This window comes from Mesorhizobium sp. Root695 (assembly GCF_001428185.1).
GTDB lineage: Bacteria > Pseudomonadota > Alphaproteobacteria > Rhizobiales > Rhizobiaceae > Mesorhizobium.
The window spans coordinates 171,398-227,873 of sequence record NZ_LMHO01000044.1; the positions used below are offsets into that span (position 1 = coordinate 171,398).

The following is a 56,476-nucleotide window of genomic DNA, read 5'->3' on the forward strand; positions in this document are numbered from 1 at the left end:
TATTCCGGGCTCGGCCTCCGGGCTTGGCCGCGGCAGTTTCGTGCTTTTCAACGGCGTTAAGGTCGGCGACGTCAAGCGCGTCTATATCGACGTCGACAATCCGACGGTTGCCATCGCTGACACCGAGATCGACCGCCTGACGCCGATCACCAAGTCGACGCAGGCCGATATCGGTCTCGCCGGCCTCACCGGACAGGCCAACATCGAGCTCAAGGGCGCCGACCCCAAGGAAGTAAAGCTCCTTGACCAGGCGGAAAAGGAAGGCAAGGTGGCCGAGATCGTCGCCAACCCGTCGGCGGTGACCAACCTTTTGCAGACAGCGCAGAACATCTTTACGCGCGCCGACAAGGTGCTGACCGAGCTCGAAGGCTTCACCAAGGACGTTCGCGGTCCGCTGACGCAGACCGTGCAGAATGTGCAGACCTTCTCGGATGCGCTGGCCAAGAATTCGGACGGCATCGACAAGTTCCTGTCCGCGGCCAGCACGCTGGCGGATGAGCTGAAAGGCGTTTCCGGCAAGCTCGATGGCACGCTGAAGGCAGCCGAAGGCCTTCTCAATGCCGTCGACAAGGACAAGATCAAGAGCATTGTCGCCAATGTCGATACGGTGACTGGGAACCTCAAGGAGACTTCGAAACAGCTCGACGGCGTGATCAAGAATGTGGATACCGCGGTTGGGTCCGTCAACGATTTCGCCAAGCAGACGCAAGGCACGCTGGCCAAGGTCGACGGCGTGCTCGACGGCATCGATCCGGCGCAGGTGCGCACGGCGCTCGCCAATATCCAGAAGGCCAGCAAAAACGCCGACAAGGCCGCCGCCGATATCGCAGAGGTGACCGGCAAGTTTGCCAACAGGGCCGACGACATCGACCAGACGATCAAGGATGCCAAGCAACTGGCGCAACGGCTCAACGACGCTTCGGTGCGTGTCGACGGCATCCTCGCCAGGGTCGACACCTTGCTCGGGTCGGGGCAGGCCGACGGCGTGATGGCCGATGCCAGGGCGACGCTGAAATCGTTCAAGCAGGTCGCCGACACGCTGAATTCGCGCCTTGGCGTCATCACCGACAATCTGGCGCGCTTCTCGGGCCAGGGGCTTTCGAATGTCGAGGCGCTGGTGCAGGACAGCCGCCGTTCGATCAGCCGCATCGAGGAGGCGGTGACCGATCTCAGCCGCAATCCGCAGCGCATCCTTTCGGGTGGCGATGGCGAGGTTCGGCAGTTCGATGGCAGGGCGCGGCGTTGACTTCGGCGTCGGCGCGCCCCAAGAACATGAGCCGCGAAAGCGGGTCGATCTTACGATCCGGGGACAACGGGGACCGCGCGTGAAGTCTGTGTGGGTGAAAACGGGCGGGTTGACATCGGCTGCGGCACTGCTTGCCCTGACGCTGGCCGGCTGCGCGGCGTTGGGCGGCAAGCCCGCGCCGCTCGATACGTTCGAGCTGTCGGCGCCTTCGGTCGACGCGCATGGCCACAGCCGCCGCCAGATCCTGATCGCGCAGCCGTCGGCGCTCAAGGCGCTGGACAGCCAGAACGTCGTCATCAAGCCATCGGATCGCTCGATCCAGTATCTCAAGGGTGCGCAATGGGCCGACCGGCTGCCGCTGATCGTGCAGGCGCGGCTGGCCGAGACGTTCCAGCGTTCGGGCAGCTTTGCCGGTGTCGGCAAGCCGGGTGAGGGCCTGGCGATCGACTATCAGGTGATCGTCGAGATCCGATCCTTCGAGGTGCGCGTCGACGGCGGCGAGCATGCCGAGGTCGATCTGTTCGTGCGCATCCTCAACGACCGCAATGGCGAGGTGCGTGCTTCCAAGAGCTTCACCGCATCCGCGCCCGTTTCGGGCAGCGGCAATCCCGCCTATGTCAGCGCACTCGACAACGCGTTCGGCGATGCCGCCAAGCAGATCGTGGGCTGGACGGATTCGGTCATCTGATTTCCGTAAAGGCTTGATCGCACAGCACTTGTGACAGCGCTGATGCCCGAGGCACTGCGACGGGCGCCGCGCCGCAGACGTGCCAACAGCACAAATCGGTCGAAATGAAAAAGGCGGGAAATTTCCCGCCTTTTTGTTTGTTGCCCTATCGGCTGATCAATGCAGGCGGCCACTTGCATGGGCCAGCATGGTGTAGACTTTGCCGGTGTCCGAGGTCAGGTAGGTCTGCGCCATGATGTTGTCGCGGTCGTTGCGCGAGACATCCTTGAGCAGCTTCTCGAAATCGTCGCAGTAGCGGTCGACGGCGGCGCGGAACTCGGCTTCCGCCTGATACTTGCGGCGGATCTCGTCGAACGTCTGCTGGCCCTTCAGCGTGTAGAGCCGTCTTGTGAACACGTCACGCTCACCGCGCCGGTAGCGGTTCCACAACTCGATCGAAGCATCGTGGTCGATGGCCCGCGCGATATCGACAGAGAGCGAGTTCAGCGATTCCACGACATGCAGTGGCGAACGCTGCGCAGGCGCCGCGCGCGGCGCTTCAGCGGGCGCTGCGGGAGCTGCCGACCTCAGGTCCTCGTCGTTCGACGCCGCGGTCAGGAGATCACGCACCCAGCCGCCTTGCGGCGTGCGTGTATCACCACGCTGGCGCGGTGCCGCCTCGGCCGGACGCTCAAGGTCGAGCGTGCCGCGCAATGCAGGGCCGCCCAATGGCGCCTGAGGCGTGCGCAGCTCCGGCTGCGGAGCCGGTGCGCGACGCGCCGGCTCGGCAGCGCGTGCGGCCGGCGCTTGCGGCGCCGGGCGCAGATTGCGGGGCTCTGATCCATCACCGCCGCGACCGGACTTGGCAACGATGTCCGAAAGCTCTTTCAAGGCGTTGATCTGCTCGGAAACGGCGCGGCGGATGGCCGAGGTCGATTCCTTGGCCTCTTCCGGCATCTCGATGACGCCCTTCTTGAGCTCGGCGCGGGTGAGATCAAGTTCGCTCTTGATCGAGCCCGCGGTGCGCCGCATCTCCTCGGTCGCATCGGCGAAGCGCTTGGTTGCCGAATCGACGACGTCGGTGATGGCGTTGCGGATCTTGTCGGCCGACTCCATCGTCTTGCCTTCGGCGTTCTGCAGCGTCTGGCCAACGAGATTTTCGAACGAGCGCATGACCCTTTCGAGATCTTCCGACTTCTTGACCAGGCCGACGGCGAGATCCTCGAGCGACGACTGCCGTTCGAGCGTGTGTTCGAGGTTGCTCTGGGCCGAGCTCAACAAGTCCGAAGCGCTGGACAGCAGCCGGCTGTGTTCGTCGAACTTGGTGGCGATCGAGGCGACCTCACGCAAGGTGGACGACGACAGTTCCGTCAGCCTTGTCGTGTTCGAATCGACCAGTCGCGCCGAGCTGGCGAAGGTCTGCGCGGCCTTCTCCGTGGTGGCGGCGAAGCTTTGCGTGCTGCCGCTCAGGCGTTCATCGACCTGGCCGAGATTGACCGCGGCCTGCTCGATCAGCTGACCGAGCTGCGAGCTGGACTTGGTCATGCGGCCGATGAGGTCGGCGACGCTATCGGACAGCGACGAGCGGGCGCCTTCGACCGCCGACAAGGTCTCGGCGGTGCGGCTGGCAAGCGCGTCGACAAGTGCGGCATTTTGGCTGCGCAGCTTCTCGGTGGCGCGTTCGGTGACCTCTTCCATGCTCCTTTGCAGTTCCGAGCCGCCCTGGGCGAAGCGCTCGACCAAAGGCCGTGCGGTTTCGTCGAGGATCTTCGACATTTCGGCCGAACGCGCCGCGAGCATGGTGTTGAGTTCGCGGGTGTTGGCGCCGATCGTCTTGGCGGCATCGTTGGTGCTCTGGCCGATATGCTGGCCAACCGCGGTGAACGTCTCCGCGATCACATTGGCGCGCGAGACGAGTTGCGCCTCGGCATTCGACACCTGCTCGTTGAGCTTCTGGCCCATCGTCTCGGCCGTATGGGCGAGGCGGTTCTCAACGCCTGAGACCTGCTCTTCGACGCGGGCGGCCGCAGCCGCCGCGCTCGATGCGAGCCGCTCGTCAGCGCCGGTAAGCGCCTGCTCGATTTCGCGGGCATGCACGGCCATCTCCTGGCCGGTCCGCCTTGCGCGTTCGGCGACCCTTTGCTCGGTATCGGCAAAGGCGCCGACAATGGTCTCTGCATGCTCGCCGATCGTCGTGGTGCTGTTGGCGATGCGCGATACCAGACGCTGATCGGCATCATCGAAGATGCGGCCGATTTCCGAGGCACGGCTCGACAGTGCTTCCGAGCCTTCGGCGATGCGCGAGACCAGTTGCTGGTCGGCGGCATCGAAGATGCGGCCAAGGTCCGACGCGCGCGCGGCAAGCGCTTCGGCCGATTCGCCGATGCGCATGCCGAGCCGCTGGTCGGCGCCTTCGAAGTTGCGCAGGATGTCGCCGGCACGCGCGGCCAGCGACTGGGCCGTTTCGATGGCGCGGGCGACCAGCTTCTGGTCGGCGGCATCGAACGTGCCGGCAATCTCGCTTGCACGAGCTGCCAGATGGTCGGCGGTGTCCTGGGCCCGGGCGGTCAGCTGATCGGCGGTCTCCTGGGCGCGGGCGGCGAGCTTCTGGTCGGCCATGTCGAAGGCGCCGGCGATCTGGCTGGCACGGGCGGCCAGCTGATCCGCTGTTTCATGAGCGCGGGCCAGCAGCGAGCTGGATGTATCGTCAGCACGGGCAAGCAAGGCGTTCGACGTATCTTCCGCACGGGCGTGCAGGCGACGGTCGGCGTCCTCGAACGTGCGGGCGATGTCTTCGGCCCGCGCCAGCAGGGCCGCAGAGGTCTGCTCGGCGCGCTCGGCGATCTTGCGGTCGGCGTCGCTGAACGCAGCGCCGGCCTGCTCATGCAGCGTGCTGGTGACTTCCAGCACCTTTTCGCGCAGGGCGCCGGCGACAAACACAGCGCTCTTCTCGAGCACGCCGCGGATGTTGTCGACACCTGTTGAAAGCGCACGCTCCATGGTGCCGGCGCGCTCCTCGATAATGCCGGTCTGACGGCTGAACGCCTGCTCGATCTTTTCGACATCCCCGGCGATTGCCGCGGAGATATCGGTGCTCCTGGCGGCGATCTGATCGATATGGCCCGACAGCGAGCGATCGACGTCCCTGCGGGTCTCAGCGAGCTTGCCGAGATCCTCTTCCAGCGCGCGGGTCAGCATATTGCGACCTTCGGACAGCTTGCCGACATGTCCGGCAATGACGTCGTCGATCTCGCTGCGGCTTTCGGTGAGCTTCTGCAGGTCAGCTTCCAGGGCGCGTTTGAGGATGTCGCGGCCCTCGGCCAGTTTCTCCACCTGACCGGCGACCAAACCGTCGATGCTGGAGCGGCTTTCGGCCAGCTTGGCCAGATCGGCTTCCAGCGCGCGCTTGAGAACGTCGCGGCCTTCGGCGAGCTTCTCGACCTGGCCGGCGACCAGACCGTCGATGCTGGAGCGGCTCTCGGCCAGCTTGGCGAGATCGTCCTCGAGTGCCTTCGACAGGGTCGAACGCTCCTGGACAAGCCTTTCCGCGTGGCTGTTGACAAGGCCGCCGACGTTCTCGAGGTCGGCCTCGAGTGACCTCGACAGTGTCGAACGATCCTGGGCGAGCCGTTCGGAATGGCTGTTGATCAGACCGCTGACGTTTTCGAGGTCGGCCTCAAGCGCTTTCGACAGCGTCGAACGATCCTGGACGAGCCTTTCGGAATGGCTGTTGACCAGGCCGTTGACGCTTTCGAGATCAGCCTCGAGCGCCCGGGCGAACTGTGCCCGGTCATCGACCAGTTTCTGCGACTGGTCGGCAATGGTCCCCTTGATCGCATTGAGGTCGGCTTCCAGAGCGCGCCGCAGGATGTCGCGGCCTTCCGCCAGCTTCTCGACCTGACCGGCAACCAGCCCATCGATGCTGGAGCGGCTGTCGGCAAGCTTGGCGAGGTCGTCCTCAAGGGCCTTGGAAAGGGCGGAGCGATCCTGAACCAGCTTGTTCATGTGGTCGGCGATGACGCTGTTCACATTCTGCAGGTCGGTTTCCAGCACCCGCGAAAGCTGCCCGCGATCCTCGGCCAGCTTTTCCGACTGGCTGGCGATGACACCCTTGATCGTGTTCAGATCGGATTCCAGCGCGCGCTTGAGAATATCGCGGCCTTCCGCCAGCTTCTCGACCTGACCGGCGACCAGACCGTCGATGCTCGAACGGCTTTCGGCCAGCTTGGCAAGGTCGGCTTCAAGGGTCTGCGACAGCAGGCTGCGGTCCTCGGCCAGCCGTCCCGAATGGCTTTCGATCAGGCCGCGTATGCCGGACAGATCGTTGTCGAGCGAATGGGAAAGCTGCGTGCGGTCCTCCGCCAGTTTGGCGGAATGGGTTTCAATGAGGCTCTTGATGCCGATTATGTCGTTTTCCAACGCCTTGGCGAGCACGGCGCGGCCCTCGGCGATCTTTTCCACCTGACCGGCGACGAGACCGTCGATGCTGGCCCGGCTGTCGGACAGTTTGCCGAGATCTGCTTCCAAAGCGCGCGACAGGATGTTGCGGCCCTCGGCGAGCTTCCCGACGTGCCCGGCAACCATTTCGTCAATGATCGTACGAGCTTGCACCAGTTTTCCGGAGTCTTCGTTCAAGGCAGTGGAGAGCCTGTTGCGGCCCTCTTCCAGCCTTTCGAGATGGCTGCCGAGCGACGCATCTATGGCTGCCCGCGATTCATTGACCTTGCGCAGGTCCTCTTCGAGAGCGCGCGAGATCAGGCTGCGGCCTTCGGCCAGCTTCTGCACCTGGTTGGTCACCGCCGCATCGATGCCGGCGCGGCCCTCGGCGAACTTCGCCAGGTCGGCCTGCATCGCCTCGGCCATGCGCTCGCGGCTTTCGGACAGCTTCCTGCTGTGGTTCTCGACGGCTTCCTCGATACCGACGCGGGCGTCGGCGAGTCGCTGGATGTCGCTGTCGAACGAACGCGATACGACGTGACGGGCGGCTTCCATGCGCCCGGCGAAGTCGCTGGCGCGGGCTTCGAGCATGGAGGAGGTCGAGGTGACGATGTCGGCCATGTCGGCGCCGATCTGGGTCTTGCCCTGATCGATCATCGCCGACAGCGTATCCTTGCTCTCGGCAAAGGTATGGGCGATTTCGCGGGCGCGCTCGACCAGCGTCTCGTTGATCTGGCGGGCGCGGGCCTCGAGTGCCGCATTGAGCTTCTGCGTTCCGGTGTCCAGCGCCTCGGCGCGGGTCTGGAATTCGCTGATCAGCGCCTGGCCGCGTTCGGCGAGCGTCCGCTCGATGCCGTTGAGGCTGGCCTCGAATTCGGAATTGAGGGTGCGCGCGGCACCGCCAAGCAGTGACACCATGCCTGTGGTGCGATCGTCGAGCAGATCGGTCAACGACCGCGTCAGGCCATCCGTGGTGTCCGTCAGCTTGGCAATGCGGGTGTCGAGAAGGCTGGCGAAGGCCTCGCCCGAGGTCGACAGACGGTCGGTGATCGAATCGAGCCGGCCTTCGACCGAATCGAAGATCGACATCGAGCTTTCGTTGATGCGGTCGATCAGCGTGTCGCCGGAATTGGTGATCGTCATCGACAATTTGGTCGATGCATTGAGGATCGAGTCACGGATGATGTCGGAGGCGGCGCCGATCTCGTCCTTCAGTGTCTCGTGCGCACCGGTGATCGAGGCGCGGACGCGCTCGGCATGGGTGACGACGGCTTCGCGCTCGCTGCCGAGTCCGTCGACGAGCGAACGGATACGGGATTCATTCTCGGAATAGGAGCGTTCGATCTGGTTGACTTCGCTGTGGACCAGCGTTTCCAGCTCGACGGCGCGGGCAAGCGTGCGTTCAATGCCTTCGCCCATGGCCGCGACCTCGCGACGAACAGCCTGGCCGATCATCATGACGCGATCCTGGGCAAGGTTTTCCGGCTCGGTCAGGCGAAAGGCCACTTCGGTCATCGACTGGGCGGCGATGCGCATTTCCTGGGCGCGGCGAATCATTGCCGCGAAGGCCCAAAACAGGATGACGGGCACGATCGCCGCGACGGCGAGGCCGATCAGCTCCGGACGGGCAAGGAACTGGTCGAGCGTACGGATTCTCCAGATGCTCGGTCCGAAAAGGAGGTTGGCCAAGCCGCCGGCGCCGGCGAACCAGGCGAGCGAAACGAAGGCAACCACCCAGTAAATGGTGTTCGAGGCACGCCTGTTGAGGCTGTGCAGAAGAGTCTTGTAGTCCTTCTGGCGATCGTCATTGGCCGGCGCGAAACCCGCGGGCTGGGCGCCATTGCGTGATTCCACGGGGCGCAACTCGGCAGGCTTGGCCTTTGGCGCGGGTTTTGCGGCCTGGTTCTGGTTGACCACGGACTCTGGTTTCTGATTGCGTCCCTCGCGCGCCAGCTCATCGGCGGCCTGGGATATCTGCGCTTCCAGATCCTCCATCGAAGCCGCGATGTCGAGGTCGCCGCTGCCGACATCATTGCTGAGGTCGAGATCGAGCGCCTTTTCCAGTTCCCTGGCCACGTCGCTGTCGAGAGTTCTCGTCGTCGTTGGTTTCTTTGCCATGCCTTCGCTACCCTGTACTAGCTGCCGCGGGCTTATAATTCTGTTTGTCGTACCCCGCGCAGGAGGCTGAAAATGGACCCCTCGTATCGTAATGACACAGGGGGGTAAAGAAAACATGCATTCCGCGAGATACGTAAAACTTTAAATATAGGGTTAACGCAACCGTGATTTGGGCGCCGTTTTGGCAACATTTTTCCGGGCCATTCATTAACCCGTTGTCCATTGGATTCGCCTAGGCTTTTTGGGCGATCGAAGAAACGGAGTTCGAGTTCATGCGTGGCGAAAGCGGCATTGCCTTCTCAATGCCCGGAGGCGACGTATCCGGACCTAGGCGGTCACGGCCGGTCGATTTGGCACACCTTGCCCGCCAGACCATGGGCGACCGCAGCCTCGAGCAAGAGGTGCTGGCGCTGTTTGTACAACAGGCGCTGTCGGTGCGCGACAAAATACTGGATGCCGACATTAAGGACCGGCTTCTGCTGGCGCATGGGCTGAAGGGTTCGGCACGGGGTGTCGGTGCCTTTGCCATCGCCGATTGCGCCACCGAGATCGAGCACCGGCCGGAAGACAACCAGACACTCAGGCGGCTCGGTACGCTGATCGACGAAGTGCGCGATTTCATCGCCGCCATCAGTCGCTGAATCCCACGCCAAACCCGGTTTGCGGAAATACGTCACGGAGCGACGCTTTCGCGCGGCAGTTGACTTGCTCGCCGGAGTGATTATCTCGGCTGAGACTCCCTTCAGGTGACAAATGACCAAGCTGACTTTCATCGCCCATGACGGCACACATTTCGACATGGACGCCGAGAACGGCTCGACGGTGATGGAGAACGCGATTCGCAACGCCGTGCCCGGGATTGAGGCGGAATGCGGCGGTGCCTGCGCCTGTGCTACCTGTCACGTCTATGTCGACGAAGCATGGACGGCTGAAGTCGGCGAGCCGGAAGCGATGGAAGAAGACATGCTGGACTTCGCCTACGACGTCCAGCCGAACTCACGGCTGTCGTGCCAGATCAAGGTGCGCGACGCGCTGGACGGTCTCATTGTGCGGGTGCCCGCCCGCCAGGGCTGAGACACCGGTTTTTTGCCGGCTGCTGCTTGGCAGCGGCGGATCGCTCATGCAGTGTCTCGACAACACACTACAGCGCCCGCGCGTCCGCTGGGCGCACAAGGACGCTGTAGTGGTTCTATTTGGCGCATGATCCTTTCCGAAAATCGATTGCGATTTTCGGGGTCATGCACAGCGAGGCATGGCATGACCGGCACCATCACCACAGACGTCCTCATTGTAGGGGCAGGGCCAGTCGGCCTCTTCGCGGTGTTCGAACTCGGCCTGTTCGACATGAAGTGCCACCTGATCGACATCCTCGACCGGCCGGGCGGCCAATGCGCGGAACTCTATCCGGAAAAGCCGATCTACGACATTCCCGGCTGGCCTTCGATCTCGGCGCAGGGGCTGGTCGACAAACTGCTTGAGCAGATCGCGCCATTCAAGCCTGATTTCACCTACAACCGAATGGTTTCCAGTCTGGAAAAGCTGGAGGACGGCAGTTTTCGCGTCACCACCGACGAGAACGAGGTGTTCGAGGCCAAGGTGGTGGTAATTGCCGCCGGCGGCGGCTCGTTCCAGCCCAAGCGTCCGCCGATTCCGGGCATCGAGCCCTATGAAGGCAAGAGCGTCTTCTATTCGGTGCGCCGGATGGAGGATTTTCGCGACCACGACCTCGTCATTGTCGGAGGCGGCGACTCGTCGCTCGACTGGACACTCAACCTGCAGCCGGTGGCAAAGAGCGTGACGCTGGTGCACCGGCGGCCCGAGTTCCGTGCCGCCCCCGACAGCGTCAACAAGATGTATGCGATGCAGGAGATGAAGCAGCTGAAGTTCCAGGTCGGGCAGGTGACCGGATTGACCGGCGCCGACGGCCAGCTGTCATCGGCCAGCATCAAGGGGCCGGATGGTGATGTCGAGGTGCCCTGCACGCGCATGCTTCCGTTCTTCGGACTGACCATGAAGCTCGGCCCGATCGCGGAATGGGGCCTCAATCTTCACGAAAACCTCATTCCGGTGGATACCGAGAAGTTCCAGACATCGGTGCCCGGCATCTTCGCCGTCGGCGACATCAACTGGTATCCGGGCAAGCTGAAGCTGATCCTGTCGGGCTTCCACGAGGTGGCGCTGATGGCCCAGGCCGCCAAGCGCATCATCAGCCCCGGCGAACGCATCGTCTTCCAGTACACGACCTCGTCGACCAGCCTGCAGAAGAAGCTCGGCGTGGTGGAAGCTTCCTGAGGCGCGTCGCTTTGCATCGAATTCAGTCGACGCGTTTTACGTCTTTTGTCAGTCGGCCAACACTGGAGCTTCTGGACGGCCGCGCAGCGGCTTTTCCGGCATCATCACGAGCGCGACGAGCGCCATGACCAACATCGCGGCCGCGGCAAAGAAGATCATCGCGAATGCCAGTGCCTCGACGGTGGTGCTGGTCGCCTGGGTGCCTTCTCCGGCAAGCGGCAGGCCGTAGCCGAGCGCGACCGCACCAAGGATGGCGACGCCAAGCGCGCTGCCCAAAGAGCGAAGGAAGGTCAATACGCCGGTGGCGACGCCCAGATGGGCCTGATCGACGGCATTCTGAACCGACACGGTGGCAACCGGAAATGTCGTGCCGCTGCCCAGGCCGATGCAGGTCGTCAGAATCTCGACGATCAGCAGCGAAGCATGTCCCGCCACAAGGCTGAGTATGCCGAGGCACAGGATGGCGAAGGTCACCCCTATCATCGCGATCCGCTTGTAGTGAACGAACCGGGAAATCGTGCGGCCGCTGAATGTCGCGCCCGCAACGGTACCGAGCATGAGCCCAAGCATGGCGGTTCCCGATTCACTGGCCGAAAGCCCGAGGATGGACTGCAAGTAGACCGGCAGGTAGACCGCGAGCCCGATATTGGCGGCCTGCAGCAGGAACAATGACAACGTGCCGGCAAGGACGATCGGGTTGCCAAGCACTTCGAGCGAGATCAGCGGTTCGGCCGCGCGCAGCAGCCGCAACGCAAAGGCGCTCCAGATGACCGCTGAACAGGCGAGCAGCCCGAAGATTTCGCGTGACAGCCATGGATATTCGCTGCCACCCCAGTTCAACGCCAGCAACAGCAAGGCGGTGGCCGCGACGAGCAGCAATGCACCGAGGCCATCGATGCGATGGTGTTTTGCAGCGATCGGCAGCTTTCTCAGCGGCTTGTTGATGATGGCCATGGCGAAGAGACCAAGCGGAATGTTGATCCAGAAGATCAGCGACCAGTGGAGATGCTCGGCGAAGGTGCCGCCCAAAAGCGGGCCTGCGATGCTGGCGACCGCCCAGGTTCCCGCGATCCAGGCCGAGTAGCGCGCGCGCTCGCGCGGCGGCACGAGGTCACCGATCACGGTCTGTGCCAGCGCAAACAGGCCGCCGCCACCGGCGCCCTGAATCGCGCGGCCGACGATCAGGATCAGCATGTTAGGCGCCATGGCGCTAACCAGGGAACCGGCAAGGAAGATGAGAATTGCGGCGTAAATCGTTGGCCGGCGACCATAAACGTCCGATATCTTGCCATAGAGCGGCGCCATCGCGGTGGCGGTCAACAGGTAGCCGGTCACGATCCAGGGCAGATATTCAGCATGGCCGAGCAGGCGAGCCATGGTCGGCATCGCTGGCGCGACGATGGTCTGGTCAAGCGCGGCCAGGAGCATTGACAAGAGTACGCCACCGATGATGGCGTTCTTTTCGCTTTCGCTGAGAGGCGCGTCGGTCTTCACCACGGTCTGACTATCGACAGCCTGGTCCATGATCGTTCATCCGTAAGCTTGCGATTTGACCGGCGCTGTTCAGCCGTTCCGGTCCTTTGACCGTCATGATCGCATTGGCGTTTTGAACTCGCGCTGGCGAGCCTGATATATGTCGTCCCATATAGGCCGATTTCGACAGGGGCTCGAAAGTTTTTCAAAGCTGGCACTACGCTTCGGCGAATTTGGCTTCGTCAGTTCGAGTGCGTTCAGGCCGGTGGCCGTTGGCCGCTGCCGATGCGCTCCATCCGGTAGCGCAGCAGCCTCAGGATGCGGCTTTCGAAATTGGCGCTTTCGACACGGTCGAACTGGATCTGGGCCCGGTCGTGCTTGGCAAGAACGGCCGCGGTGATTGCGGCGGCTTTGGCTTTGGCGGCGTCGCAGTTTTTTTGCGGGTAGGTGGCCTTCAGGGCCTTCTCGAGTTCGCCGCCATGGTTCTTGGCGATCTCGACATGGCGCTCCTCATGGCGCTTGATGTCGGCGGACAGCGTATCCCAGAACAACTTGACATCGGCATCGGCCTTGCGCGGGCGGCGCCACTCGGGAAGGATCACCTTCACCTTGACGGTCACCACAGCGTCGGCGATCCGGCAGGAGTTCGATGTCTGCGCATAGCTGATACGGGTGGTGAAGGCCATCTGGGTGGCGCCCGGGTGCCGCGCGCCCGTGCTTTTCACCTCCGGTCCGCGTTTGGAAAGCTGTGCCTCGATGTCTTCCAGCGTACTGCCGCCAATAGCGAAGTAGCTGTACGTCTTGACGAGATTAGCCGCACCCGCCGGGAGCGGGGTCACGGCGAGCAGCAGCGCGCAAGCCAAGGATTGTTTCATGCCAGGCATGGATCGTTTCATCATGTTGCCTCTTCGACCACCTTGCGTTACGGCCGTTGCCGGCGCAACGGAATTGATCCGCCAGGGATCACACATGGTGACGAGCAATGACGGCTAGGCGATGGCAGTTGGCGCATGGACGCCATCTCGACCTTGGCGGCAAGGCCGTGGTTGTCGGCATCCTCAATGTCACGCCCGACAGCTTTTCCGACGGCGGCCTGTTCGACGCCGCCGAAAAAGCGCTGGTCCAGGCACGGCGCATGATCGGGGAAGGGGCGCTGGCCGTCGATGTCGGCGGAGAATCGACCCGCCCAGGTGCTGCCGCGGTGTCGGCCAGCCAGGAACAGGCCCGCATCCTGCCGGTGATCGAAGCGCTGGCGAGCACCAAGGAGGTGCTGATTTCGGTCGACACCTATCGCGCCGACACCGCCCGGCTTGCGGTTGCCGCCGGCGCGCATATCGTCAACGATGTCTGGGGGCTGCAGCGCGAACCCGACATTGCGCGTGTCGCGGCCGATACCGGCGCCGGGCTTGTCATCATGCATACGGGGCGAGATCGCCAGAAGCTGCCGGACGTGATTGCCGATCAGCTGGCGTTCCTGCGGAAATCGCTCGAAATCGCCCACCAGAACGGCGTTGCCGACGATCATATCGTGCTCGATCCCGGATTCGGCTTCGCCAAGGAGACGGCGGAGGAAAATCTCGACCTGATGGCGCGCTTTTCGGAGCTGCATACGCTCGGCTTGCCGCTGATGGCTGGAACGTCTCGAAAACGCTTCATCGGCACGGTCACGGGTCGCGATGCGGCCGACAGAGGTGTTGGAACAGCGGCGACCAGCGTCATCTTGCGGCTCAAGGGCGCCGACCTGTTTCGCGTCCACGATGTCGCATTCAACGTGGACGCATTGGTGCTCGCAGATGCTATGCTGGCGCGTCAAACCGACCGGGCGAGAAACTGAGCGATGTATGTCATCCGCATGAAGAACTGCGCTTTCTTTGCCCGGCATGGCGTGCTGGACGAGGAGGAAAGGCTCGGACAGCGCTTCTATGTCGATGCCGCTCTCACCGTCGATCCCGGCCGGGCGCTTGTCGAGGATTCCATCGAGGACACCGTCAACTACGGCATTGCGTTCACGGTGATCGAAAAGATCATCACCGGGCAGCGCCGTTTCCTGATCGAGTCCCTGGCGCTCGAAGTGGCCCGGGCGCTGACGGCGCGTTTTCCGCAGATCAAGAAAGCCGAGATCACGGTGCGCAAGCCCAACGCCCCGGTGCCCGGCGTGCTCGATTACGTCGAGGTGACCGTTGTCTGGCCCGAATAGCACAGCCTATCTCAGCCTTGGCGGCAATCTTGGCGACCCGGCGAAATCAATGGGCGCGGCGCTGCGCATGTTGGATGCCGACGCGGACACGCGTGTCACCGGCGTCTCCTCGCTCTATCGCACGCCGCCCTGGGGCAAGCTCGATCAGCCGGACTTTCTCAATGCCGCCGCCGAAATTTCCACCGGGCTTGCACCGCGCGCCTTGCTCGACCTCTGCCTCGACGCCGAGCGCAAGCTGAAGCGGGTGCGCGAGGAGCGCTGGGGGCCGCGGCTGATCGACATCGACATTCTGGTGTTCGGCGACCGCGTCATTCACGAGACCGGGCTGGAGGTGCCGCATCCGCGCATGCTGGAGCGCGCCTTCGTGCTGGCTCCGCTGGCCGAGATCGCGCCCGACCTGGTTGTCAGTGGTCGCAGTATCACGGACCGGTTGGCCGCCGTCGACACGTCCGGCATCGAGCGCTTGTCGTCCGGCCGGGACTGGTGGCTGGCCTGATTTCTGGATGAGGCGGCAGCCGAACTTTCAGCCCGAGAATCCGCCGCCTTCCAGGAACGTTTGCTCCTGCGGCGTGGTTTCGCGGCCAAGCCTTTTGTTTCGGTGCGGAAAACGACCGAAATTCTGAATGATATCACGATGTTCGACAGCATACTTGAGATACGGTTCCGCCCTGGCCCGGGTGAGATCGACCGATATGTGCTGGTCGGCGAGCAGCTCCGAATGCTCGTATGGCAGGTAGAGGAAGACGCGGATTTCTTCCTCGAGCGCCAGATCATGGCCGGCCGCGATCGCCTTGGCGGCAAAATATCTAGCGAGCGGGTCGGTCGCGTACATGTGGCCGGTGCCGCGAAAGCAGTTGCGCGGGAACTGGTCGAGCAGGATCATCAGCGCCAGCGAGCCTTCGGCATGCTCCAGCCAGCCGTCGCATTCACGCCGCGCAGCGGCGTAGTGCAGATCGAGAAAGCGCTCGCGGAAGTCGGCATCGAATGCCTCGTTCTTCTCGAACCAGGCATCCTCGCCGGCATCGCGCCAGAATTTGGTGACCGACAGGGCTCTGCTGTCCAATTCCATGCCTGATTCCTTGCTCAGTCGGCGGGTTCGGATTTGTGCAGCACGCCCGCGGTCTCTTCGTTGAGCGCCTGACCAGGGCGGCGCGGCGTGGAGAGCGGTGTCGGAATCGGCGTGCCGATATTGCCCCTCAGGAAGCGCTGTCCGGCGCGAATGCCTTCGGCGAGCTGGGTTTCGAAGCGGTCGGTGTCGCGGCGTCTGACGTCTTCGATCGTTTCAGCCACGTCTTCGGGATCGACACCCAGCGATTCCAGGGCCGAGCCGCCGAAAACAAGGGCAGATTCGAAGGTTTCACGCAGTTGGTAATCAACGCCGGCGCGAATGAGCTGCAGCGCGGTACCACGATCGAAAGCGCGTGCCAGCACGGTGAGCAAAGGAAACTCAGCCTTGACGAGTTCCGCGATGCGGACGGCGGCATCGGCCTTGTCGACGCAGATCAGCACGGCGCGCGCCCGGCCGGCGCCGGCGGCATGCAGGATATCGAGCCGCGTGCCATCGCCATAGTAGACCTTGAAGCCGAAATCGGCCGCCGCCTGGATCATTTCGACATCATTGTCGATGATCGAGACGTCGATGCCGCGCAACAGCAGCGGCTGGCTGGCGATCTGGCCGAAGCGGCCGAAACCGATGACCAGCACGCTACCGGTCAGGCCATCGGCGACATCGACGCCGTCGAGCGACTGCTCGTCGCGCGGCGTCAGATAGCGCAACGCGATGATCGCCAGTGGCGTCAGCACCATGGAGATGATCACGATCGCCGTGAGCGTCGCGTTGGCGTTGCCGTCGATGATGCCGACCGCCGCGGCCGCAGAATAAAGGACAAAGGCGAATTCGCCGCCCTGCGCCATGAAGACCGCGCGCTCCAGTGCTTCGCGGTGGCCGGTTTTCAGGATGCGGGCGACGATGTAGATGCCGAACGCCTTCATCACCATGTAGGCGACGACATAGATGGCGATCAGCCGCCAGTTCTCGACCACCACATGCAGGTCGAGCGACATGCCGACGGCAAGGAAGAAAAGGCCAAGCAGGATGCCGCGAAAAGGTTCGATGTCGGCTTCGAGCTGATGGCGGAAGGTCGATTCGGACAGCAGCACGCCGGCCAGGAATGCGCCCATCGCCATCGACAGGCCGCTGAGCTGCATGGCGAGCGCAGATCCGAGAACGACCAGAAGTGCTGCCGCCGTCATCACCTCGCGGGCACGGGCATCCGCCAGGATGCGGAAGAACGGATTAAGCAGATACCGGCCGGCTACCACCAGGCCGACGATCGCGGCGAGGCCGATGCCAACCTCGGTCAGCCGCTCCGAAAGGCTGGTGTCAGCGCCACCGGGCGCCAGGAACGCGATCAGGGCCAGCAGCGGCACGATTGCCAGGTCCTCAAGCAGCAGCACCGACACGATGCGCTGGCCTTTTGGCGCAGCGATTTCGCCGCGTTCCTCGAGAAGCTGCATGACGATCGCGGTCGAGGTCAGCACGAAGCCGGCGCCGGCGACGAAGGATTGCGCGATTGCAAATCCTCCCGCCACGCCGACACCGGTCAGCAGCAGCGCGCAGACGCCGACCTGCAGCGCGCCGAGGCCAAAGATCTCGCTGCGCAGGCTCCACAGCCGCGACGGCTGCATTTCCAGCCCGATGATGAAGAGGAACATCACCACGCCGAGCTCGGCGACATGAAGAATGGCTTCCGATTCGGAAAAGACGCGGAGGCCGAAAGGGCCGATGACCACGCCTGCGGCCAGATAGCCGAGGATCGAGCCGAGGCCCATCCGCTTGAAGATCGGAACGGCGACGACGCCGGCCGCAAGCAGCGCCACCACTTGAACCAGATCGCTGCTCGATGCCTCTACCGCCATGCCGCCATTCCGCTCGTTCGAGGACCGATTCCGATTTTCGGGTTTGTGTGACAAGGGGCGAGGATAGGGGCTTCGGCGGGCATCGAACAGCCCGAATCCGGATCGCCGGCGATGTTGCAGGCGCGATACACAAGTTGACACCGCGAACACGTTGCATCTTGCCACAATCGAAGGCTAAGGACGCTCGGCTTCGGCCATTGGAGGGTGAGCGACGATCAAGTTGCGCCCTTTTGAGGAGTTGACTGACATGAAGAAGTTTTTGTTTGTTGCCGTCGGCCTGGCGGTGCTTGCCGGTTCGGCTTGCTCGAAGGCACCTGAGTGCACGGCGGAGATCGCGACCAAGAAGGCGCAGGACATGGCAGCCGCGCTGCAGGAAGCGATCACCAAGGACCCGTCCAAGGCGGCTGATCTGACCGCCAAGGTCCAGGCGGTGACAACCAAGTATCAGGGCGCCACGACGTTGGCCGACGCCTGCAAGGCCTATGACGAAGTGACGGCCGCGATCAAGGGCTAAGCGCCTGATTCTACCGGTTCAAACGAGGCGGCGACCGTTGGGTCGCCGCCTTTTTATTTGAGTTGTTCAGTTCGGCGCGATGGAGCCGACTTCGACGGCGTCGACGCGCTTCAGGCTCATGCCGATCACCGGCACCAACTGGTCGTCGACGCGCACGGCAATGGTCACCGTCATCGAATTGTCGTCGGGGATGCGAGCCTGCATGACGCCGCGCAACTGGTTGCGGTTGATGGTGAAGACCACCTTGCGGGCATCGACCACGTTGCCACCGATGATGTCGAGGCCGGAACCGGTCGCGCCACCCATGAAGCTGCCCTTGTAGCCCTCGCGGCCCTTGCGCTCGATCTTGGCCGACATCTGCTGTGTGAACATGCCGACCCGGCAGCCGCCGTCGAGCGACATGCCGACCTTGCCGCCCGGTGTCGAGCCGGTGAAGCTGCAGTTGAACTTGGTGCCCTTGTACTTGCCGGCGACGATTTCGCCGGGACCGATCCATTTCCCTTCGGCCGACTGGAAGAATTGCTTGTCCGGCTCCGCAGCGGAGGCCGCTCCGGCAATGCCGACAAATGCTGTGATCACGGTTGCCAAGGGCAGAACGCTGGATAGTATTACACTTTTCATCGACGACACCCGGCAACAAAGAGGCTGTTTGGAACCCGTCTGACCATGAACAAGATTGGTTAATGCTTCGTCACTGCGGGGCCGCCGCAAGGCAGTCCGGTGACAATTCCAAAGGTCCAACCGCTCCAGCCCGGCTCACTTGCCGGACGGGGTTGTTTCACCATCTTTCCTGGTTGCAAACGATGTCAGTGGGAAATCGCCCAGTCCGGGACGCCTCGCGGCGCTGAAGGGCAGGGGGCGCGCCGTCTCCATCGCCGCGATGCCGATGCGCGCCGTCATCATACCGTTGACGACGCCCTCGCCAAGCTTGGCCGAAAGGCGCGCCGCCAGGCCGTGGCCGACAATCTGCTGGACGAAACTGTCGCCGACCGCGATCGAGCCGGTAACCGCCAGATGCGCCAGCACGCTGCGCGCCAAGCGGAAGAAGCCCAACGTTCCCGGCCGTCCGCCATAGAGCTCCGAGAGGCGGCGAATGAGCCGCCCGGCCTCGAACACGACATAGGCAACATCGACAAGCGCGCGCGGGCTAACCGCCGTCACCAGCGAGACGCGTTTAGCGGCCTCGAGAATCATTATCTTTGCCCTCGCATCGAGGGGGCCTAGAATTTCAGCCTCGGCCAGGCGCACGAGATTGCCGCCGTCGATGATTTCACCGCGCAGTTCGGCCAGCGCGCGCCGGCCGGCCGCGGTCTCGGGTTTGGCCGCGACAAAGGCCGACAGTTCGTCGACGACCGATTGTGCCGCCTCGGGATCGTCACGCGCGATCGCATCGAGTGCCCGCTTCTGAAGTTTTTCGACCTCGGCTAGGCGGGCGATGGCCAGAAATTCGCGAATCAGGATCACCACAAGCGCCAGCACGGCGATGGCGGCCATGCCCGCGGCCAGCCAGCCCAGCCATTCGGCGCGCGCAAAGAGGTCGCGTATGAGCTGGTCGGTCCACAGGCCGACAGCCAGCGAAACCAGCACGCCGAAGGCGCCGAAGAAGATGCTGCCGAGCAGCGAGCGTTTTTTGGGGGCGATGGTCGGTGGCGGCTCGGCGGCGATGATGTCGGGCTCGTCGAAGACGTCGACTTCCGCCGGTATGACCGTGGCGACATCGGTCTTCATCGCGCGGGGTTTGCGCTGGGTGTCTGGCTGGACACGGGTACCGGCCTGGGCATGGCGCTGCTCAGGGGGCTCCTGTCTCGGTGTGGCTTCCGGCTCGATGCGGAATGCCGCCGGCTTGCGGGGCGCGGTCATGCCAGATGATCTCCGATCAGGAACTGCAAGGCACGGTCGAGCCTGATGTGCGGTAGCGACAGCGTAACGCCTTCGGCCGTGCGTTCGAGCTTTGGTGGACGGAAACGGACGAAGCGGATTGCCGGGTCCGCGGAGTCCTGCCTGCGATCGGCTCCCGAAATATCGAAAACCGCGTCAATATTCTCCGGTAAGTCACCGGGAAATATGGCTGTTTCCGTCTTTCCATCAAAGGTTTCGCCGTTGATCTTCTCGCCGGCGATCGGCGTGCCGATGATGACGGGAAGCGTCTCCCGGCCTTGCTTGACTGTGCCTTCGCGTGTTGCGCGCACCGCTGCCAAGGCGACCACATCGACATCGGCGCCGGTGAAGTTCGCTCGCGCCACGGCGCGGTCGGCAAGCCGCCGCACGATCGCCTGCAAGCGGTCATGGCTTTCGTGGTGCAGGTGGTCGGCTTTGGTCGCTGCAACCAGTATGCGGTCGATGCGCCGCGAGAACAGGTCGGTAAGGAAGCTGCCCCGGCCGGGGCGGAAACAGCCGAGGATCTCGGTCACCGCGCGCTCCAGGTCGGCCATGGCGCCGGGGCCGGCGTTCAGCGCCTGCATGGCGTCGATCAGGACGATCTGGCGATCGAGGCGGGTGATGTGTTCGCGGAAGAAGGGTTTGACGACATGCGTCTTGTAGGCCTCGTAGCGCCTGTCCATCATGGCGTGCAGCGACCCTGGGCGCGGACGCCTGTCGCCAATCCCGGCCAGGGGCGCGAAGGTCAATGCCGGCGAGCCTTCGAGATCGCCGGGCATCAGGAAGCGGCCGGGCGGCAAGGTCGAAAGCGCCCGCTCGTCGAGCTTGCACGCCTTCAGATAGGCGGCGAAGCTCTCGGCCAGCCGGCGCGCCGTCATCTCGTCGGGATCGGCGTTCGGGTCGATCTCCGCCGACATCGCCCGCCAGGCCAGCGACAGGTCCTCGCGCACCGGCAGAACAGCCATTTCGAAGGCTTCGTGCGAAAAATCGGCGAAGGATTTGCCGAGCAGCGGCAGATCGAGCAGCCATTCGCCGGGATAATCGACGATATCGACCGACAGTCTGCCTGAGGAAAACATGCGGCTCCAGCCGGAGGCCGATTCATATTCGATGGTCAGCCGCAGTTCCGAAATGGCGCGCGTCGAATCGGGCCAGGCGCGGTCGTTGACCAGGGCGGCGATGTGATCCTCGTACTGGAAGCGCGGCACGGCGTCGTCCGGCTGCTGCTCGAGGAAGGCGCGGGCGATGCGCCCCGATTTCTGCGCCTCGAACAGTGGCAGGCGCCCGCCATGGATCAGATTGTGGACAAGGGCCGATATGAACACCGTCTTGCCTGCGCGGGACAATCCGGTCACGCCGAGGCGCAGCGATGGAGAAAAAAGTCCGGTGGCGCGGCCCGATAGCGTGTCGAGGGCAATCCTCGCCTCGTCGGTGAAGGTGGTCAGCGATGATGCCAAAATATGCTCTCTCGGACTTGGGTCCGTCCGATATAGGCTCTGCAACCGGGCTTTGAAATGGCTTCAGAGGTCGGCCGGCGTCAGGAACGCTTCGAGATAGCCGGCGCGCTGGGCGGCTTTTGCGAGGTCACCGTCGAAGCGGATGACCGCCAGGCCCGAGGTCGGGAACCCATGGTTGAGCGTGGCCCGCGCCGTCTCGTCGCCGTCGCCCGAAACTGCCATGGCAAGATCCTCCGTCATCGGGTTGTGGCCGATGACCAGTAATGAACCCACCCCGCCATTGTCCCTGATAAGGTGGAGGTAGCCGGCCGCGTCCGAGCTGTAGAGCGTGTCGAAGAACAGGACCCGGCCGGTGTCGGTCTGGCCGGCCAGGCCTTCCAGCGTCTCCTTGGCGCGTTTGGCGTTGGAGCACAGCGTCAGGTCCGGAACATAGAACCGGGAGCGCATGGCCGCGCCCATCATTTCGGCATCGGCGCGGCCGGATGCATCGAGCGGGCGATCGAAATCGCGCATGCCGGGCAGCGCCCAGCCAGCCTTGGCATGTCGCAACAGATAAAGCCTGCTCACCCAACCTCCGAATGCCGAAGCCTTCCAGGATTAGCCACGAGAACGGCGTTGCGCACAATGGCCCGTGTTCTTCGAACACAGCGAATCACCATGCTGCGGCGCCGCAAAAGGCGCTTGTGCATCGGCCCGAGGATCACGGTCGATCTTCGGAAAGCGTGTTTCGCCGGATCCAAAGTGTCGCAGCGTAGTTTGGTAACAAAGCGACCGTACGCTGCTGCAAAGGCGCGCGCCGGTGCACATTAACAATTGCGTGAGACAGCGGCCGATTGCGCTTGTGCAGGCGTCGGGCGACGAATATATAGGCCCGAAATTTGGGGCAGTTTGGGTGAGTCGAATGAACGACATCGTTACCGCCGATTACGTACCCTCCGAAGACGAGCCGTTCATGAACGAGCGGCAGAAATCCTACTTCCGCTCAAAGCTCGTCACCTGGAAGAATGACATATTGCGCGAAGCGCGCGAAACACTGGAAATCCTGCAGCAAGAGAACGCCAACCACCCCGATCTGGCCGATCGCGCCTCTTCGGAAACCGACCGCGCCATCGAACTCAGGGCCCGCGACCGTCAGCGAAAGCTCATTGCAAAGATCGATTCCGCCCTGCAGCGCATCGACGAAGGCACCTACGGCTATTGCGAGGAGACCGGCGAGCCGATCGCGCTGAAGAGGCTCGATGCGCGTCCGATCGCGACGTTGTCGATCGAAGCGCAGGAGCGGCATGAGCGCCGCGAAAAAGTCTACCGCGACGACTGAGGGGCAAGGCCGGCAGTGCGCGGCCAACCGTCACGAGCGACGTTGATTTTGAAATGGCCGGTTTTCCGGCCATTTCTGTTGGCGCGGCATTCATCCGTTCAAGGCGCACGAAATCCACAAGCCCTTGACGTACGGGCCTTCCGAAAGGTGGTTCGGCAGCCAAACCATTACGATTTTCGCGTGGGATAGCGACTCGGCGGCCGCTTATCGCTTCTGGCTGGAGAGCTCGCCGAGAAGCTTGGTCATTTCATCATCGAGCGACTGCGGCGCCTTCGCCACCGGTTTGCCCACCGGGCCGCCCGAGCGGGGCTGGTCGAGCGACACTTCGAGTTCCCTCATCAGCGTGTCGTCGATGCTGTCCTGCACAGGTGGAGGCGGTGGCGCGGGCCGGACGACATTGGCATTGGCGGACCCATAGGCGGGCAGCGGCGTGACATTGGTCGGCTGGTAGCTTTGCGTCGCCGGCTTTGGCGCAGGTGCCGGTGCCGGCGCTATTTGGCGCGGGCGGGCGGGCGGCGCGGTGTTCACCGGCTGCGGGGCGGGTGACTGTCTTGCCGGCGGTGGAGCGGGTTGCGGCGGACGCGGCCTTGCCGCCGGGGCCGCAGCGGCCGGCACCGGCTGCAAGCCGCCGTCTCCGGTCAATGCCGGACGGCGTAGCGCCGAAAGACGGATATCGCGCTCGACGACGACGTCGGTCGGGCCGCCGATCAAAAGCAGGTGCTCGATGTCGTCGCGGCGCACCAGCACCAGCCGGCGATGGCTGTCGACGGCGGTTGCATCCATGACGGCCAGCCGCGTTTTGCGGTTCCGGCCGCCGGCAACGAATGTTCCGAACGTCAGATTGCGCACCAGCTTGACGATGACGAGAACGATGACCAGCAGGACAAGCGCCGCAAACGTCCATAACAGTGCTGCGGCATAACCAGGACCCGCCACGCTATCCAGCCATTGCATCGGTTACCCCTGATTGCCCTTGGAAGTGACGCGACACTAGACCGTTGCGGCGGGCCACCGCAAGTTGCGTTTCACGCTGGTGAACAGCTAGAAAAACTCCGAAGGCCGCAAGACATGATTTTTATCCGACATTTGCCGCCCAGGCCTTTTCCGGACTAGGAGAATGTGATTCAACCCGCTAGGGGCGGGTGTCGGAACACCGGAATTCACGAGCAGGGGGCATATGGCCAAGGAAGCGCGCGGCGATTTCTATCCGGTACCGATCGTCGACCAGAATACACGACCGGGTGCGGTCACCCGGCTTATCATTTTCATCGTCGTTCTGACGGGGGCGGCGATCGTCTTCGGCCTGTTCCGCGAGCGCCTCGGCGATCCCTTCCTGCTCGGCATGCTCGGCGTGCTGGCGATGATCGGCGTCGGCTTCCTGTTTGCCACGGCCATTGGCTTCGTGCAGGTCACGCCGCGCTCGACAGGTGACGAACTGTCGAAGTCCTTTGTCGATTCGATGTCGCAGGGTCTTCTCGTCACGGACACCAAAGGCCGTGTCGTCTACGCCAATCGCGCCTATGCCGACATGACCGGAGCGTCGTCGGCCGCCGACCTGAAGACGGTCGAGGGGTTGCTCTCGGATGTCCCCGAGGCTTCGGTGACGATCTATCGCCTGGCATCCGGCCTGCGCGACGCCCAGCCGGGCGATGGCGAGTTTCGGCTGGCACAGTCCATTCGGCCCGGCGCGGAGCCCGGCGCCCGCTGGTACAGGGCGCGGGCGCGCACCTTCAACGTTCCGGGCCAGCGGCTGCCGATGCTGGCCTGGCAGTTGGCCGACATCTCGCAGGAGCGGGCCGAGCAGGAGCGTTTCTTCCTCGATCTGCAAAAGGCGATCGATCACCTCGACCACGCGCCGGCCGGCTTCTTTTCGGCCGACCAGGAGGGCCGCGTCACCTACATCAACGCCACGCTCGCCGAATGGCTGGGCATCGACCTCACCAGCTTCACGCCTGGTGCCGTCTCCCTGGCCGAAATCGTGGCCGGCGACGGCATGGCGCTGGTCCGCTCGGTCAAGGCCGACCCCGGCACGACACGCAACGCGGTGATCGATCTCGATTTGACGACCATGACGGGCGAGGCGCTGCCGGTGCGGTTCATGCATCGCGTTTCGGCCAGCCGCGAAGGCCTCAACGGGCCGACGCGCACGATCGTCCTCAACCGCACGCAAGGCGAGGACTCCTCGGCCGATTTGCGGGCCTCGGAAGTGCGCTTCACTCGCTTCTTCAACTCGACGCCGATGGCGATAGCCGGCGTTGACCACAACGGGCGCATCCTGCGCACCAATGCGCCGTTCCTGTCGCTGTTTTCAGCCGTCGTCGATCGTGACGCTGTCGATCGCCGCGTGCGGCTCGACACGGTGATCCATGAACGCGACCGGCCGGCCTTTGCGGCTGCCTTCGAAAAAGCGCAGCAGCGGCAGGCCGACATCGAGCCGATCGACACGCTTCTGCCCGGCAACGAAGAGCGACACATCCGTTTCTACGTCAACGCGGTCGCCGACGGCACCGGCGGCGAGGGCGCCGAGGAGTCGGCCATCGTCTACGCCGTCGAGACGACGGAGCAGAAGGCGCTCGAAGGGCAGATGGCGCAAAGCCAGAAGATGCAGGCGGTCGGCCAGCTTGCCGGCGGCATCGCGCACGATTTCAACAATGTGCTGACCGCCATCATCATGGCGTCGGACCTTTTGTTGACTAACCACCGTCCGTCGGACCCGTCCTTCCCCGACATCATGAACATCAAGCAGAACGCCAACCGGGCGGCTTCGCTGGTGCGGCAACTGCTGGCCTTCTCGCGCAAGCAGACATTGCGGCCGGAAGTGCTCAACCTGACCGACGTGCTCGCCGATCTCAGGATGCTGCTGGCCCGGCTGGTCGGCAACGACATCAAGCTGAAGGTCGACCATGGCCGCGACCTGTGGCCGGTCAAGGTCGATATCGGGCAGTTCGAGCAGGTGGTGGTCAACCTTGCGGTCAACGCGCGCGACGCAATGCCGGCGGGTGGCGATCTCACCGTGCGCACCCGCAATGTGACCGCCGAGGAGTGCAAGGCCTTTTCCTATCGCGAACTCGCCCCGGCGGACTATGTCGTGGTCGAAGTCGAGGACACCGGCAGCGGCATCGCGCCCGACGTGCTGAAGAAGATTTTCGAGCCCTTCTTCACCACCAAGGAAGTCGGCAAGGGCACCGGCCTCGGCCTGTCGATGGTCTATGGGATCATCAAGCAGACCGGCGGCTTCATCTTCTGCGATTCCGAAGTCGGCAAAGGCTCGACTTTCCGCATTTTCCTGCCACGTCATATTGCGGAAGCAAGAAAAGCAGGCGAGCCCGACGATGTGCCGGCAGCGCCGGCGAAGGTCGCCGATGCGGCCAAGGATCTGTCGGGCTCCGCCACGGTGCTGCTCGTCGAAGACGAGGATGCCGTGCGCATGGGCGGCATGCGGGCGCTGACTTCGCGCGGTTACACCGTGCACGAGGCATCGTCGGGTGTGGAAGCGCTGGAAGTGTTCGAGGCGCTGGGTGGCAAGGTCGACATCGTCGTTTCCGACGTGGTGATGCCGGAAATGGACGGACCGACGCTGCTTGGTGAGTTGCGCAAGCGTCAGCCAGATATCAAGTTCGTTTTCGTGTCGGGCTATGCCGAGGACGCATTCGCCAGAAACCTGCCGGCCGACGCGCATTTCGGCTTCCTGCCAAAGCCGTTCTCGCTCAAGCAACTGGCGACGATCGTCAAGGACGTGCTGGAGTCCTAGAATTTCCCTATGTTCTTTCCTTGCACAATGCCGTGACAACGCCATGATTGGGGGGTGAAACGGCAGGCCGGCTTGGGGGAGCAGCGATTGACGCCACACAACGAAGCAGACAAGGGCGACTACGCCGACACAGTGTTGTTGCCGGGTGATCCGCAGCGTGCTGAGTGGATGGCGCAAACGTTTCTGGAAGCGCCGCGCTGCATCAATCGCCGCCGCGGCGCGCTTGGCTTCACCGGACTGTTTGGCGGCAAACCCGTCAGCATTCAGGCGACGGGCATCGGCGTTTCATCGTTTCTGATCTATGCGCATGAATTGCTGGACCATTTTGGTGCGCGAACGTTGATCCGCACCGGCACCTGCGGCAGCCTGACCGCCAAGGCAAAACTGCGCAGCCTTGTCATCTCGCGATCGGCACAGGCGGAGAGCGCCCAGAGCGGTCAGGTTTTCGGCCTTTATGGACCCGCTGGGCCGGATTCGGCGCTTCTCGCCTGTGCGCTGGCCAAGGCGGCAGAACTTGGCATCGACCATCATGTCGGCCTGACGGTGTGCAGCGACATCTTCTATCATCCTGAAGGGCGGGTCCGCTTTGCCGATGCGCAGGCAGAAGGAGCTCTGGCCGTGGATATGGAAACCAGCGCACTCTATCGCATCGCCGCGCATTTCGGAGCTCGTGCGCTGTCAATGTGTGTCGTGGTGGACAACATCGAGACCGGTGAAGTGACCGATTATTCCGAACGCCAGGCGCTTTTCACCGACATGAGCCGTCTGGCGCTCGCTGTTGCGGCAGAAGCGGCCTAGGCGGCTTCGCGCTTCAGCGCCATCTGCTCGTCCATATCAGGCCGGTGGCCGCGCAGGTAGAGTGCGCAGGTGGTGCGCAGCATCGATGCAAAGTTCGGAATGGCGCCGTTGATCTCGATGGCTTCGTCATAAAGCTTCGAGATGAATTTTGGCGTCGTCAAACCCTGGTTTTCGGCGATTTCGTCCAGCAAAGCCCAGAATGTCGCTTCAAGCTGGATGCTGGTCGAGTGGCCGTCGATGCGAATCGACCGGTTGATTTGGCGATAGCCTTCGGGATTCTGGCCCGCAAATACCCTGCACATCCGACAAACCTCCCATGCTTGTTGGTCTTGGGTGGGCAGGCGCGCAGCCTGACACTGCTCAACCTGCCCCCATATGCATTGTCGGGCAAAATTGGCCGAACGGCAATCGGACTTTCGTCCCCGTCGCCGAGACAGGACAATTCGCGGGTCTTGAGCGTGGTAACCGGCTGCCACCACCTTTTTCCCGCGCCGCGCATAATCGCCTCCACCCCACCGCGGAGACTGATTTGGCCAAGGCGATCCACAGCATGATCCGAGTTCTCGACGAGGCCCGATCCGTCGATTTCTACAGAAATGCCTTTGGGCTCGATGTCGCCGACAGGCTGGACTTCGAGACATTCACGCTCATTTACCTCAGCAACGCCGAGACAGGGTTCGAACTCGAACTGACCGTGAACAAGGATCGGCAAGAGCCTTACGCGCTCGGCGACGGCTACGGTCACCTCGCGGTCTCGGTCGTCGATCTCGATAGCGAACATGACCGTCTCGGCGCGCTCGGTCTCAACCCGAAGAAGATCGTCGAGTTCAACCGCGACGGATCGCTGATCGCCCGTTTTTTCTTCATCGAGGATCCGGACGGCTACAAGATCGAGGTTCTGCAACGCGGAGGTCGATTCAAATAGGAGACATAGAAACCGCACCGGCAGGCGCGGCGCCAGCAACGGCACTTTCAAGAGTGCACATAGCAAGCAGGGAGGAATAAAATGGTCACGATCTATGACGCGAAGCCTGGGCTTTCACGTCGCGAGCTCCTCAAACGCGGTGGCATCGGCGCGCTGCTCGTCATCTCCGGCAGCGCCGTCATCAGCCCCGAACATGCCTGGGGGCTCGAGACATCGGCGCTCAAGCCTGAAACCATGGCGACGCTGATCCAGATGGCGCGCGACATCTATCCGCACGATCAGGTTCCCGACAAATATTACGCCATTGCGGTGAAGGGTCATGACGAGCAGGCCGGCAAGGACGCCCCCTATAAGGGGATGATCGAAGAGGGCATCGCCGACCTCGACAAGAAGTCCGGCGATGGCGGCTATCGGGGTCTCGGCTGGGAGGACCAGCGCGTCGGCGTGCTGAAGCAGATCGAGGCGACGCCATTCTTCCAGGCCATCCGTGGCGGCCTCGTCGTCGGCCTCTACAACCAGAAAGAGGTGTGGCCGATCTTCGGTTACGAGGGCGAGTCCTATTCCAAGGGCGGCTACATCGCGCGCGGTTTCGACGACATCGAGTGGCTCTGAGCCCCGTCGTTCCTGAACCGCAAACAGAAATCATGGGAGGAAACCATGGCAGCTTCATTTGATCTGAACAACGACGGCGTGGTCGTCATCATCGGCTCGGGCGCCGGCGGCGGCACACTCGGCAACGAACTCGCCCAGAAGGGTGTCGACGTCGTCATCCTGGAAGCCGGCGCGCGCCACGAATATGAGGATTTCATCAATGACGAGTGGGGTTCGTTCGCCCAACTCGCTTGGACGGACAAGCGCACCACGTCCGGCGACTGGCGTGTGGCCAAGGATTTTCCGAACCTGCCGGCCTGGATCGTCAAGTCGGTTGGCGGTTCGACCACGCATTGGGCCGGAGCCTCGCTGCGCTTTCAGGAGCATGAGTTCAAGACACTGTCGACCTACGGCAAACTGGAAGGCGCCAATCTGCTCGATTGGCCGATTACACTGGCCGAAATGGAGCCCTACTACGCCAAGGCCGAAGCCAAGATGGGCGTCACCGGCACCAATGACTGGCCGCGGTTGCCGGGCAACAACAACTTCAAGGTGCTGAAGGCCGGCGCCGACAAGCTCGGCTACAAGGAATGCCACACCGGCAACATGGCGATCAACTCGGTCGATCGTGATGACCGCATGTCCTGCCAGCAGACCGGCTTCTGCTTCCAGGGCTGCAAATGGGGCGCCAAATGGTCGACGCTTTACACAGAGATCCCCAAGGGCGAGGCGACAGGCCATCTCGAAGTCAGGCCGAACGCCATGGCGATCAAGATCAACCACGACGCTAGCGGAAAGGTGACCGGCGTCGTCTATGCCGACAAGGACGGCAAGCTGCAGGAGCAGAAGGCCCGCATCGTGGCCGTTGCCGGCAACTCGATCGAAAGCCCGCGCCTGCTGCTCAATTCGGCGTCGGGCAAATTCCCCGATGGGCTTGCCAACTCGTCGGGGCAGGTGGGCAAGAACTATATGCGGCACACCACCGGCTCTGTCTACGCCATCTTCGACAGACCGGTGCACATGTATCGCGGCACCACCATGGCCGGCATCATCCGCGACGAGGCGCGTCATGATCCGTCCCGTGGGTTCGTGGGCGGCTACGAATTCGAGACGCTGTCGCTCGGCCTGCCGTTCATGGCCGCCTTCCTCGATCCCGGCGCCTGGGGCCGCTCGTTCACCACCGCACTCGATCACTACGACCACATGGCCGGCCTGTGGATTGTCGGCGAGGACATGCCGCGCGCGGAGAACCGCATCACGCTGCATGCCGACGAGAAGGACGCGCACGGCATGCCGATCGCCGACGTGCATTTCGACGACCATCCGAACGACACCGCGATGCGCAACCACGCCTACAAGCAGGCGACGGCGCTCTATGCGGCAGTTGGTGCCACGCGCACCTTCCCGACGCCGCCCTATCCGTCGACCCACAATCTCGGCACCAATCGGATGAGCGAGAAAGCGGCCGACGGCGTCGTCAACAAGCACGGCCAGGCGCACGACATCAAGAACCTGTTCGTGTCGGACGGCAGCCAGTTCACCACTGGAGCTGCCGAAAACCCAACCCTGACGATCGTGTCGCTGGCGATCCGCCAGGCCGACTACATCGCCGCGCAGATGTCGGCAAAGACGATTTGAGCCGACAAATCACCGCCCCGACGGTCGGGGTGGTGTGGAATTCCAGTGTCCTCCCGGACCGCCAGGCGGAACGCGTAACGCGCGTTCCGCCTTTTTGTCTGGGGCTACGCGCCGACCGGCTGCCCGTCCTTGCGGCGGATGGCGACCACGGAAGGTCGCGGCAGTTGACCATCCCTGAAGTCGGGCCATAGCGTCTGTGCCTTGTCGAGTGTCTCGGCGTCTTCGGCCGGGTGCTGGACCGACAGGAACAAGGTCGTGCCGTCCGGCGTGAAGCAGGGGCCGGTCGCCTCCGCGCCATGCGGGCAGGTGAACAGCAGTTTCGGCAGGCCGCGCGCCGGGCCTTCGGTGTCGACGCCATAGACGCCGTCCGGCAGGTCGAAATCATTGGCGCCGTCGGTCGCCACCCAGAGGCGGCCAGCCGGATGGAAGGTGATGTTGTCGGGGCAGACGAACCAGCCATTGTCTGACGTGTCCGGGTGGAAGGTGGCTCCGACTGCCGCGTCCTTCGGGTTGCCGCACAGCACGAACAGATCCCAGGCATATTTGTCGGCCGTGTGGTCGGCGTCTGCGCCGCGTCCACCCGGCGCGATCAGCTCGACAATGTGGCCCCAGAGGTTTTCCGGACGCGTGTTGGCCGGATTGACTTTCGACTGGTCGCGTTTCTTGTTCTTGGTCATCACCGCATAGACGCGGCCGGTCACTGGATTGGTCTCGATGTCCTCGGGGCGGTCCATCGGCGTCGCCCCCAGTGCATCCGCTGCGAGCCGTGTTTTCAGCAGCACTTCGGCCTGGTCGGCAAAGCCATTTTCAGCCGTGAGCTTGCCTTGGCCGTGGACCAGCGGCAGCCAGGTCATGGAGCCGTCGGCGTCGTAACGGGCAACCGAAAGCACGCCGTCATCCAGCAGGCTGTTGCCGGAGGCCGGCTTGGCAGGATCGTAGGCCTTGTTGGAGACGAACCGGTACATGTATTCGAAATAGTCGTCGTCGCCCATGTAGACGACGATGCGGCCATCCTTGTTGAGGACGACCGTGGACGCTTCGTGCGACATGCGGCCAAGGGCCGTGCGCTTCACCGGCTTCGAAGCCGGATCGTAGGGGTCGATCTCGACCACCCAGTCGAAGCGGTTGGCCTCATTCGGCTCCTTGTCGAGATTGAAGCGATCATGGAGACGGCCACGACCATAGATATCGGAGCCATCGAAGCCATAGCGATCAAGAATGTCGGCGGTCGGCGCCTTCTTCGGGTCGCCGCCGAACAGGTCGGAAACGCCTTCCTCGCAGGTCAGCACGGTGCCCCAGGGAGTGAAACCGCCGCTGCAATTGTAGCTGGTGCCGAGCACCTTCGTGCCGGTCGCGTCGGCAGATGTCTTCATCAGTGCGTGGCCGGCAACGGGGCCGGAAACGGTCATTTCGGTGTTTGCCGTGATGCGGCGGTTGAGCGGGCTGTCCTCGACGATGCTCCACTTGCCGTCCTTCAGCAGCACTTCGACGATCGAATGACCCATGGCGGCCATGCCGAGGTCAACCTGCTCCTTGCTCATCGTCTTGCCGGCGTCATCCTCGGTCATGCCGGGAAACATGACATTGGGCGAAATATACTCGTTGTTGACGCAAAGCAGGCCGTGATCGGAATTCACCGTACCTTTCGGCAATGGCAGGAAGGCGATGTAGTCGCAATTGTAGCCGAAGCGCTTTTCCTGCTCGTCGGCAACGACCTTGTTGCCGTCGAATTCCGGCAGGCCGGCGACAAGCGGGTCACCCCAGCGTGCGACGATCGTGGTCTCATAGCCTTCGGCGGCCGCATGGGTCTTGTCGTAGACGCGCTTCAGTTCGGGAAAGCCGAGCGTCGAAAGCGCTGCCGCGGCATGTGTTTCACCGGCAAACAACGAACCGACAAAGCTGCCGCCGGCAATCAGCGCACCGGATGCAAGGCTGCCTTTTAGGAGGGCCCGGCGCGACACGCGCTCGGCGATGACGTCGCGAATGACAGGGGAGGATGAAGACGGGGAGTTGGCCATGGTGTCTGCCTCTCAAGGTGGATGGGACGGCGCACCGCTGCCTATCCAGCTTCGGCAACATCCAGATGACATGAGAGACGGGCAGGCCACTGAGGCGGCGGCTGTTGCCCAGGGAATCGGCTACTGGCTGTTTCCCCTGGTGCAGGTCGAGGCGGTGAAGGCGCCGTCGGGTTGCTTCATGATGATGTCGAAGGAGGGCGTGCTCTGGCCGTCCAGCGTTGCCTGGGTCAGCGACAGCGAGTTGCCGCCGGCGGTATAGCCGCCGAGCGGTCCCAGCCAGGAGATCACGCCGTTTGCGTCCATTTGATAATTGTACCCCTGCTGCGCGGTGCCGAAGGTGCCAAGGCCGGTGTAAATTGGGCCGCTATAGACGTTCCCCTTGATGGTGATGTCGCCGAGGTTGAGGAACATGCCGAGCAGGTAGACCTCGCAGTGATAGATGCCGTCGGGCATCTTGCCGTCGCTAAAGTTGGCTCGTGCGGTCCCGGTTGCTGCCGCCAGAACCAGTATGCCGATGGAAATGCGTGAAATGCCTAAAGCCATGACGTCGCTCGGTTGGGTAACGAGATTGCCCCATTTTTGCACTGCGCCGCAACACCGGTCGTCTGCGACACGCCTATGAAGATCAAAATCTAGGCATTTTGCCAAAATGGGCGAAAATTAGGCAATCATCGGGCATGCTGCGCAAATTTCTCTCAATCAAATTTTGACCGGCCTTCTTTGTTTTTATAAGCCTAATATTTCAAGCTGCTGATAATGCTGGATTATTCGTTTCCCTTCGGCATCACCAAGGCGATTGGCATGGGGGTTGCATTGTAGTGTTGCGGTGCAATCAACCAGCTTGGGAGTCTGTAATATGAGGGGTAATTTCTCGACAATAACAAAAATGTTTTCGGCGAGCGTGGTTGCCGCCGGCCTGTTGTTCGCTGCGCCCGCCAAGGCTGCCGACGACACGATCAAGGTCGGCATTCTCCATTCGCTGTCGGGGACCATGGCGATTTCGGAGACGACTCTGAAGGACGCCATGCTGATGCTCATCGACGAGCAGAACGCCAAGGGCGGCCTGCTCGGCAAGAAGCTCGAGGCGGTCGTCGTCGATCCGGCTTCCAACTGGCCGCTGTTTGCCGAAAAGGCGCGCGAGCTGATCTCCAAGGACAAGGTCGCGGCGGTGTTCGGCTGCTGGACCTCCGTGTCGCGCAAGTCGGTGCTGCCGGTGTTCTCGGAGCTCGACAACATCCTGTTCTATCCGGTCCAGTATGAGGGCGAGGAGAGCGAGCGCAACGTGTTCTACACGGGTGCGGCGCCGAACCAGCAGGCAATCCCGGCGGTCGACTATCTGATGAGCGAGGATGGCGGTTCGGTGAAGCGCTGGGTGCTGGAAGGCACCGACTACGTCTATCCGCGCACCACCAACAAGATCCTCGAGGCCTATCTGAAGGCCAAGGGCGTCGCCGCGGAAGACATCATGGTGAATTACACCCCGTTCGGCTTCTCCGACTGGCAGACCGAGGTTTCGGCTATCAAGAAGTTCGGTTCGGCCGGCAAGAAGACCGCCGTCGTTTCGACCGTCAACGGCGACGCCAACGTGCCGTTCTACAAGGAACTCGGCAACCAGGGCATCAAGGCCGAGGACATCCCGGTCATGGCCTTCTCGGTCGGCGAGGAAGAGCTTGCCGGTCTCGACACCGCGCCGCTGGTCGGCCATCTCGCCGCCTGGAACTACTTCGAGAGCGTCGATACGCCCGAAAACCAGAAGTTCATCGCCGACTGGCACAAGTTCATCAAGAACGACAAGCGCACCACCAACGACCCGATGGAAGCCCACTATATCGGCTTCAACATGTGGGTGAAGGCGGTCGAGAAGGCCGGCACCACCGATCCGGACAAGGTCATCGAAGCCATGATCGGCGTGTCGGTGCCGAACCTGACCGGCGGCTATTCGACGATGATGCCGAACCACCACATCACCAAACCGGTGCTGATCGGTGAAATCCAGGCCGACGGCCAGTTCGAAACCGTGTCGCGCACACAAGGTCTGGTGATGGGCGACGAGTGGTCCGACTATCTGCCTGACTCCAAGGACCTGATCTCCGATTGGCGCGCGCCTCTGTCCTGCGGCAACTTCAATGTCGCCACCGGCAAGTGCGGCGGCAAGGGCACGAACTGATCCTCCCCGGGCTGGACCGTCAGATCCATGCCCATGACCGCGCGCGTCCGGACGGCTTCCTCCGCCGTCCGGACGCCCAATTCAACCTTCAAGGGGTAACAGAAGCCGATGACCTTAATCCGCGCGGGCTTGACGCTGTTGTTCCTGGTGGCGACGCTGTCGTCATCGGGCGCTGGCGAGGCCGATCTGCGCGGCATCATCGCCAAATTCGCGACGGCCAAGGGTTTTTCGGAGATCGGAGCCGTCGTCCATGAACTGGCGGCTGCCGGCGATCCGGCGGTGGAGCGGCCGCTTGCGGCATTGGCCGACGGCAACCTCTATGTCCGGAAAGCCGATTCCCTGGTGTTTGTCGGCAAGGAGGGGGGCGAAAGCGTCCAGCTTCTCGACCCGCTGAGCGGCGAGGCATCGGGCGAGGCGGCCAAGAACGACATCACCAAGATCAAGGTCAACAACACGCTGCGCCGCGTCATCCGCGATGCGTTGGGCACGCTGACGCTTGGCGCCAAGGACCCGGCAGTGCGTATTGCCGCCGCCGACACCATGTTCAAGACGCCTGATGCGGCAAACATCGGGCCCCTCGATACGGCAATCGCCAGCGAGAGCGTGGCCAGCGTCAAGGCTCTGCTCGAACAGGCCCGTGCCGCTTCAGTTCTTGTCTCGGATCGGCCTGAAGCCGACAAGCTGGCTGCCATCGCGCTGATCGGCGCGCGTGGCGACCGTGATGCTGTCTCCCTGCTCACGTCTGTCGAGGCGAATTCCGCGGACGCGGTCAAGCAAGCCGCGACAGCCGCGATCGGCAACATCAATTCGACGCTGGCCTTCTGGGATGCCGGGCAGAACATCTGGTACGGCATTTCGCTGGGCTCGGTGCTGCTGCTGGCGGCGATCGGGCTTGCCATCACCTTCGGCGTCATGGGCGTCATCAACATGGCGCATGGCGAGACGGTCATGCTGGGCGCCTACACGACCTTCGTGGTCCAGCAGGTGATCCGTACGTCTTTTCCGGACCTGTTCGACTGGTCGCTGGTCATCGCGCTGCCGCTCGCCTTCCTGGTCTCCGCTCTGGTCGGCCTGATCATCGAGCGCGGCGTCATCCGCTTCCTTTATGGGCGGCCGCTGGAAACACTGCTGGCGACATGGGGCGTTTCGCTGATCCTGCAACAGGCTGTGCGCTCGATCTTCGGGCCGACCAACCAGGAGGTAGGCAACCCCTCGTGGATGTCGGGCTCGTTCAATGTCGGCCAGCTTGCGATCACCTGGAACCGTCTGTGGATCCTGGTTTTCGCGCTCACCGTGTTCGCGGTGCTGCTTTATGTGATGAAGCGCACGCCGTGGGGCCTGCAGATGCGCGCCGTCACCGCCAACCGGCGCATGGCCGCCTCGATGGGCATCAGGACGCCGTGGGTCGACGCGCTGACCTTCGCGCTCGGCTCCGGCATTGCCGGCATTGCCGGTGTCGCGCTCAGCCAGATCGACAATGTCTCGCCCAATCTCGGCCGCGGCTACATCATCGACAGCTTCATGGTCGTCGTCTTCGGTGGTGTCGGCAATCTGTGGGGCACGCTGGTCGGCGCGTTCTCGCTCGGCATCGTCAATAAGTTCCTTGAGCCTTACGCCGGCGCGGTACTCGGCAAGATCGTCGTGCTGGTGCTGATCATCCTGTTCATCCAGAAGCGCCCGCGCGGCCTGTTCGCGCTCAAGGGCAGGGCGGTGGAAGCATGATGTCAGGACGCTTCTTCGCCGCGGGCGCTGACCGTCGCATCGCTATCACGATCTTCATCCTGCTGGCGGTGGCCATCATTGTGCCGCTGCTGAACCTGGCTGTTTCGCCGGCCAACGCCTTCTATGTGCCATCCTACATCGTCGCGCTGACCGGCAAATATCTCTGCTATGCGCTGCTCGCTCTGGCGCTCGATCTTGTCTGGGGCTATTGCGGCATTCTCTCGCTTGGCCACGGCGCCTTCTTCGCGCTCGGCGGCTATGCGATGGGCATGTATCTGATGCGCCAGATCGGCTCACGCGGGGTCTATGGCAATCCCATCTTGCCCGACTTCATGGTGTTCCTGAACTACAAGGAATTGCCGTGGTTCTGGTATGGCTTCGACCATTTCTGGTTTGCCGGCCTCATGGTGCTCGCGGTGCCTGGCCTGCTGGCTTTCGTCTTCGGCTGGTTCGCCTTCCGCAGCCGCGTCACCGGAGTCTATCTCTCCATCATCACCCAGGCGATGACCTATGCGCTGCTGCTTGCCTTTTTCCGCAACGACATGGGTTTCGGCGGCAACAACGGCCTGACCGATTTCAAGGACATTCTGGGCTTCAACGTGCAGGCCGACGCGACCCGCTCGGCACTGTTTGCCGCCAGTGCCGTCACGCTGGCGCTCGCCGTCTTTGTCACCTGGGCCATCGTCGGCTCCAAATACGGCAAGCTGCTGATGGCGGTACGCGACGCCGAGAACCGCACGCGCTTTCTTGGCTGGCGGGCGGAGAATGTAAAACTGTTCGCCTTCACCGTCTCGGCCGTCATGGCCGGTATTGCCGGCGCGCTTTACGTGCCGCAAGTCGGCATCATCAACCCCGGCGAGTTCGAGCCGGCCAATTCGATTGAAGTCGTCGTGTGGGCCGCCGTCGGCGGGCGCGGCACCATTGTCGGACCGATCATCGGTGCGCTGCTGGTCAATGCCGGCAAATCCTGGTTCACCGGCGTGCTGCCGGAATTCTGGCTGTTTGCATTGGGCGGGCTGTTCGTCGCCGTCACGCTTTTGCTGCCCAAGGGCATCATCGGCATGTGGGATTCCTGGCGCGGCAACGCCAGGGCGTTGCGAGCAGCCTCGATTGCCGAGGAAGCAGGCACCGATGCCGACGTTCCGCCGCCGGCGAAAATCGCCCGCGGCGCGGCGAGAAAGCCCGGCGACTGGTCCGCATCCCGCCCCGAACCGCAGCCGGCGGAGTGAGCGGCCATGTCAAAGTCGAACACCATCCTCTATCTCGACGGCGTCTCGGTTTCCTTCGACGGTTTTCGCGCCATCAACAATCTGTCGCTGGTGCTCGACAAGGGCGAGATGCGCGCCATCATCGGCCCCAACGGCGCCGGCAAGACGACCATGATGGACATCGTCACCGGCAAGACGCGGCCCGACGAGGGCGAGGTGTTCTTCGACGGCAAAGTCGATCTCACCAAGCGCGATGAAGCCGAGATCGCCATGATGGGCATCGGCCGCAAGTTCCAGAAGCCGACCGTCTTCGAAAGCCACACGATCGAGGAAAACCTGATGCTGGCACTGAGGGGGCCGCGCTCGATCTTCCCGGCGCTGTTCCATCGCCGCTCGGCTGCCGAAGCGCGGCAGATCGACGATATCCTTGGCATCATCCGGCTTGGCGACAAACGCGACCAATTGGCGGCCAATCTCAGCCATGGACAAAAGCAGTGGCTCGAGATCGGCATGCTGCTGGCGCAGGATCCGAAGCTGCTGCTGGTCGACGAGCCGGTCGCTGGCATGACCGATGCTGAGACCGAGGAAACCGCACGGCTACTCAAGGACATCGCGCGCGAGCATTCGGTCATCGTCGTCGAGCATGACATGCATTTCGTGCGCGAGCTCGGCGTCAAGGTCACCTGCCTGCATGAGGGCTCGGTGCTTAGCGAAGGCACACTCGATTTCGTATCGGCCGACGAGCGCGTCATCGAAGTCTATCTGGGGAGATGAGCATGGTCTGGCGGGTTCAATTCCATCGCTTCGATCTGTCGTTTCTCCGGTTCTGGAGAAGGCGCTGACATGCTCGAAGTTTCTGATGCCACGCTGCACTACGGCGCCGCCCAGGCGCTGCGCGGCGTGTCGCTGAAGGCCGGCGCCGGCAAGATCACCTGCGTGCTCGGCCGCAACGGCGTCGGCAAGACCAGTTTGATGAGATCGATCGTCGGCCACCACCGGCTGACGAGCGGAAGCGTTGCCTTCGAGGGGAAGGCGCTCGACCGGAGCGCGGCGTATGACCGCGCCCGGTCGGGCATCGCATTCGTGCCGCAGGGCAGGGAGATCTTTCCGCTGCTCACGGTGCGGGAGAACCTGGAATCAGGCTTTGCGCCGCTGAAGCGCGCCGACCGCAACATTCCGGCGCATGTCTTCGAATTGTTCCCGGTGCTCAAGCAGATGCTCGGCCGCCGTGGCGGCGACCTCTCCGGCGGCCAGCAGCAGCAGCTCGCCATCGGCAGGGCGCTGGTGATGCGACCGAAACTGCTGGTGCTCGACGAGCCGACCGAAGGCATCCAGCCGTCGATCATCAAGGATATCGGCCGCGCCATCCACTATCTGCGCGACCAGGCCGGCATTGCCGTGCTCTTGGTCGAACAGTATCTCGACTTCTGCCGCGAGTTGGCCGACGAGGTCAACATCATGGACCGTGGCGTGATCGTCCATACCGGTCCGGCGGAAGATCTCGACAGGGCGGATGTCCGCAAGTTCCTGACGGTGTAGAATCGGCGTTGGACTTCAGTTGACGGTCCCAAGTCATTGGCAAGTCCAATATTTATCAGATCCAGCCTTCCGCGTCACTGGCGCAGCATCGGCTGCGTGCTAGTCTTTCCTTGGCTTTTGTGAGTCGGCCGCTTCCGTTTCAGTCTGGTTGGTTGCAGATAGAGGGAAGGTGCAGGCTCCAGCCGGCAAGTTCCACGCAAGCAAGGCTTCCTAGCTTCCCTCCTGCGATCTGTTTGTCGTTCAAACGCGTTTGGGCACACAGGCTAAGGGACAGCCATGGAACGTTACGTCGAGGACTACCAGAAGCGGCGGCTTACCGAACGTGTCGACATCATCGCCGCCATCAACATCTTGAGATCACAGGGCTGCGAATACGACGACCTGATCGAGGAGATCACCAAGGTCTTCTATGTCGACCTGGATGCCTTCAATGAAATCGTCATGGCGGCATAGGAGCCGCCTTCGCGCATCCCGATCATAGCAACGGCATCGATGCGCGCGGTCAGCTTGCGCGCCGGAATGGAGAGGCGGTGACGCGGTTGCGGCCGCCGCGCTTGGCGGCATAGAGCGCCTTGTCGGCGGCGCTGAGCACCTTGTCGAAGCTGAGACCCTCCTTGGTGCCGAAGGCAAATCCGGCACTGACCGTGCACGTCAGTGAACCCATCTCGGTTTCGATGCAACGCGCGGCAAAAGCTGCCCGTATGGCCTCGGCGGTGGCTTCCACCGTTTCGGGCAAGGTCCGCTTCAGCACCAGCGCGAATTCCTCGCCGCCCATGCGTGCGGCGACGTCGGCCGGGCGAAGATTGCCGGCGAGTTCCCTGGCGAACACCTTCAGCACTTCATCGCCGGCGGCATGGCCGAATTCGTCGTTGATGGCCTTGAAGCTGTCGAGGTCGAAGACAACCACGGCCGTGAAGGCGCCGACCGGGGCATCGCCGTGCAGGTCGAACAGGGCTCGGCGGTTGAGCAGGCCTGTCAGTGGGTCGGTCAGCGCATTGTGGCGGTGATGCCTGGCTAGGCGCCCCTGATTGAGCGCCAGGGAAAGCGCTCCGATACCGGTCATGCTGGCGATGACGATGATGAGGCTCAGCTCCTCGGCCCAGTTGCTGGGCGCATGACCAAGGATCAGCTTTCCATCCCAGACAAGAACCATGGCGCACAGAGCGAAGGACGTGGCCGTGGCCGAGTAGAGCGCGGTGATGCCGATCGTCAGGGCAGGGGCTTCGTCGCGGCCTTTCCAGTATTCGAGCGCCGTTGCGAACAGAAGCAATGCGGCGAAGGCGTTTTCGAACATGAAGCCCAGCCCGTCATAGCCAAGAGCCATGGGGGGCAACGTCACAACCAGCGAAATGGTGCTGCCAAGCACCGTCCGCTGCATCGGCGAGCCGCCGGTTCTGAACTGGTAGGCGGCGCCCAGCATTGTCGAAAAACCGAGCAGGAGGAAAGCCAGCGTGGCAATGCCCAGCAGGCGCCCGGGCATGTCGATATAGGCGTCATAGACGAAAATATCGCCGACCACGAACGCCAGGCTGATCGCCCATGTCAGCAGGAACTTTTCCGAGCGAGCGGTCAGCCACATGCCAAACAATGTCAGGCTCAGGCAGGCGGCGGAAAAGCCGACAGCCAGCAGAAGTGAAGTGTAGTCGAGCGACATGCCCCTCGTTTCCTTGCCGGCGACGGTTCCAGCTCTGCAACTTGACGTGCCGGATTCATGCAGCAAGGAAGTGTCGATAAGGTTACGATGACGCTGAATACGCCACGATCAAGCGCCTTGCTACGTGCAAAACGCATAGGAGACGCGCTTTGCTCGTTAGTCTGTCACGCGCTTCATCAGCGCCATGGCGCCGAACGGCGCGCGTACCTTGCCCTCGGTGATGAAGTAGACGAACACGTCGCGCGGCTTGACCGGCGCCTCGGTCGACGGATCGGCACGTCGGAGATCGGCGGGCACCTTGCCTTCCGCCCAGGTCTTGGCGCGTGCCGCCCATTCATCGAGGCCTTTCGGCGTGTAGCAATCGGGATTGTCGTCACTGCCGGTCTGCAGCCGGGCATAGATGAAATCGCCGGTGACGTCGGCGATGTCAGGATATTTGGCATGATCGGCATAGACGATCGCGACCTTGTACTTGCGCGCGAGTGCGGCGAATTCCGGCACGACAAAACTGTCGTTGCGCGCCTCGACCGCATGGCGCAGCGCAACGCCGTCCTGCTTTTCCGGCAGCAGTTTCAGAAAAGCCTCGAAATCGTCGGGATCGAATTTCTTGGTCGGCGCGAACTGCCACAGGATCGGTCCGAGCTTTTCGCCGAGCGCGGCAACGCCGGAGCCGAGGAAACGCATCATCGACTCGCCGGCCTCGCCGAGCACGCGGCGGTTGGTGACGAAGCGGTTGCCCTTTAGCGCATAGACAAAACCGTCCGGCGCCTCGCTGGCCCATTTGACGAAGGTCGGCTCCTTGAAGCTGGAGTAATAGGTGCCATTCACCTCGATGCTCGGTACCTGCCGAGTGGCGTAGTTCAACTGCTTGGCCTTGGAAAGCTTGTCGGGATAGAAGGACGTATCCCACGGCTCGAACGTCCAGCCGCCCATGCCGGCGCGGATTGTTCCCGATGTGCTCATTGTCATCCTCCCGAGTTCCGAAAATCAGGCCGTTTCATCGCCCGGTTTTGCCATGTCGACGAGTACCCATCCTGGCCGGTAGGGATTGGGCCGGCGACCCGTTTCGTGGAAACCGTAGGCCAGATAGAGTGCGATGTTCCGCTCCATCCTGGCGTTGGTGTAAAGCCGCACCTCGGGCAGGCCCCACAGGCGCGTCTGTGCGTCCGCGTGTTTCAGCAACGCAATGCCCAAGCGTTTGCCCTGAAAGTCAGGGGAGACGGCGACGGAAAAGATCATCGCGTGATCGTCATGCCGTTCCAGTGTGAGCAGTCCGGCAAGTTCGCTGCCGCTCTCGAGAAGCCAGACCTCGCCGAGCGCGATGCGCGGCGCATAGTCCTCGGTGACCGGGATCGGCGGTGTGCCGAACATCGCGGTGTACGGTGCATAGGCCGCTTCCGTCAGCGAGACGATGGTTTGGAGATCACCGGCAAGCGCTCTTCTGATTGTCATTCAAAAGCTCCAGGCGCCAACCGGTCCGATCATCACTCCGCAGCTTCGCGCTTGCCTCCGGGGCGCCGCTCCAGCAGTTCCTTGAGGAACTGGCCGGTGTAGCTGCGCTTCTCGCGTACGATCGCTTCCGGCGTGCCGGAGGCGACCAGTTCGCCGCCGCCGTCGCCGCCTTCGGGGCCGAGGTCGAGCACCCAGTCGGCGGTCTTGATCACTTCGAGATTGTGCTCGATGACCACCACCGTGTTGCCCTGGTCGACCAGTTCATGCAGCACTTCCAACAGCTTGGCGACGTCGTGGAAATGCAGGCCGGTGGTTGGCTCGTCGAGGATGTAGAGCGTCTTGCCGGTCGCCTTGCGCGACAGTTCCTTGGCGAGCTTGATGCGCTGAGCCTCGCCGCCGGACAGCGTCGTCGCCTGCTGGCCGATATGGATGTAGCCGAGTCCTACCTGCTTCAGCGTGTCGAGCTTGTCGCGCACGCCGGGCACGGCGGCGAAGAAGTCGACGCCTTCCTCGACCGTCATGTCGAGCACGTCGGCGATCGACTTGCCCTTGAACAGCACGTCGAGAGTTTCTCTGTTATAGCGCTTGCCGTGGCAGACGTCGCAGGTGACGTAGACGTCGGGGAGGAAGTGCATCTCGATCTTGATGACGCCGTCGCCCTGGCAGGCCTCGCAGCGGCCGCCCTTGACGTTGAACGAGAAGCGTCCCGGCTGGTAGCCGCGCGCCTTGGCTTCGGGAAGCCCAGCGAACCAATCGCGGATCGGCGTAAAGGCGCCGGTGTAGGTGGCGGGGTTCGAACGCGGGGTCCGTCCAATCGGCGACTGGTCGATGTCGATGACCTTGTCGAGGAATTCGAGACCCTCGATGCGGTCGTGGTCGGCCGGATGCTCGCGCGAGCCCATGATGCGGCGCGACGCTGCCTTGAACAGCGTCTCGATCAGGAAGGTCGACTTGCCGCCGCCCGACACGCCGGTCACGGCGGTGAAGGTGCCGAGCGGGATTTCGGCGGTGACGTTCTTCAGATTATTGCCGCGCGCACCGACGATCTTGAGGCGGCGGTTCTTCTTCGCTTCGCGGCGCACGCCAGGCGTCGCCACTTCGAGCGCGCCCGACAGATATTTGCCGGTGATCGAGTTCGGGTTGGCCATGACCTGTTGCGGCGTGCCCTGGGCGATGATCTCACCGCCATGGATGCCGGCGGCCGGACCCATGTCGACGACATAGTCGGCATGCAGGATGGCGTCCTCATCATGCTCGACGACGATCACCGTGTTGCCGATGTCGCGCAGGTGCTTCAGCGTATCGAGCAGGCGGGCATTGTCGCGCTGGTGCAGGCCGATCGACGGCTCGTCCAGCACATAGAGCACGCCGGTGAGGCCGGAGCCGATCTGCGAGGCAAGCCGGATGCGCTGGCTTTCGCCGCCCGACAGCGTGCCGGAATTGCGCGACAGCGTCAGATAGTCGAGCCCGACATCGTTGAGGAAGCGCAGCCGCTCACGGATTTCCTTCAAGACGCGCACCGCGATCTCGTTCTGCTTGTCGTTGAGCGACGCCGGCAGGTCGGTGAACCACTGGTCGGCCTTGCGGATGGAAAGCTCGGTGACTTCGCCGATGTGCTTGCCGGCGATTTTCACCGCCAGCGACTCGGGCTTCAACCGATAACCCTTGCAGACCGGGCAGGGCGTGGCCGACATAAAGCGCTCGATTTCTTCGCGCATCCAGGCGGATTCAGTTTCTTTCCAGCGCCGCTCGAGATTCGGGATGACGCCTTCGAAGGTTTTTGTCGTCTTGTAGGAGCGCAAGCCGTCATCGTACTGGAAGGTGATTTCGCGCTCGCCGGTGCCGCGCAGGATGGCTTCCTTTGCCTCTTCGGTCAGATCCTTGAATTTGTCACCGAGCTTGAAGCCATAGGCTTTGCCGAGCGCCTCCAGCGTCTGCGCGTAGTAGGGCGAGGTCGACTTCGCCCACGGGCTGACGGCGCCGTCGCGCAGCGAGATGTTTTCGTCCGGCACGATCAGATTGCCATCGATGGCGCGCTGGCTGCCGAGGCCGTCGCAGGTCGGACAGGCGCCGAATGGGTTGTTGAAAGAGAACAGCCTGGGCTCGATCTCCGGAATGGTGAAGCCGGAGACCGGGCAAGCAAATTTTTCCGAGAACAGGATGCGCTCATGCGTCTCGTTCTTCGACTTGTTGACCGAATCCTCGCCGGTCTGGCTGGAATCGAGCGGCTTGTCGGCGAATTCGGCGACCGCCAGCCCTTCGGCCAGTTTCAGCGCGGTCTCGATGGAATCGGCAAGCCGCGTTGCCAGATCACCGCGCACGACGATACGGTCGACGACGACGTCGAGGTCATGCTTGTATTTCTTGTCAAGCGCCGGCACGTCGGCGATCTCGTAGAAGACGCCGTCGACCTTGACGCGCTGAAAACCCTTCTTCTGCAGCTCCAGCAATTCCTTGCGGTATTCGCCTTTGCGGCCGCGCACTATCGGCGCCAGGATGAACAGGCGCGTGCCTTCCTCGACCGCCAGCACACGGTCGACCATCTGCGAAACCGTCTGGCTCTCGATCGGCAGGCCGGTGGCCGGCGAATAGGGGATGCCGACGCGCGCGAACAGCAGGCGCATGTAGTCGTAGATTTCGGTGACAGTGCCGACGGTCGAACGCGGGTTCTTCGAGGTGGTCTTCTGCTCGATGGAGATGGCGGGCGACAGGCCATCGATTTGGTCGACGTCAGGCTTCTGCATCATTTCGAGGAATTGCCGCGCATAGGCCGACAGGCTTTCGACATAGCGGCGCTGGCCTTCGGCGTAGATGGTGTCGAAGGCAAGCGACGATTTGCCGGAACCCGACAGGCCGGTCATGACAATCAGGCTGTCACGCGGCAGATCGAGATCGACATTCTTCAGATTGTGTTCGCGCGCCCCGCGAATGGAAAGATATTTATGGTCGGCCATCGCCGGTCGCCGCCTCAGAGTCTGGAATTTCCTGGAATGGCGGGTTTTCCCGGCCATCCCCTATGTAGGTAGTTTTGCCGCCACGTCGAGAGACGCCACAATTCCCGACAAAGCGTTTAACCGTCTTTCGCATGAACGGGCAAGCGGAAAGAACAAAGGCCGAACACGCTCCTGACAAAGCTGTGCAAAAACTGACTTGCACGTAACCTCCCAGCGATCACATTTTTCGGTAACCGGCTATTGATGGTTGACGTCCCCGACTCAGGGGAGCAGACTCCAGCAGTCAACGAAGCCGGCCGTCTTTCGATGGCCTCGCCGCCCAGAGGCGGCCTGCGAGACGCCGCAGGCATTCGCGATTTGTGCTTCGGGACAACAATGTCGCAACGGACACAGGAGCGGAGCTATGACGCCACCGGATCGTCCCCTCGGGTTCCAGTTGTCACTGGAGCCGCGGCAGGCATAAGTGCCAGGGTTTAGCGTTTGCGCCACCCGACAAACCGTGACCTGCCATATCCCACAAAAATCAGAGACTGCTAGTCGGATCGTCGGCTGAATGCCGCGGTGCATCCGAAATCAAACGCCGGCAGTACACTCCCGGTAAAATTGGATTTGAGATCCAAAAGGCCCCGACCGTTTGCGCAAAGCACGGCGGGGCCGTTTTTATGTGCGGATTGTCTTGTTGGCGATAGGCGCAACGCAGCACGCGCTGGCACGCACTGTCAGTGGCGCGGCAGCCCGATTGAGCCGGCGCCGACATCGACGGTGATGCTGCCGGAAATCCTGACTTCCGTATTGCCGATCTTGAACTGGCCATTGCCGCTGCCGGGAAACGCGTCGTCGGGTTCGGGCTGGGGAGCCGGCTTGGCGATGCGATAGTCGCCGGTCACGCCGGGCAGAGCGTCTTTCTGCGCCGGCGAACTGTCCTCGGCAAGTGCCGTGCCGCTCACGAGGCCGGCAAAAGCGAGCACCACGACGGCGATGACGCGGCGCAGTGGTCTGGACGGATGAGTGTCGGTCATCTCAGGACTATAGTGACGTGCCGGCGACGGGACCAGAACCGGCATCGTCAAATCTTCGACAACCGGCAGGAGCCGGATAGGGCCCTGGCTTCATGCCGCCTTTTTTCGCGTGTCGAAAACATGGTCGACGATGCCCCATGCCTGGGCCTCTCGGGCCGTCATGAAGTGATCGCGGTCCAGCGTGCGCTCGACCTCATCATAGGTGCGGCCGCAATGCTGCGCGTAGAGTTCAGCCATGCGCCGCTTCGTCTGGCCGATGCGCTCGGCATGGCGCTGGATGTCGGAGGCCTGGCCCTGGAACCCGCCCAGCGGCTGATGCAGCAGGATGGTGGCGTTCGGCAGGGAAATCCGGCGCCCCGGCGTGCCTGCCATCAGCAGGAATGAAGCCATCGAGGCGGCGAAGCCCATGCACACGGTCGACACCGGGCAACTGATGTACTGCATCGTGTCGTAGATGGCGAAGCCGCTGGTCACCACGCCACCCGGCGAGTTGATGTAGAGCGAGATCTCCTTGTCGGGATTGTCCGATTCCAGCGACAGCAGCTGTGCGCAGACCAGCGCGGAGATGTCGTCGTTGATCTCGCCGTTGATGAAGACGATGCGCTCGCGCAACAGACGTGAAAAGATGTCGAAGGCACGTTCGCCGCGGCTCGATTGCTCGATCACCATCGGCACCAGACTGGCAAGGCCGCTCATTTTATGTCTCCGTTGTTGTCGCTCAGGCTGCACGCAGCAAGAGGCGAGGCGTGTTTGCGGCGATTGGCTTGCGTGAGTTGTTTGCGTCGAGCGAAAGCCGGCAGCCGGCGCCGGTCATGGCAATTGCGGGCATTGCCGTTCGGGCGAAGCCGTCATGGACGATGCGCAGATGCGTGCCACCGGAAACGGTGCGGGCGAGCGTGAAAGTGACAATGCTGTCCAATGGGCTGTCGAGCGGATCCTGCCGCGCGCCATCGCCTGGCTGCGAGCGCTCCCGCCAGGAATAGCGCAACAGCCGTTCGGGCTCGGCGTCGAGGATTTCGCATTCGATCGGCGCATCCGGACCGGTGAAGGCAAAACGATTGCCGATTTCCGGCCTGATGTCGTTCGGCATCATCCAAGCGGCGAGCAGCTCGGGTATGGTTAGAGCCCGCCAGACCTTTTCCGGCGGCTCGGCAAGGTCGTACTCGAATTCGATCGCATCCGGCTCGTCGCTTTGGCTCTCGTTGGTCTTTGATCTCGCCTTCTTCATTGATCCATGTCCTTCAAAACCGCCTTCAGCCTTTCGATGCGTTCCGGCCAGAAGGTCCGGTAGCGTTCGATCCAGGAGAGCAAGGGGGCGAGCCCCTGCGGATCGGCGCGGTAAAACGCGTTGCGGCCCGCACGCCGCTCGACCACCAGGCCGGCGCCGCGCAGCACCGCCAGATGCTGCGACACCGCCGGCTGCGACACCGTCATGCCGGTGCGCAATTCCGACACGCTCATCTCGCCAGCGGCGAGCCGCTCAAAGACGGCGCGGCGCGTCGGGTCGGCCAGGGCTCGGAAAATCTCTGCTTCGATCATGACCAAAGCATAAGTCTACACTTATTGATTTGGCAAGCGCTCTTTTCGAACCCATATGAGGGCTTCAGATGTTGCTGCCATTCCTTGACAATAAGCGGGCATGCAGATAAGAACGAAAAGGGAACAAAAACCTTGTGGGTAAAGGCAGCCATGGCAGGCGGCTGACGTCCGCAGCCTGTAAGGTGCTGCGACAAAAATTTGTTTCAGATGAGCGCGGAGAAATATCATGGCGGGTAGCGTCAACAAGGTCATTCTGGTCGGCAACCTCGGTGCGGACCCGGAAATCCGCCGGCTGAACTCGGGCGAGCCGGTCGTCAACATCCGCATCGCAACGTCGGAAAGCTGGCGCGACAAGAATTCCGGCGAGCGCAAGGAAAAAACCGAGTGGCACAACGTCGTCATCTTCAATGAGGGCATCGCCAAGGTGGCCGAGCAGTATCTGAAGAAGGGCATGAAGGTCTATGTCGAGGGCCAGCTGCAGACGCGCAAATGGCAGGACCAGACGGGCGCCGACAAGTACACGACGGAAGTCGTGCTGCAGAAATTCCGTGGCGAGCTGCAGATGCTCGACGCGCGCGGACAGGGTGAGGGCGGCCAGGTCGGCGGCTACGCCGGTGGCGGCAGCAGCCGTGGTTCCGATTTCGGCCAGTCAAGCCCGAGCGAAAGCTTCAATCGTGGCGGCGGCGGCAACGCTCCGAGGGGCGGCGGTGGCGGCGGTTCGTCGCGTGAACTGGACGACGAGATCCCGTTCTGATCGCAACGGCAGATGCTATTTTGGCTTAAGTCAGAAATTTTACCCCGAGAGTCCCTCATGGACTTTCGGGGTTTTGCATTGTCGAATTGAACGCCGACTTGGCGATCAACGAAATACGGCGAAGGACGAATTCGATGAAAGCACGCGTAAAATGGGTTGAGGAGCGCACCTTCGTCGGCGAGTCCGGCAGTGGCCACAAGGTCGTGCTGGGAACCGCGCTCGGGCCGGAAGGCAAGACGCCGGGGCCGAGCCCGATGGAACTGGTGCTGATCGGCACCGGCGGGTGTTCAGCCTATGACGTGGTGCATATCCTCGAAAAGGGCCGCGAGGCGATCGAGGACTGCGTGGTCGACCTCGACGCCGACCGGGCCGAAACCGAGCCCAGGGTGTTCACCCGCATCCATATGCATTTCGTCGTCAAGGGCAGGGCGCTCTCGCCCGACAAGGTCAAACGGGCAATCGACCTTTCGATCGAAAAATATTGCTCGGCCTCCGCGATGTTGGCCAAGACCGCCACGATTACCCACGATTTCGAAGTGATCGACACGACGGTGAAGTAGGCAGTAGGCAGTAGGCAGTAGGGACTGCCGTTCAGCCCGCCATCAGCGCCTTGATGCCGTCGGCGACGAACTGCACGGCAAGTGCGGCCAGGATGACGCCGAGCAGCCGGGTCAGGATCGAGCGGCCGGTCTGGCCGAGGATGCGGTCGATGCGTTCCGACAGCACGAACACCAGATAGGTGATGGCGAGGCAGACGAAGATGATGCCGACCAGCGCCGCCTGCGCGGCAAAGCCCTGGAACGAGCCGGAGAGCAACACAGTCGCCGAAATGGCGCCCGGGCCTGCAATCAGCGGGATTGCCAGCGGGAAAGCGGCGATGTTGTGGATCATGTCCTTGGTGATGGCGACGTCGCCGATCTTCTCCTTGCGGTCCTGCCGGCGCTCGAACACCATTTCGAAGGCGATGAAGAACAGCAGGAAACCGCCGGCGACGCGGAAAGCTGGCAGCGTGATGCCGAACACCGACAGGATCGAGGCGCCGGCAACCGCAAACAGCGCCATCACCAGGAAACCGATGATCGAGGCGCGGACGGAGACCTGCTGGCGCTCTTCGCGGTTCATGCCGCGCGTCACGGCGAGGAACAGTGGCGCCAGGCCGGGCGGATCGATGGTCACGAGAATGGTGACGAAGGCGTTGAACAGGCTGTCGAAACTCGGCATCTCTGACCCTCCAGCCGGGCCGCGCCCGTACCAGGATATTGGTAGAGCAAAGCCCGTTCGGTGGGAACTGTCAGGACAGCGAAACCGGGTTTAACCGGCAGCGCCGCAATAGGCCTCGATGCGATAGCCGTCCGGGTCGACGACAAAGGCTGCATAGTAGTTGTCGCCATAGTCGGCGCGCAGGCCCGGTGCGCCATTGTCTCTGCCGCCTTCGCGCAGAGCGCCGGCATGGAAAGTGTCGACGCTGGCCCGCGTTGGTGCGGCGAAGCAGAAATGCAGGCCGGATTTGTCGTCCGACGGCACGGGCCGAGCCGCCTCGTTCACCCACAACACGACGTTTTGAGCGCCATAACCAAGCGAACCTGGCGACTGGCTGAGACAGGTGTAGCCAAGCGGCCTCAGCGCGGCATCATAGAAGCGCTTGGCGGCGGCGGCGTCGCAGACACCGATCGAGATATGATCGAACATGATTTTCTCCATTGTTACAATATCTTGCGGTGTCATCTTGCTTTCGCTCGTTGCGCCAGGAACTCGACTTCCAGCCGCCATGTCGCGCCGTCGTCGTGCGAGCGCTCGCCGAGCCAGCGGAAGCTGCCTTCGGTGATGCGGGAAAAACTCCAGCGCACCGATGTACCAGTGCCGTCGGCGCCCACTTGCACGATCGTGTCGCCCTCGGCGCGGCCGAGCTGGCGGCTAAAATACTGGTTGCGCGGGTCGCTCCAGAAGATGTGCCAGGCATCCGCGCCGGGATCGTAGACGCGCAGCGTCGTGCCATAGAAAGTCCATTTGCCGAGCGAAGGCTGGGAGCCAGCGTCCCGCGCGGGCAGGATCCAGACATCTTGGATGGCCCGGCCTTCCAACACCCAGCCGAAATGCACCTCGCCACGCCCGGTCAGCACCGTGCCGTCCTCGAGATGGCGCGAGGCGTCGAACGTCCAGGCGCCGACGAAGCGGCCGTAGAGGCTCAGTTTTTCAGCAAGCCCTTCTGCTGGTCCGGAGCTGTGCAGGGCTTCGGCAAACGAGGATTGGTCGAACATGGTTCCGGTCTCTTGTTGTCAGGAGACCGAGAGCAGTAGGCGGTGACGGGGTTCAGGGCTTGGGAAAAATTGCTATATTCCGGTCATGACAGCGACCACGCACACGCTCGCATCCGGACCCGGCTGGCACGTGACGGATGTGATCTGCACGGCCGGCGCCGGCGACCGGCCGTTCGAGGAAGCGCATCAGGATTTCTGCGTCGCTGCGGTCACCAGCGGCACGTTCCGCTACCGTGCCCAACAAGGCACGGCGATGCTGGCGCCCGGCGCGCTCCTGCTCGGCAATCCCGGCACATGTTACGAATGCGGGCACGAGCATGGCAGCGGCGACCGTTGCCTCTCGTTCCATTTCGGTCCGTCCTACATGGAACGGATCGTGGCTGGCGTATCGGGCGCCAGGAAGCTGGCTTTCGAGGCGCCCCGGCTGCCGCCTTTGCCGGTCCTGGCGCCACTGCTGGCCGAGGCGGAAACCGCGCGCGATGTGGCCGACAACGGCGCCTTCGAGGAACTTTCCCTGCGCATGGCCGGAGCTGCCGTGGCTACAGCCTCTGGTGCTACGCATGCCAGGGGCGCACCAAGCCGTCGCGATCAGAAACGGGTTGCCGAGGCCGTACGGCGGATCGAACTGGACGCCGACGGATCGGTCTCGCTTTCGGCGCTTGCCGATGAAACAGCGACCAGCCCCTACCATTTCCTGCGCATCTTCCGGCAGGTCGCGGGCATGACGCCCTATCAGTTCCTGCTCAAGACGCGGCTGCACAGGGCCGCGGTGCGGCTGCGCATGTCTGACGATGCGATCTCGGCGATCGCCTTCGAGGCCGGCTTCAACGATCTGTCGACCTTCAACCGTCGCTTTCGGCGGATCATGGGGGAGACGCCGGGCCAGTTTCGCACCCGCCGTGGCACACCGGCCGTTCCCGTCTCGTGAATCGGCCCAGTGCTCGCAAAGGCAGTCACGCAGGCTTTTGCCTCAGTGCGGCGAAAACCGCCTTGGCCATATCGTCGCAATCAGTGGTATCCATTTGAAATTACCACCAAAAATGACACTGGAAAAATGCCCGACATGTTGGAGTTTCAGTCTTGCTTCCTATATAAGCACCAAGTGATTCCTGATTAGATTGTGATCCGATTTGACCGACCAGAAGACACCGCGCGGCGCCGACGACGGCCCCACCGGCATCGAGCCGATATCCATCGTCGAGGAGATGCAGCGTTCCTATCTCGATTACGCCATGAGCGTGATCGTCAGCCGCGCGCTGCCCGACGTGCGCGACGGTCTGAAGCCGGTGCATCGCCGCATTCTCTTCGCCGCCCATGAGAGCGGTTACCACTGGAACCGCAAATATGTGAAGTCGGCACGTCCGGTCGCCGACGTGATGGGTAAATACCATCCGCATGGCGACGCTTCCATCTATGACGCCTTGGTGCGCATGGCGCAGGACTGGTCGCTGCGTGTGCCGCTGATCGACGGACAGGGCAATTTCGGCTCCATCGACGGCGATCCGCCGGCGGCGATGCGCTACACGGAAGCGCGGCTGACCAAGGTCGCGCACGAGCTTCTGGAGGATATCGACAAGGATACTGTCGATTTCCAGGACACTTACGATGCCTCGGGCAGCGAACCGAAGGTTCTGCCGGCACGTTTTCCCAATCTTCTGGTCAACGGCTCGGGCGGCATCGCCGTCGGCATGGCGACCAACATCCCGCCGCACAATCTCGGCGAAATCTGCAACGGCGCGATCGCCATCATCGACAATCCGGCGATCGACCTGCCGGCGCTGATGGAGATCATCCCGGGGCCGGATTTCCCGACCGGCGCCATCGTGCTTGGCCGTTCCGGCATCTACAGCGCCTATTCGACCGGCCGCGGCTCCATCGTCATGCGCGGCAAGGTCAACATCGAACAGCGTGGCAACGACCGCGAGTCGATCATCATCACCGAAGTTCCCTACCAAGTGAACAAGTCGTCGATGATCGAGAAGATGGCTGAACTGGTGCGCGACAAACGCATCGAGGGCATTTCCGACATTCGCGACGAGAGCGATCGCCAGGGCTACCGGGTCGTCATCGAATTGAAGCGCGACGCGGTTGCCGACGTCATCCTCAACCAGCTCTATCGCTTCACGCCGCTGCAGACCTCTTTCGGCGCCAATATGGTGGCGCTGAATGGCGGCAAGCCGGAACTGCTGACGCTGACCGACATGCTGAAGGCGTTCGTCACCTTCCGCGAGGAGGTGATCACCCGGCGGACGAAATTCCTGCTGCGCAAGGCGCGCGACCGCGCCCATGTGCTGGTCGGTCTCGCCATCGCCGTCGCCAACATCGACGAGGTCATCAAGCTGATCCGCACCGCGCCGGATCCCCAGACGGCGCGCGAGCAGTTGATGGAGCGGCGCTGGCCCTCCGGCGACGTCGAATCGCTGATCCTTCTGATCGACGATCCGCGCCATCGCATCAACGAGGACGGCACCTACAATCTGTCCGAGGAGCAGGCGCGCGCCATCCTCGAACTGCGCCTGCAGCGCCTGACCGCTCTTGGCCGCGACGAAATCGCCGATGAGTTGAACACGATCGGCGCCGAAATCATTGATTATCTGGACATTTTGTCTTCCCGCGCGCGCGTCCAGCAGATCGTCAAGGACGAGCTTGCCGCCGTGCGCGACGAGTTCGGCACGCCACGCCGCACCGAGCTCACCGATGGTGGGGCGGACATGGAAGACGAGGACCTGATCCAGCGCGAGGACATGGTCGTGACGGTGAGCCATTCCGGCTACATCAAGCGCGTGCCGTTGTCGCTCTACCGGGCGCAGCGCCGCGGCGGCAAGGGCCGCTCCGGCATGTCGACCAAGGAAGAGGATTTCGTCACCCGGCTGTTCGTGGCCAACACGCACACGCCGGTGCTGTTTTTCTCCTCGCGCGGCATCGTCTACAAGGAAAAGGTCTGGCGCCTGCCGATCGGCAATCCGCAGTCACGCGGCAAGGCGCTGATCAACATGCTACCGCTGGAGCAGGGCGAGCGCATCACCACCATCATGCCGCTGCCCGAGGACGAGACCAGTTGGGGCGATCTCGACGTGATGTTCGCCACCACGCGCGGCACCGTGCGCCGCAACAAGCTTTCCGACTTCGTCCAGGTCAACCGCAACGGCAAGATCGCCATGAAGCTGGAGGAGGAGGGCGACGAGATCCTCGGCGTCGAGACCTGCACCGACAATGACGACGTGCTTCTGACTGCCAGTTCCGGTAAGTGCATCCGCTTTTCGGTCGGCGACGTGCGCGTCTTCCAGAGCCGCAACTCGGTCGGCGTGCGCGGCATAACCATGGCCGAGACCGACCGCATCATCTCGATGTCGGTGATCGAGAATGTCGATGCGCCGCCAGCCGAGCGCGCGGCCTATCTCAAGCGGGCGGCGGCCGAACGGCGGCTTGCCGCCGGAATCGCTGCCGGCGAAGAGGAAGAGATCGCGCTGACCAATGAAGAGGTTGGCGAGGAGACCGAGCTTTCCGACGAGCGCTACGAGTTCCTCAAGGCTCATGAGAAGTACGTGCTGACGGTGACCGAATTCGGCTACGGCAAGCGCTCTTCGTCCTATGATTTCCGGCTGACCGGACGCGGCGGCAAGGGCATCCGCGCCACCGACGTCTCGAAGGTAGCCGAGATCGGCCGGCTGGTGGCGACGTTCCCGGTCGGCAATGACGACCAGATCATGCTGGTATCGGATGGCGGCACCGTCATCCGGGTTCCGGTCAACGGCATCCGTTTCGCCAGCCGCGCCACCAAGGGCGTGACCATCTTCAACACGGCTGAAGGTGAAAAGGTGGTTTCGGTCGAGCGGATCTCGGAACCGCAATCGGACGAAGAAAGCGAAGAGACGGTCGAGGGCGCTGTTGATGCCGCTGCGGCGCCGGATGCTGGTCCGGAGGGGACCGACTAAGTCCGGCACCCAGGTTTTGACATGGCAACGCCCGGCCCATCGGCCGGCGCGGCAGCACGTTTAGGCTTTATCAGTAGTGGCGATACGGCTTGCGGGGGCCGAAGCCTTCGAAGCGCTTGGTGTTTGCCTTGACGCGGACGCGTTGTGCCTCCTGATGCAGCCCAAATACGGTGGCGATCAGCATGGCGACGGTCATTGCGGTGGCGAGCATGTAGATCAGCATGTGCGTGTTCTCCTGCGCCTAACAACGGATAGATGGGATTTTGGTTTCATCTTATTAAGGTGCAACCTAGTGAACGCTGCGTGAAGGCTTCGTGATCAGCGTGTTCATCTGTCGTTCGTGCGCCGGAAAAGGTTCACGGCCGGCGCGCCAATCGGATTTGCCTTTGCGAGAGAGGCTCGCTAGAAGCACCTGCCATGACTGAACGCATCGCCCTCTATGCTGGCTCCTTCGACCCGCTGACCAACGGCCATCTCGATGTGCTGAAGGCGTCGCTGGCGGTGGCCGATATCGTTTATGCGGCGATCGGCATCCATCCGGGCAAGCGACCGCTGTTTTCCTTCGAGGAGCGGGTGAAGCTGATCGAGACGGCGACGAAGGCGGAATTCGGCAGCGACGGCGCCCGCATCAAGGTCGTCGCCTTCGACGGGCTGGTCATCGAGGCGGCCAGGAAGCAGGGCGCCTCGATCATGATCCGCGGCCTGCGTGACGGCACCGATCTCGACTATGAGATGCAGATGGCCGGTATGAACGAGACCATGGCGCCTGAACTGCAGACGGTTTTTCTACCCGCCAGCCCTTCCGTGCGCACCATTACCGCCACACTTGTCCGGCAGATTGCCTCGATGGGAGGCGACATCCGCCCCTTCGTGCCGGCGGCTGTCGCTGGCGCGCTCACCGCCAAATTCAAGAAATAAGACCCCGGAGACAGATATGCAGCTGAAAAAGCTCGCCTCGTTCCTCGTTGTGCTTGCCGGTCTTGTGACCGCGTCGGTCTCGGCTTTCGCCGCCGACCCGGAAAACACCATGATCATCACGCTGAAGGACGGCGACGTCACCATTGCGCTGAGGCCCGATCTCGCGCCCAAGCACGTCGCCCAGATCAAGAAGCTGGTGCGCCAGGGCGCCTATGACAACGTCGCCTTTCACCGCGTCATCGACGGCTTCATGGCGCAGACCGGCGACGTCAAGTTCGGCAATATGAAGAAGGGTTTCAGCGCCGAGGCCGTCGGCACCGGTGGTTCCGATCTGCCCGACCTGCCGGCCGAATTCTCGCAGACCGAACACTACAAGCGCGGCGTGGTCGGCATGGCCCGCTCGCAAGACCCCAACTCCGCCAATTCGCAGTTCTTCATCATGTTCGCGCCGGCGCCGCCGCTCGATGGCCAGTACACCATCGTCGGCAATGTCGTCAGCGGCATGGAGCTGGTGGACCACATCAAGAAGGGCGACCAGGCGGACAACGGCACGGTCAGCGACCCGGACCGGATGATCAAAGTGCGCATCGCCGCCGACAAATAACTCTGTTTTCTCAAAAGGATATCTGACATGGCCGAAATCAAGGACCGCGAGAACGCGCTCATCATGGAAACGACCAAGGGCAAGGTCGTCATCGAACTTTTCCCCGACCTGGCGCCCGGCCATGTCTCCCGCATCAAGGAACTGGCCCGCGAAGGCGCCTATGACGGCGTGGTCTTCCACCGCGTCATCGAGGGCTTCATGGCGCAGACCGGCGACGTCAAGTTCGGCAATTCCTCGAAACCGACATTTGCTCCATCCCGCGCGGGCATGGGCGGTTCGGAAAAGCCGGACCTGAAGGCTGAATTCTCCAACGCCAACCATGGCCGCGGCACCTGCTCGATGGCCCGTTCGCAGAACCCGAACTCGGCCAATTCGCAGTTCTTCATCTGCTTCGACGATGCCGCCTTCCTCAACCGTCAGTACACGGTCTGGGGCCAGGTCATCGAAGGCATGGACAATGTCGACAAGATCAAGCGCGGCGAGCCGGTGCAGGACCCCGACAGGATCGTGTCGCTG

The 56,476-nt window shown here is 62.8% G+C and carries 53 protein-coding genes (2 of these 53 cut by a window edge); 28 read left to right on the plus strand and 25 right to left on the minus strand.

Annotation, left to right across the window (positions count from 1 at the left end; translation table 11 throughout):
• Both ASD99_RS28710 and ASD99_RS28715 read left to right on the plus strand, forming a co-directional pair.
• Positions 1–1,246 carry the 3' portion of an MCE family protein gene (locus ASD99_RS28710; protein ID WP_056582243.1) on the plus strand. Its footprint begins 128 nt before the window's first position, so 1,246 of the gene's 1,374 nt are visible here — the last part of the coding sequence; its start codon lies beyond the left edge, outside the window; the stop codon is at positions 1,244–1,246.
• Positions 1,247–1,325: 79 nt separating this feature from the next.
• Complete coding sequence (locus ASD99_RS28715) at positions 1,326–1,934, plus strand: ABC-type transport auxiliary lipoprotein family protein (RefSeq protein WP_413813962.1); 609 nt, start codon at positions 1,326–1,328, stop codon at positions 1,932–1,934.
• Positions 1,935–2,090: 156 nt separating this feature from the next.
• On the opposite strand, the gene ASD99_RS28720 is transcribed toward ASD99_RS28715, so the two are convergent.
• Positions 2,091–8,468, minus strand: a complete 6,378-nt coding sequence (locus ASD99_RS28720; protein ID WP_057145705.1) for a kinesin — start codon at positions 8,466–8,468, stop codon at positions 2,091–2,093.
• Between the two features lie 272 nt (positions 8,469–8,740).
• Between ASD99_RS28720 and ASD99_RS28725 the strand changes: the two genes are divergently transcribed.
• The 3 genes from ASD99_RS28725 (at position 8,741) to ASD99_RS28735 (ending at position 10,760) form a co-directional block, all read left to right on the plus strand.
• A complete protein-coding gene (locus tag ASD99_RS28725; protein ID WP_057145706.1) occupies positions 8,741–9,109 on the plus strand; it encodes an Hpt domain-containing protein in 369 nt (122 codons plus the stop codon).
• Between the two features lie 112 nt (positions 9,110–9,221).
• Positions 9,222–9,542 carry a 2Fe-2S iron-sulfur cluster-binding protein gene (locus ASD99_RS28730; protein ID WP_056582251.1) on the plus strand — a complete coding sequence of 107 codons (321 nt, stop codon included), beginning with the start codon at positions 9,222–9,224 and terminating at the stop codon, positions 9,540–9,542.
• 183 nt (positions 9,543–9,725) lie between these two features.
• The gene (locus tag ASD99_RS28735; RefSeq protein WP_056582253.1) at positions 9,726–10,760 is read left to right on the plus strand and encodes an NAD(P)/FAD-dependent oxidoreductase; all 1,035 of its coding nucleotides are present in this window, start codon (positions 9,726–9,728) and stop codon (positions 10,758–10,760) included.
• Positions 10,761–10,808: 48 nt separating this feature from the next.
• Here ASD99_RS28735 and ASD99_RS28740 read toward each other — a convergent pair whose 3' ends face one another.
• Both ASD99_RS28740 and ASD99_RS28745 read right to left on the minus strand, forming a co-directional pair.
• Positions 10,809–12,284 carry an MDR family MFS transporter gene (locus ASD99_RS28740; RefSeq protein WP_056582256.1) on the minus strand — a complete coding sequence of 492 codons (1,476 nt, stop codon included), beginning with the start codon at positions 12,282–12,284 and terminating at the stop codon, positions 10,809–10,811.
• Between the two features lie 206 nt (positions 12,285–12,490).
• Complete coding sequence (locus ASD99_RS28745; protein ID WP_056582404.1) at positions 12,491–13,108, minus strand: DUF922 domain-containing Zn-dependent protease; 618 nt, start codon at positions 13,106–13,108, stop codon at positions 12,491–12,493.
• Between the two features lie 107 nt (positions 13,109–13,215).
• On the opposite strand from ASD99_RS28745, the gene folP reads away from it, so the two are divergent.
• Genes folP through folK form a run of 3 tightly spaced genes read left to right on the plus strand, consistent with a single transcriptional unit; the run spans position 13,216 to position 14,926 of the window.
• Entirely contained in the window at positions 13,216–14,067 is an 852-nt protein-coding gene (gene folP / locus ASD99_RS28750; RefSeq protein WP_057145708.1) for a dihydropteroate synthase, read from the plus strand.
• Positions 14,068–14,070: 3 nt separating this feature from the next.
• Entirely contained in the window at positions 14,071–14,430 is a 360-nt protein-coding gene (gene folB / locus ASD99_RS28755; RefSeq protein WP_056582260.1) for a dihydroneopterin aldolase, read from the plus strand.
• Positions 14,414–14,926 (plus strand): 2-amino-4-hydroxy-6-hydroxymethyldihydropteridine diphosphokinase, encoded by a 513-nt coding sequence (gene folK / locus ASD99_RS28760; RefSeq protein ID WP_057145710.1) that lies wholly within the window; start codon positions 14,414–14,416, stop codon positions 14,924–14,926. The genes folB and folK overlap by 17 nt, the downstream gene beginning before the upstream one ends.
• 27 nt (positions 14,927–14,953) lie before the next feature.
• Here the strand turns inward: folK and ASD99_RS28765 are convergent, their stop codons facing one another.
• Both ASD99_RS28765 and ASD99_RS28770 read right to left on the minus strand, forming a co-directional pair.
• Positions 14,954–15,499: a DUF924 family protein gene (locus ASD99_RS28765; RefSeq protein ID WP_057145712.1), complete on the minus strand. Its 546-nt coding sequence runs from the start codon at positions 15,497–15,499 to the stop codon at positions 14,954–14,956.
• A gap of 14 nt (positions 15,500–15,513) precedes the next feature.
• A complete protein-coding gene (locus ASD99_RS28770; protein WP_057145714.1) occupies positions 15,514–17,349 on the minus strand; it encodes a monovalent cation:proton antiporter-2 (CPA2) family protein in 1,836 nt (611 codons plus the stop codon).
• A gap of 247 nt (positions 17,350–17,596) precedes the next feature.
• Here ASD99_RS28770 and ASD99_RS28775 point away from each other — a divergent pair, with 247 nt between their 5' ends.
• The gene (locus ASD99_RS28775; protein WP_056582264.1) at positions 17,597–17,863 is read left to right on the plus strand and encodes a hypothetical protein; all 267 of its coding nucleotides are present in this window, start codon (positions 17,597–17,599) and stop codon (positions 17,861–17,863) included.
• A gap of 66 nt (positions 17,864–17,929) precedes the next feature.
• Here ASD99_RS28775 and ASD99_RS28780 read toward each other — a convergent pair whose 3' ends face one another.
• The 4 genes from ASD99_RS28780 to ASD99_RS28795 form a co-directional block, all read right to left on the minus strand.
• Positions 17,930–18,484 carry a hypothetical protein gene (locus ASD99_RS28780; RefSeq protein WP_056582266.1) on the minus strand — a complete coding sequence of 185 codons (555 nt, stop codon included), beginning with the start codon at positions 18,482–18,484 and terminating at the stop codon, positions 17,930–17,932.
• A gap of 135 nt (positions 18,485–18,619) precedes the next feature.
• Complete coding sequence (locus ASD99_RS28785) at positions 18,620–19,723, minus strand: YcjF family protein (RefSeq protein WP_057145716.1); 1,104 nt, start codon at positions 19,721–19,723, stop codon at positions 18,620–18,622.
• Positions 19,720–21,198 (minus strand): YcjX family protein, encoded by a 1,479-nt coding sequence (locus tag ASD99_RS28790; protein ID WP_057145718.1) that lies wholly within the window; start codon positions 21,196–21,198, stop codon positions 19,720–19,722. Before ASD99_RS28790 ends, ASD99_RS28785 begins: the two co-directional genes overlap by 4 nt.
• A 63-nt stretch (positions 21,199–21,261) precedes the next feature.
• Positions 21,262–21,765, minus strand: coding sequence for a SixA phosphatase family protein (locus ASD99_RS28795; RefSeq protein ID WP_057145719.1), 504 nt, complete (start codon positions 21,763–21,765; stop codon positions 21,262–21,264).
• Positions 21,766–22,099: 334 nt separating this feature from the next.
• Between ASD99_RS28795 and dksA the strand changes: the two genes are divergently transcribed.
• Positions 22,100–22,516 (plus strand): RNA polymerase-binding protein DksA, encoded by a 417-nt coding sequence (gene dksA, locus ASD99_RS28800; RefSeq protein WP_013531862.1) that lies wholly within the window; start codon positions 22,100–22,102, stop codon positions 22,514–22,516.
• A 204-nt stretch (positions 22,517–22,720) separates the two neighbouring features.
• Here dksA and ASD99_RS28805 read toward each other — a convergent pair whose 3' ends face one another.
• Positions 22,721–23,470: a flagellar biosynthetic protein FliO gene (locus ASD99_RS28805; RefSeq protein ID WP_057145720.1), complete on the minus strand. Its 750-nt coding sequence runs from the start codon at positions 23,468–23,470 to the stop codon at positions 22,721–22,723.
• Between the two features lie 223 nt (positions 23,471–23,693).
• Here ASD99_RS28805 and cckA point away from each other — a divergent pair, with 223 nt between their 5' ends.
• Together cckA and ASD99_RS28815 are read left to right on the plus strand one after the other, a co-directional pair.
• Complete coding sequence (gene cckA / locus ASD99_RS28810) at positions 23,694–26,267, plus strand: cell cycle histidine kinase CckA (RefSeq protein WP_057145721.1); 2,574 nt, start codon at positions 23,694–23,696, stop codon at positions 26,265–26,267.
• A gap of 87 nt (positions 26,268–26,354) precedes the next feature.
• Positions 26,355–27,065 (plus strand): DeoD-type purine-nucleoside phosphorylase, encoded by a 711-nt coding sequence (locus ASD99_RS28815; protein WP_057145722.1) that lies wholly within the window; start codon positions 26,355–26,357, stop codon positions 27,063–27,065.
• Here ASD99_RS28815 and ASD99_RS28820 read toward each other — a convergent pair.
• Positions 27,062–27,367, minus strand: coding sequence for a ribbon-helix-helix domain-containing protein (locus tag ASD99_RS28820; protein ID WP_057145723.1), 306 nt, complete (start codon positions 27,365–27,367; stop codon positions 27,062–27,064). The genes ASD99_RS28815 and ASD99_RS28820 overlap by 4 nt on opposite strands.
• A 227-nt stretch (positions 27,368–27,594) precedes the next feature.
• Here ASD99_RS28820 and ASD99_RS28825 point away from each other — a divergent pair, with 227 nt between their 5' ends.
• The 3 genes from ASD99_RS28825 (at position 27,595) to ASD99_RS28835 (ending at position 30,219) form a co-directional block, all read left to right on the plus strand.
• A complete protein-coding gene (locus ASD99_RS28825) occupies positions 27,595–27,990 on the plus strand; it encodes a VOC family protein (RefSeq protein WP_056582280.1) in 396 nt (131 codons plus the stop codon).
• Positions 27,991–28,071: 81 nt separating this feature from the next.
• Positions 28,072–28,602: a twin-arginine translocation pathway signal gene (locus tag ASD99_RS28830; RefSeq protein ID WP_056582282.1), complete on the plus strand. Its 531-nt coding sequence runs from the start codon at positions 28,072–28,074 to the stop codon at positions 28,600–28,602.
• Between the two features lie 45 nt (positions 28,603–28,647).
• Positions 28,648–30,219, plus strand: coding sequence for a GMC family oxidoreductase (locus tag ASD99_RS28835; RefSeq protein ID WP_056582284.1), 1,572 nt, complete (start codon positions 28,648–28,650; stop codon positions 30,217–30,219).
• A 104-nt stretch (positions 30,220–30,323) separates the two neighbouring features.
• Here the strand turns inward: ASD99_RS28835 and ASD99_RS28840 are convergent, their stop codons facing one another.
• Positions 30,324–32,237: a PhoX family protein gene (locus tag ASD99_RS28840; RefSeq protein ID WP_057145724.1), complete on the minus strand. Its 1,914-nt coding sequence runs from the start codon at positions 32,235–32,237 to the stop codon at positions 30,324–30,326.
• Positions 32,238–32,357: 120 nt separating this feature from the next.
• Entirely contained in the window at positions 32,358–32,780 is a 423-nt protein-coding gene (locus ASD99_RS28845; RefSeq protein ID WP_057145725.1) for a hypothetical protein, read from the minus strand.
• 313 nt (positions 32,781–33,093) lie between these two features.
• Between ASD99_RS28845 and urtA the strand changes: the two genes are divergently transcribed.
• From urtA to ASD99_RS34205, 6 genes are all read left to right on the plus strand, one after another.
• Positions 33,094–34,404, plus strand: coding sequence for an urea ABC transporter substrate-binding protein (gene urtA / locus ASD99_RS28850; protein ID WP_057145726.1), 1,311 nt, complete (start codon positions 33,094–33,096; stop codon positions 34,402–34,404).
• Between the two features lie 108 nt (positions 34,405–34,512).
• Complete coding sequence (gene urtB, locus ASD99_RS28855; protein WP_057145727.1) at positions 34,513–36,126, plus strand: urea ABC transporter permease subunit UrtB; 1,614 nt, start codon at positions 34,513–34,515, stop codon at positions 36,124–36,126.
• Positions 36,123–37,355 carry an urea ABC transporter permease subunit UrtC gene (urtC, locus tag ASD99_RS28860; protein WP_057145728.1) on the plus strand — a complete coding sequence of 411 codons (1,233 nt, stop codon included), beginning with the start codon at positions 36,123–36,125 and terminating at the stop codon, positions 37,353–37,355. The genes urtB and urtC overlap by 4 nt, the downstream gene beginning before the upstream one ends.
• Positions 37,356–37,361: 6 nt before the next feature.
• Positions 37,362–38,108: an urea ABC transporter ATP-binding protein UrtD gene (gene urtD, locus ASD99_RS28865; RefSeq protein WP_057145729.1), complete on the plus strand. Its 747-nt coding sequence runs from the start codon at positions 37,362–37,364 to the stop codon at positions 38,106–38,108.
• 69 nt (positions 38,109–38,177) lie between these two features.
• The gene (gene urtE / locus ASD99_RS28870) at positions 38,178–38,873 is read left to right on the plus strand and encodes an urea ABC transporter ATP-binding subunit UrtE (protein ID WP_057145730.1); all 696 of its coding nucleotides are present in this window, start codon (positions 38,178–38,180) and stop codon (positions 38,871–38,873) included.
• Positions 38,874–39,149: 276 nt separating this feature from the next.
• The gene (locus ASD99_RS34205) at positions 39,150–39,326 is read left to right on the plus strand and encodes a hypothetical protein (protein ID WP_081294751.1); all 177 of its coding nucleotides are present in this window, start codon (positions 39,150–39,152) and stop codon (positions 39,324–39,326) included.
• Positions 39,327–39,375: 49 nt separating this feature from the next.
• On the opposite strand, the gene ASD99_RS28875 is transcribed toward ASD99_RS34205, so the two are convergent.
• From ASD99_RS28875 to ASD99_RS28910, 8 genes are all read right to left on the minus strand, one after another.
• Complete coding sequence (locus ASD99_RS28875) at positions 39,376–40,527, minus strand: GGDEF domain-containing protein (RefSeq protein ID WP_057145749.1); 1,152 nt, start codon at positions 40,525–40,527, stop codon at positions 39,376–39,378.
• Between the two features lie 156 nt (positions 40,528–40,683).
• Positions 40,684–41,490, minus strand: coding sequence for a DUF72 domain-containing protein (locus ASD99_RS28880; RefSeq protein ID WP_056582301.1), 807 nt, complete (start codon positions 41,488–41,490; stop codon positions 40,684–40,686).
• Positions 41,491–41,514: 24 nt separating this feature from the next.
• Complete coding sequence (locus ASD99_RS28885; RefSeq protein WP_056582303.1) at positions 41,515–41,979, minus strand: GNAT family N-acetyltransferase; 465 nt, start codon at positions 41,977–41,979, stop codon at positions 41,515–41,517.
• Positions 41,980–42,011: 32 nt separating this feature from the next.
• Positions 42,012–44,933: an excinuclease ABC subunit UvrA gene (gene uvrA, locus ASD99_RS28890; RefSeq protein WP_056582306.1), complete on the minus strand. Its 2,922-nt coding sequence runs from the start codon at positions 44,931–44,933 to the stop codon at positions 42,012–42,014.
• A 719-nt stretch (positions 44,934–45,652) separates the two neighbouring features.
• A complete protein-coding gene (locus ASD99_RS28895) occupies positions 45,653–45,952 on the minus strand; it encodes a hypothetical protein (protein ID WP_057145750.1) in 300 nt (99 codons plus the stop codon).
• Between the two features lie 90 nt (positions 45,953–46,042).
• Entirely contained in the window at positions 46,043–46,648 is a 606-nt protein-coding gene (locus ASD99_RS28900) for an ATP-dependent Clp protease proteolytic subunit (protein WP_057145731.1), read from the minus strand.
• A 22-nt stretch (positions 46,649–46,670) separates the two neighbouring features.
• Positions 46,671–47,180, minus strand: a complete 510-nt coding sequence (locus ASD99_RS28905) for an SRPBCC family protein (RefSeq protein WP_056582310.1) — start codon at positions 47,178–47,180, stop codon at positions 46,671–46,673.
• Entirely contained in the window at positions 47,177–47,491 is a 315-nt protein-coding gene (locus ASD99_RS28910; RefSeq protein WP_056582312.1) for an ArsR/SmtB family transcription factor, read from the minus strand. Before ASD99_RS28910 ends, ASD99_RS28905 begins: the two co-directional genes overlap by 4 nt.
• Before the next feature lie 226 nt (positions 47,492–47,717).
• On the opposite strand from ASD99_RS28910, the gene ASD99_RS28915 reads away from it, so the two are divergent.
• Complete coding sequence (locus ASD99_RS28915; RefSeq protein ID WP_056582314.1) at positions 47,718–48,245, plus strand: single-stranded DNA-binding protein; 528 nt, start codon at positions 47,718–47,720, stop codon at positions 48,243–48,245.
• A 134-nt stretch (positions 48,246–48,379) separates the two neighbouring features.
• A complete protein-coding gene (locus tag ASD99_RS28920) occupies positions 48,380–48,805 on the plus strand; it encodes an OsmC family protein (RefSeq protein WP_056582316.1) in 426 nt (141 codons plus the stop codon).
• A gap of 31 nt (positions 48,806–48,836) precedes the next feature.
• Here ASD99_RS28920 and ASD99_RS28925 read toward each other — a convergent pair whose 3' ends face one another.
• The 3 genes from ASD99_RS28925 to ASD99_RS28935 form a co-directional block, all read right to left on the minus strand.
• Entirely contained in the window at positions 48,837–49,466 is a 630-nt protein-coding gene (locus ASD99_RS28925; RefSeq protein ID WP_023670949.1) for a MarC family protein, read from the minus strand.
• Between the two features lie 90 nt (positions 49,467–49,556).
• A complete protein-coding gene (locus tag ASD99_RS28930; protein WP_056582318.1) occupies positions 49,557–49,934 on the minus strand; it encodes a VOC family protein in 378 nt (125 codons plus the stop codon).
• 32 nt (positions 49,935–49,966) lie between these two features.
• On the minus strand, positions 49,967–50,503 hold the full coding sequence (locus ASD99_RS28935; RefSeq protein ID WP_056582320.1) for a hypothetical protein: 537 nt from the start codon (positions 50,501–50,503) through the stop codon (positions 49,967–49,969).
• Between the two features lie 85 nt (positions 50,504–50,588).
• On the opposite strand from ASD99_RS28935, the gene ASD99_RS28940 reads away from it, so the two are divergent.
• Positions 50,589–51,431, plus strand: a complete 843-nt coding sequence (locus tag ASD99_RS28940) for a helix-turn-helix transcriptional regulator (protein WP_056582322.1) — start codon at positions 50,589–50,591, stop codon at positions 51,429–51,431.
• 202 nt (positions 51,432–51,633) lie between these two features.
• Positions 51,634–54,438, plus strand: a complete 2,805-nt coding sequence (gene gyrA / locus ASD99_RS28945; protein ID WP_057145732.1) for a DNA gyrase subunit A — start codon at positions 51,634–51,636, stop codon at positions 54,436–54,438.
• 70 nt (positions 54,439–54,508) lie between these two features.
• Here gyrA and ASD99_RS34210 read toward each other — a convergent pair whose 3' ends face one another.
• Positions 54,509–54,661, minus strand: coding sequence for a hypothetical protein (locus ASD99_RS34210; protein ID WP_082525247.1), 153 nt, complete (start codon positions 54,659–54,661; stop codon positions 54,509–54,511).
• Between the two features lie 194 nt (positions 54,662–54,855).
• Between ASD99_RS34210 and coaD the strand changes: the two genes are divergently transcribed.
• The 3 genes from coaD to ASD99_RS28960 all read left to right on the plus strand — a co-directional run.
• Positions 54,856–55,356, plus strand: coding sequence for a pantetheine-phosphate adenylyltransferase (gene coaD / locus ASD99_RS28950; protein WP_056582326.1), 501 nt, complete (start codon positions 54,856–54,858; stop codon positions 55,354–55,356).
• 109 nt (positions 55,357–55,465) lie between these two features.
• The gene (locus tag ASD99_RS28955) at positions 55,466–55,960 is read left to right on the plus strand and encodes a peptidylprolyl isomerase (RefSeq protein ID WP_244482732.1); all 495 of its coding nucleotides are present in this window, start codon (positions 55,466–55,468) and stop codon (positions 55,958–55,960) included.
• Positions 55,961–55,987: 27 nt separating this feature from the next.
• Positions 55,988–56,476: the 5' portion of a peptidylprolyl isomerase gene (locus ASD99_RS28960; protein WP_057145733.1), read on the plus strand. It continues 24 nt past the right edge of the window; the window shows 489 of its 513 coding nt (coding positions 1–489); it begins with the start codon at positions 55,988–55,990; the stop codon falls past the right edge of the window.

Bases quoted from the DNA above. Each gene is read 5' to 3' on its own strand.
- ASD99_RS28720 (WP_057145705.1), bottom strand. From the start codon at position 8,468: ATGGCAAAGAAACCAACGACGACGAGAACTCTCGACAGCGACGTGGCC.
- ASD99_RS28725 (WP_057145706.1), top strand. From the start codon at position 8,741: ATGCGTGGCGAAAGCGGCATTGCCTTCTCAATGCCCGGAGGCGACGTA.
- ASD99_RS28730 (WP_056582251.1), top strand. From the start codon at position 9,222: ATGACCAAGCTGACTTTCATCGCCCATGACGGCACACATTTCGACATG.
- ASD99_RS28735 (WP_056582253.1), top strand. From the start codon at position 9,726: ATGACCGGCACCATCACCACAGACGTCCTCATTGTAGGGGCAGGGCCA.
- ASD99_RS28740 (WP_056582256.1), bottom strand. From the start codon at position 12,284: ATGGACCAGGCTGTCGATAGTCAGACCGTGGTGAAGACCGACGCGCCT.
- ASD99_RS28745 (WP_056582404.1), bottom strand. From the start codon at position 13,108: ATGAAACAATCCTTGGCTTGCGCGCTGCTGCTCGCCGTGACCCCGCTC.
- folP (WP_057145708.1), top strand. From the start codon at position 13,216: ATGACGGCTAGGCGATGGCAGTTGGCGCATGGACGCCATCTCGACCTT.
- folB (WP_056582260.1), top strand. From the start codon at position 14,071: ATGTATGTCATCCGCATGAAGAACTGCGCTTTCTTTGCCCGGCATGGC.
- ASD99_RS28765 (WP_057145712.1), bottom strand. From the start codon at position 15,499: ATGGAATTGGACAGCAGAGCCCTGTCGGTCACCAAATTCTGGCGCGAT.
- ASD99_RS28770 (WP_057145714.1), bottom strand. From the start codon at position 17,349: ATGGCGGTAGAGGCATCGAGCAGCGATCTGGTTCAAGTGGTGGCGCTG.
- ASD99_RS28775 (WP_056582264.1), top strand. From the start codon at position 17,597: ATGAAGAAGTTTTTGTTTGTTGCCGTCGGCCTGGCGGTGCTTGCCGGT.
- ASD99_RS28780 (WP_056582266.1), bottom strand. From the start codon at position 18,484: ATGAAAAGTGTAATACTATCCAGCGTTCTGCCCTTGGCAACCGTGATC.
- ASD99_RS28785 (WP_057145716.1), bottom strand. From the start codon at position 19,723: ATGACCGCGCCCCGCAAGCCGGCGGCATTCCGCATCGAGCCGGAAGCC.
- dksA (WP_013531862.1), top strand. From the start codon at position 22,100: ATGAACGACATCGTTACCGCCGATTACGTACCCTCCGAAGACGAGCCG.
- ASD99_RS28805 (WP_057145720.1), bottom strand. From the start codon at position 23,470: ATGCAATGGCTGGATAGCGTGGCGGGTCCTGGTTATGCCGCAGCACTG.
- cckA (WP_057145721.1), top strand. From the start codon at position 23,694: ATGGCCAAGGAAGCGCGCGGCGATTTCTATCCGGTACCGATCGTCGAC.
- ASD99_RS28820 (WP_057145723.1), bottom strand. From the start codon at position 27,367: ATGTGCAGGGTATTTGCGGGCCAGAATCCCGAAGGCTATCGCCAAATC.
- ASD99_RS28830 (WP_056582282.1), top strand. From the start codon at position 28,072: ATGGTCACGATCTATGACGCGAAGCCTGGGCTTTCACGTCGCGAGCTC.
- ASD99_RS28835 (WP_056582284.1), top strand. From the start codon at position 28,648: ATGGCAGCTTCATTTGATCTGAACAACGACGGCGTGGTCGTCATCATC.
- ASD99_RS28840 (WP_057145724.1), bottom strand. From the start codon at position 32,237: ATGGCCAACTCCCCGTCTTCATCCTCCCCTGTCATTCGCGACGTCATC.
- ASD99_RS28845 (WP_057145725.1), bottom strand. From the start codon at position 32,780: ATGGCTTTAGGCATTTCACGCATTTCCATCGGCATACTGGTTCTGGCG.
- urtA (WP_057145726.1), top strand. From the start codon at position 33,094: ATGAGGGGTAATTTCTCGACAATAACAAAAATGTTTTCGGCGAGCGTG.
- urtB (WP_057145727.1), top strand. From the start codon at position 34,513: ATGACCTTAATCCGCGCGGGCTTGACGCTGTTGTTCCTGGTGGCGACG.
- urtC (WP_057145728.1), top strand. From the start codon at position 36,123: ATGATGTCAGGACGCTTCTTCGCCGCGGGCGCTGACCGTCGCATCGCT.
- urtD (WP_057145729.1), top strand. From the start codon at position 37,362: ATGTCAAAGTCGAACACCATCCTCTATCTCGACGGCGTCTCGGTTTCC.
- urtE (WP_057145730.1), top strand. From the start codon at position 38,178: ATGCTCGAAGTTTCTGATGCCACGCTGCACTACGGCGCCGCCCAGGCG.
- ASD99_RS34205 (WP_081294751.1), top strand. From the start codon at position 39,150: ATGGAACGTTACGTCGAGGACTACCAGAAGCGGCGGCTTACCGAACGT.
- ASD99_RS28875 (WP_057145749.1), bottom strand. From the start codon at position 40,527: ATGTCGCTCGACTACACTTCACTTCTGCTGGCTGTCGGCTTTTCCGCC.
- ASD99_RS28880 (WP_056582301.1), bottom strand. From the start codon at position 41,490: ATGAGCACATCGGGAACAATCCGCGCCGGCATGGGCGGCTGGACGTTC.
- ASD99_RS28885 (WP_056582303.1), bottom strand. From the start codon at position 41,979: ATGACAATCAGAAGAGCGCTTGCCGGTGATCTCCAAACCATCGTCTCG.
- uvrA (WP_056582306.1), bottom strand. From the start codon at position 44,933: ATGGCCGACCATAAATATCTTTCCATTCGCGGGGCGCGCGAACACAAT.
- ASD99_RS28895 (WP_057145750.1), bottom strand. From the start codon at position 45,952: ATGACCGACACTCATCCGTCCAGACCACTGCGCCGCGTCATCGCCGTC.
- ASD99_RS28900 (WP_057145731.1), bottom strand. From the start codon at position 46,648: ATGAGCGGCCTTGCCAGTCTGGTGCCGATGGTGATCGAGCAATCGAGC.
- ASD99_RS28905 (WP_056582310.1), bottom strand. From the start codon at position 47,180: ATGAAGAAGGCGAGATCAAAGACCAACGAGAGCCAAAGCGACGAGCCG.
- ASD99_RS28910 (WP_056582312.1), bottom strand. From the start codon at position 47,491: ATGATCGAAGCAGAGATTTTCCGAGCCCTGGCCGACCCGACGCGCCGC.
- ASD99_RS28915 (WP_056582314.1), top strand. From the start codon at position 47,718: ATGGCGGGTAGCGTCAACAAGGTCATTCTGGTCGGCAACCTCGGTGCG.
- ASD99_RS28920 (WP_056582316.1), top strand. From the start codon at position 48,380: ATGAAAGCACGCGTAAAATGGGTTGAGGAGCGCACCTTCGTCGGCGAG.
- ASD99_RS28925 (WP_023670949.1), bottom strand. From the start codon at position 49,466: ATGCCGAGTTTCGACAGCCTGTTCAACGCCTTCGTCACCATTCTCGTG.
- ASD99_RS28930 (WP_056582318.1), bottom strand. From the start codon at position 49,934: ATGTTCGATCATATCTCGATCGGTGTCTGCGACGCCGCCGCCGCCAAG.
- ASD99_RS28935 (WP_056582320.1), bottom strand. From the start codon at position 50,503: ATGTTCGACCAATCCTCGTTTGCCGAAGCCCTGCACAGCTCCGGACCA.
- ASD99_RS28940 (WP_056582322.1), top strand. From the start codon at position 50,589: ATGACAGCGACCACGCACACGCTCGCATCCGGACCCGGCTGGCACGTG.
- ASD99_RS34210 (WP_082525247.1), bottom strand. From the start codon at position 54,661: ATGCTGATCTACATGCTCGCCACCGCAATGACCGTCGCCATGCTGATC.
- coaD (WP_056582326.1), top strand. From the start codon at position 54,856: ATGACTGAACGCATCGCCCTCTATGCTGGCTCCTTCGACCCGCTGACC.
- ASD99_RS28955 (WP_244482732.1), top strand. From the start codon at position 55,466: ATGATCATCACGCTGAAGGACGGCGACGTCACCATTGCGCTGAGGCCC.